Here is a 57,155-nt window from a genome sequence, read left to right as displayed (position 1 = left end):
TCGCGTGCTCGCGTTCAAGTCAGTGTCAGTTTTCGTTCCTCCTCCTCGTCCTCCTCTTCCCTTGGACGTGCTCGTTCGGCTCCTCTAGGCCGCCTTTGCCACGTTGATATTGTCACCCAACAACCGTCGGAAACGGGAAGGCGTCATGCCTTTTTCCGCGAGAAACTGCCGGTTGAAGTTAGAAAGATTGTTGAAGCCGACCTCGAAGCAGATATCGGTGATCGATGCGTGGTCATCGCTCATCAGGATCTGGCAGGCGAGGTTGATGCGCAGGCGTTTCACATACTGTACCAGCGACATGCCGGTATGGCGGCGGAAGCCGCGCGAAAAGGCGCCTGTCGATTGTCCAGCAATCGCCGCGAGATCGGCTTCGTCGAAGGATTTGGTCAGGTGTTCCCTGATATAGGCGAGCGCTTTGTTGATGCCGGCCGACATGTAACCGGAAGGATCGGGCAGATAGCTCGGGCTGGCGAGAAGCTGCGCATCCTGTGCGCGGCTGAGCAGGCCGACGATTATCATGAAAAGCTCGATACGGCGCACACCCTGCGCCTGCTGCACCTCGTTCATCAAAGGTGCGACCTGCCGGCTGGTCTCGGCGCCGAAAAGCACGCCGCGGCGGGAGGCTTCGAGAACAGGTTCGAAGGGGCCGAGTTCGGCCAGCACCTTCATCGTGTCGATGATGAAATTCTCGCTGAACTGGATGAGCTGGCATCGAAGCGGGATGCTCGATCCCGTCGGGACATCGCTGATCCAGTTATGTGGAAGATTAGGCCCGGCAAGCACAAGATTACCAGGCTCGAACTCGCCGATGAAGTCGCCGACGAAATACCGTCCTGTTGTCGCCACGACGAGATGAAGTTCGTATTCCGGGTGAAAATGCCAACGAACCGTATGGTAGGGATAGCCATGCGCCTTCGTTGCGAAAGATTCGCCCGGGCGGATCTGAATGACTTCCAAGTCAGGTTCCATTGTTTCCTCCTCCGAGGACGGTTCCAAGCCGCCTGCCAAATTCCCTTTTTGGCTTTATTGTTAAGGGGAGTGTAGTGGGCTCGTGTCACGCCCGCCACCACGATTCCCGGCTAAAACCGATACTTTTTTGACAATCGGCGCTGCGCAACCGGTGTAAGGACGGCAGTAATCCCACTTTGCACATCGTCCAAGGGCCGGCCTCAGGCGGCCAAGGCTGCAATGACGTTTCTGACCAGCGCAGAAGAAGACAGCCGGCTCGTGGCGCAGCTCGGGGCGCCGATCGCACCGACACGCACGGAAACGCCGCCGCGGGCATTGGCGATCGCAAACATCGACTCGTCGGTCAGATCATCGCCGATGGTAATCGGGGAGCGGTTCTTGAACGGGTCGGACTGGAAAAACCGCTCCAGCGCATCGCCCTTGCTCGACCGTGCCGGACGCAGCTCGAACACCATCTTGCCAAGCTGCAATGCCCAGTTCGGCCCGGCGATCTCCGCATAGTGGCGCATGCGCTCATCGAGCACCTTTTCATATTCGGGCGCCAGCCGGTAGTGGGCGGCAACGGCCGCGCCCTTGTCCTCGATCAAGACGCCGGGGTAGTGCTCGGCTTCTGCGGTCAGCGCATGCTTCAGCGCCTGAAATTCAGGTGTCGCCTCGATCGTCTGCATTCCAGCTGCGTTCCTGATTTCTGCGCCGTGCAGGCCCGCTGTCGGAAATGCAAAGGGCTTGAACAGCGCGTCTGCATAAGCAAGCGACCGTCCGGTGACCAGCGCCAAGGCGCCGCCGAGCTTGTTCGACAGGCGATGAAGTTGTCCGGGAAGCGCCTCCGGGACCTCGATCGCATCCGGTGTGGGCGCAAGATTGAGCAGCGTCCCGTCAATATCGAGAAACATTGCCCAGCGGTCCGGCTCCTCCAAGACCATTGAAAGCATTTCCTGGGTAGCGGCATCGTCCTGCACGGCATTCTCCAAACTCTGCAATCATTGAAGCTAGGTCGCCAGTCGGCGAGGGCAAGGTGACTTTTCAGACTCCGGAACATCCAGAGCTAGTCCGCGTTGTATCTCGCCGCCTGTTCGAGACCTCGCGCGGCAGAAGGTACATTGATGCCCAAAGGCAGTTCCGAGCCCCGTGATGAGATCCATGCACCATTGGCACATGGCGCCATAGTTCTGCCGTTGGTGACCATCGATGATTATAACAATGAACTGCGTGACAAGAACGGCTTCGTTGGCGACAACGCCAATAAGAAGACGTTCCAGCAGAAGCTCGACGATTGGCGAAAACGCATCCGCAAGTTTGGGGACGATCCGATCGGCAAGACCGCGACGACAAAGCTTTCCAAGAAAAAGATCGAGGCCCTCTTGACGGGCGACGACATGGAGGCTGCCGCTCTGGTCATGGGAGCGGTGGAGGACTTTGCCCAGGACTTTGCCGAGGTGATCGGAAAGTTCCTCAAGGACGAGCGCTGGTCCAAGACCGAGCGCATTGTCGTTGGCGGAGGCTTCAGGCGAAGTCGCTTCGGAGAACTGGCGATCGCCAGGACCATGGTTCTTCTCAAGGCGGCCGGCCTCAATATCGAGGTTGTGCCGATCGTCCATCATCCCGACGAGGCGGGGCTGATCGGCTCAGTCCATCTCATGCCGGGGTGGATGTTCAAGGGTTATGAGGCCATCCTTGCCGTCGATATTGGCGGCACGAACGTGCGCGCCGGCGTCGTCGAGTTCGGAAAGGAAAAGACACCGCACTTTGCGGATGCGAGTGTCTGGGAATCGGCGATCTGGCGCCATGCCGATGACGAGCCAAGCCGCAGCGGAACGGTAGAGAGGCTGGCGGCGATGTTGCAGGACCTGATCGACAAGGCCGAAAAGGTCAATCTGAAACTTGCTCCCATTATCGGGATCGCCTGTCCGGGCATCATCAAGGCCGATGGCTCGATCGAACGCGGTGGACAAAACCTGCCGGGCGGAAATTGGGAAAGTGACAGCTTCAACCTTCCCGCCGCACTGATCAAGGCCATTCCCGAGATCGGCGACCACAGCACATTCGTAATGATGCACAACGATGCCGTCGTGCAGGGATTGTCGCAGATTCCTTTTATGAACGACGTGTCGAGATGGGCGGTGCTGACCATCGGCACCGGGTTGGGCAATGCGCATTTTACGAATCGCGAGGGAACGAAGGCGCGATAGTGGAATGCCTGCCTCGCGCAACTCTGCACGCAATGAACGCCGGATCGACCGGGCCGTGGGAGCACTATGGTAAATAGCAGGTAAACAAGAAGGAATTCCGCAGACGGAAGCGAACTTGCCGATAAGTTCCGCTAGGGAAGGTAGCCGCTTTGCCGAACAGGAGTGAGATCAGGCTATCGGCAAACGTCTGCGATACCAACGCATGATCCCGATTAGCAGTATCGATCATACCCGCCGCGACCTGATTCGCCTAGCATGCGCTGTTGTGATCTTCGCGGAGGATGACGCCCGCGGGATGTCGGAAACCTATTCGCGCACAACTGCCAGCACCTGATCGGAATGGTGTCATCGGCCTGGCCTGGCGATCGATCGGATCTGCGGACAAACGATCCCCACCTTTCAACGCCCCCTGCTCTCGGTATTCTGCCGATCTAGACCCCGGCCACACCTCCCCTTCCCCGATATCACTCAGCGACAGCGCTCCCTGAAGTGAGGCCCACACCGGAATCTCGGAATTCCGGCGATGCCTCGTGATCGGAGAAAGCGCCGGTTCGCCGGTGCGCCGGCGAAGATTCAGTCTCGCATGACAGATCTCTGCGCGCCGAAGCGATCCGAGACGGCGAGCCTCGCTGCCGAAGGCCGCATTTCAGAGCGGCGCTTGAAGATGGAAGTCTCCCCTCCCCTTTCCAGCGCGGCATCGGAAAAGATGGTGATAACGCCGGTGGGCGGTTCTCGGCAGGTTCAAATTGCGCTTATCTCCACAACCTCACGCAATCGATGCGCAGACGAAAGATGGATCATGAACTTCAAGGGAATAAGCGCTCCGCTCAATGCCGGTCGTCTCGAACAAATGCTGAGCCTTGCTCAGCCACGCCGCGTCGCCGAAACCCAAGACGCAAATGACAAGGCCTCCGGCAGCGAATCCGTCCGCGGGCTGGAGGTCGAAAGTCTGTGCCGTTCGTCTGCCTATAAATGAGAAACGGATCGCCTGATCCGGCATGCCCAAGCGGTGGATGTTGTTTTCCAGTGCGTCGGTAATGGCGTTCTGCCGTGTTGAAATATGCTGAGATGCGCTAAGGGTGGCCGTCGATGGAGGCGGATATGGCGCCGTTGTCAGCTGACAATGGCGCTAAGATTCCGGAATTCCACATGATTTTTTTGTCGAATCCTGTCTGTTATCCATTGGCTAACCAAGAAATCGCTTGACGGAATCGGCAGACTCACGATCATTTGCGCAAAATGACCCGATTTATCAGGATTTGCGTGAATGCCGACCAAGGCCGCGATTGTTGAGAAAACCAAGAGAGCGAGTCGAGTCTCGATCGACGAGACGATCGCGCAGGACTCGACGATGCTCAGCAGCCAATTGCAAGTGCTGTTCGAGCGGTTGTTTTCGCCCGACGCCCGCAAATCGCTAAGGCGGTTCAGCAGCACCGAGACTGCCAAGCTGCTCGGCGTCACCGACAGCTATGTTCGCCACCTCGCCGCCCAGGTGGAAAGCATCAATCCCGAAAAGACGGCAGCCGGTCGACGGGTGTTCTCGCTTGAGGAAATCCATGCGATGCGCCACCATCTCGGGCGCACCAAACCCTCCTATCTGCCGATGCGCCGGCCGGGCGACCATCTCCAGGTGATCGCTGTCACCAATTTCAAAGGTGGCTCCGGCAAGACGACGACATCCATCCACCTGGCGCAGTTCCTGGCTCTTCGCGGCTACCGCGTGCTCGCCGTCGATCTCGATCCACAGGCATCGATGTCGGCGATGCTCGGATATCAGCCCGAATTCGACGTCGGCGAAAACGAGACCCTTTACGGTGCCATCAAATATGACGAAACGCGCCGCGACGTAGCCGACATCGTTCGCCAGACCTATTTTCCGGGGCTCGATCTCATTCCCGGCAATCTCGAGCTGCACGAGTTCGAACACGATACTCCAAAGGCGCTCGCCGACACCAACCGCGACGACAAGGACATGTTCTTCATGCGGGTCGGCAATGCGCTGCATTCGCTGGAGCAGAGCTACGACGTCGTCATCATCGATTGCCCGCCGACCCTTGGCTTCCTGACACTGTCCGCCCTCTGCGCCGCCACCTCCGTCCTCATCACCGTCCATCCGCAGATGCTCGACGTCGCGTCGATGAACCAGTTCCTGACGATGACCTCCGACCTTCTGGCCGTGGTCAAGCAGGCAGGCGGCAATCTCGATTATGATTGGATGCGCTATCTGATCACCCGCTATGAGGCCAATGATGGACCGCAGGCGCAGATCGTCGCCTTCCTTCGCAGTCTGTTCGGCGAGCGGGTGCTGACCTCGATGATGGTCAAGTCGACAGCGGTCTCGGATGCCGGCCTGTCCAAGCAGACAATCTACGAGGCGGGACGCGAGACGATGCATCGCCAGACCTATGACCGCGGGGTGGAATCCGTCGACAGCGTCAATGCCGAAGTCGAGCAACTCATTCGCAGTGCATGGAGCAGGACATGAGCCCAAAAGGACGCGACATCCTGAAGAGCATGGTCGGCGCCGTCGAGCCGACACGGCCGGAAGTGCCGAGCGTGCAACAGCCGCATCGACCATCGGGGGCGGTCAAGGCGATGAACCTGTCGCTTGGACGGCTGGGAGAGGAAGCAGCCGCCGCCAAGGCGCTGCGCGAATCGCTGGCCTCCGGCGACAAGGTGCTGGAGATCGATCCGGCAGCCGTCGAAATGTCCTTCATCCGCGACCGTATCCCGGTCGACAAGGATGCCGAGTTCGAGCGATTGAAGCAGTCCATCCAGGAAAGCGGACAGCAGGTTCCGATCCTGGTGCGGCCGGACCCGGTAAGGGCCGGGCACTACCAGGCCGCCTATGGCCACAGGCGCCTGCGGGCGGCAGCGGAGATCGGGGTTCCTGTTAAGGCCGTCGTGCGAAAGCTCACGGATGAAGAGTTGATCCTTGCACAGGGTCAGGAAAATGGCCCCCGTGTCGACTTGAGTTTTATCGAGCGGGCACTGTTTGCACGTCGCATGGATGAACATGGCTTCAGCCGCGACATGATTGCCAAGGCGCTGGCGACAGACAAGCCGGAAACGTCAAGGCTCTTGCAGGTGGCTCAGACGATCGACCCCGAGATCATTCTCGCCATCGGGCCGGCCCCCAAGGTCGGCCGTCCACGCTGGTTGGCGTTTGCCGAGAAATTCAGGGAGACGGGTGGACAGAAGAAGGCGCGGGCCGCAATCAGTGCCGCCGGTTTCGACGCGTTGGAGACCAACAGCCGCTTCGATGTCATCTGGAAGGCACTGGAGGAGAAGAGCGCACCGCAGCGGGCCGAGCAGACGCTCCGGACCCAAGGGGGCGCGCCGCTTGCTTTGGTGGCCCGCTCCGGCAAAACCTTTCGCATCACCGTCAAATCGGCGGCGTTTTCGGAATTCCTGGCTCAGCGGTTGATAGGCCTCGCCGCCGAGTTCGAAGAGGAAAATGAGGGAAAATGAGGCAGTTAGACCGGTTGTCAGCTGACAATCCGGATAGGAGATAACGCGCAAAAGAAAAAAGCCCCCGAACGTCACCGTCACGGAAGCTTTCCTCGTAGTCTTGAACACCTCCGAGAATCGCACTTCCGAGAATCGCTGTCAAGAGTTTTTGGCGCCGTTTTGGTGAGTGGATTTCTTTTGCCTCGTTGAGGTGGAAGATATGGAAACCGGGAATGTGACGACGCCCTTCGGGCGGCGGTCGATGACGCTTGGCATGCTTGCAAACCAGGTCATGGCCGGGGAGATCAAGCCGGATCAGTCGGTCGACAAGTGGAAATTGTTTCGCGCGCTGTGCGAAGCAAAGCCGCTGCTTGGCATCGGCGATCGGGCGCTTGCCGTGCTCAATGCGCTTTTGAGCTTTTATCCGAAGAATGAGCTGGCTGAGGAAAGCGGCTTGATCGTATTCCCGTCGAATATCCAGCTTTCGCTCAGAACGCATGGCATGGCCGAACAGACCGTCCGGCGCCATCTTGCCGCGCTCGTCGAGGCGGGCCTTCTCCTGCGCAAGGATAGCCCCAACGGCAAGCGTTACGTCCGCAGAGACAGGGCAGGGGAGGTCAACGCGGCTTTCGGCTTTTCGCTGGCGCCGCTGCTTGCCCGTGCCGAGGAGATCGAACAGCTCGCGGCCGCAGTGATGGCTGAGCGGCTGCATGTCCAGCGCCTGCGTGAACGCATCACCCTTTGCCGCCGTGACATTGCCAAACTGATCGAAGCGGCCGTTGAAGAAGAGATCCCTGGGGATTGGCAAGGCCTATACCGCGAATTCCGGGACCTGATCGAAGGCCTGCCGCGATCGCCAACGACAGCGCAGCTTGAACTGTTGCTGGATGAATTGACGGCCCTGCGCACAGATATTCTTAACCGGCTGGAAATACGGGTTAAATCAACAAAACAGCGCGGCAATGCCGATTATATCGAGCGTCACATACAGAATTCAAACCCCGAATCCACATCTGAACTTGAACCAAGCTTCGAAACGAAGCAGGGGGCGATGGCGGAGCAGGGGGCGATGGCGGAGCAGGGGGCGATGGCGGAGCAGGGGGCGATGGCGGAGCAGGGGGCGATGGCGGAGCAAGACAAAGGGCGAGAGGCGGAGACGCTGGAAGAGGGGAGGGGGGAGACAACCCATCCGGCCCGGCAGGAGGAAAGTCGGCAGTCGGGCGGCCGCAACGATGGTGGCGGCCTGAAATCCTTCCCGCTGGGCCTCGTTCTGCAGGCCTGCCCGGAAATCCTTGCCTATGGGCCGGATGGCGTAATCAGCAACTGGCGTGATCTGATGGCCGCAGCCGTCATCGTTCGATCGATGCTGGGCGTCAGTCCGTCGGCTTACGAAGAGGCCGCCAATGTGATGGGTCCGGAAAATGCCGCGACCGTGATGGCATGCATCCTGGAGCGCGGCGGCCACATCAATTCGGCCGGTGGCTATCTTCGAGGCCTGACGCGGCGAAGCGAAAAGGGAGAATTCGCGATCGGCCCGATGCTGATGGCGCTTCTGCGGGCAAACGCCCCGGCCGGCCGGAAGGCTGGATAATGTTCAGCCTCCGTGTGGGCAGCGTGTGGCTAAGCGCGAATAAGCCTTCGCTCCAGAAAACTCTGCATGTCGCGACGTCCGTCTACGACGCAGTAGACGACGACATCCGTGCCCAGGATCCGATAGATCATGCGCCACGGCTTATGGTGCAGTTCCCGATATTCGGAAATTCCGATACCCGCCAACTCCTTCGGAATATTTCCGCGGACGGGGAATTCTTCAAGCTCGGCACACGCGCTCTCAAGCTCCGTCAGAATGCGCTCTGCCGTCTCGGCGCCGTCGCGGCTGGCGATAAATCGATAGAGATCCTCGATGTCGCGTTCCGCATCCTCAGCGAAAAGAACACGATATGGCATTAGGATTGGCTGTCGGCCAGACGTTTGCGGATGCGCGCGAAGGACTCCGCAGCAGGGCGCAGTTTGCCGTCCTCGACTTGCCGGTTGGTGAGCGCCAACACCTTCAGGAGCGCCAGTGTCTCCTGGGTTTCTTCGTATTGGCCGACATCCTGAAGGATGGCTTTCGCCTCTCCGTGAAGCGTAATGACGACCGGCTGCGGATTATCCTTCAGTGTCCGGATGATCTCCGGCGCATGCGCCTTGAGGTAGCTGATCGGCTTGACCTGTTCTGACAGCTTCATTCACTTTCTCCCTTTCGACCAGAATATAGACCATCAAGTGGTCGATTGAAAGAAGCCTTTCGATGGGACTCATTCTCGGTTCACAATCGCCGGGTCCGCACTGTGCTTGTTGAATTGCCGGGCGCCGACAGCTACAGTATCTGGTACGCCATAATACGATTCTTGCATTCGGCTGCCGCGGCGGAAGTTGAGCGTGCAAAGTCCAACACTGAGGTAGAGAATGAGCGGTGCTCTGAAGGACGCAATTCGAGTCGAGCGTCCTGCAAAGACCTTGCGGGAATTAGCGCTCGACAAGGTCCGCGAGGCCATCGTCAACGGATATTTCCGTCCCGGAGATCGCCTTGTCGAGCGTGACCTCTGCGCCCAGCTCGGCGTCAGCCGAACAGTTGTGCGCGAGGTTCTGAGACATCTTGAATCGGAAGGGCTTGTCGCCAATCTTCCGAACAAGGGGCCGATCGTCGCGCAGCTCGACATCGACGAAGCCAAGCAGATCTATGAGATCCGCGGCGCGCTGGAAGGGATGGCGGCGCGGCTGTGCGCGGAGCGCCGCAGCCCGGAGATCGTCGCCGCGCTGGAGGAATCTCTGGCCGGGATCCGCAACAGTTACCGCGACAACGACATGGCAGCTGTGCTGACGAACACCTCTTCCTTCTATCAGACGCTGTTCACGATGGTCGACAGGAACGTTGCCTGGGGTGTCGTCAATCTCCTGACCGTGCGCATAAACCACCTGCGCTCGATGACGATCAAGACGGAGAGACGCGGCATCGAAGGTCCGCTGCAGATGTCGAAGATCGTCGACGCCATCCGCCGCGGCGACGGCGAGGGGGCTTACCGGGCCGCGATGGATCACGTCGCCGCCGCAAGCGCGATTGCCGAAGCAGTGCTGTCCGCCAAGAAGCCTGCCGAATAGGCACGAACGGGGCCCTGTCGCTTCGCCGCAGGCCCTGGCAAAGCGCTCATCTCAGCTGTCGATATCACTCCATTGGCGATGATGTTCCGCGCAATTCACCGAAATCCATACTCCGCGCTTGACACCCAACTTTGTCCAATGTGATGGTATGCCATATTAAATAATATATAAGGCGGTACCATGAACTGGGATGACCGTGACTTCTGGACTCGGCCGGCATCCGCGGGCGCCGCCATGTCGTTTGTCAGCTGACAACGCGCTGACGGGAAGAAAGCGCTGTCCGGTGGGTCGAGATGCGCGCGCGCCAAATTGAAAAACTCCGCCTCGGCCTGAACTGCGTCCTCGCGGGAACCAACTTGACACTCATATATTATGGTATACCATAATACGAAATTGAGAAATGAGGTGCTCGATGGCCATTCAAATTCGCAAGACGGGACTGCAGATCGAAACGACGCTGATTGAAGGCGGCAAGGCCGCGGTGGTTCCGCTGAAGCTGTTTACCGCCTTTGCTGTCGTGAAGAATCCCTGGGCCGGTCGTGGCTTCGTCGACGACCTCAAGCCCGAAATTCACGCAGGCGCTCCGGTGCTCGGCGAGTTGCTGACCAAGATGATCATCGATGCGGTCGGGTCCGGCGAGGCTGTCGAAGGCTATGGAAAGTCCGCTGTCGTCGGCCTGGACGGCGAGATCGAACACGGGTCCGCGCTCATCCACACGCTGCGTTTCGGCAATTTTTATCGCCAGGCTGTCGGCGCCAAGTCCTATCTCGCCTTCTGCAACACACGCGGTCCGGCCAATGCGCCGATCATGATCCCGCTGATGGACAAGAACGATGAAGGCCGCCGTTCGCACTACCTGACCATCCAGACGTCGATCCCCGATGCGCCTGCTGCCGACGAGATCGTCGTGGCTCTCGGTGCTTCGATAGGCGGGCGCCCCCATCACCGCATCGGCGACCGCTACCAGGATCTGAAAGACCTGGGGCAGGACGTTGCCAATCCTGCGGGCGTTTGAGGGAGCGCTCCGAGATGCTGACAGCCGGATCGACGACACGCACCGCTGCAGCAACAAACGCCGCCGGTGCCTTGCCCCGAAAGAAGACGGCAAGCGGAACGGCCTATCATGAGGCCGGCAGCGGAGAGCCGCTGGTTCTCATTCACGGCGTCGGCATGCGGCTCGAGGCCTGGGCTCCGCAGATCGCATTTCTGTCTGCAGGCCATCGCGTCATCGCTGTCGATATGCCCGGACATGGGGAGAGCGCAAAGCTGCCGGCGGGCAGTCGGCTCGAGGAGTTCGTCGCCTGGTTCGGACGTTTTCTCGACGAGATGGCAATCGACACGGCAAATGTTGCCGGGCACTCGATGGGCGCACTGGTTTCGGGAGGGGCGGCCGCGACCTTTGGCGAGCGTATCAGCCGTGTCGCCTACCTCAACGGTGTCTACAGGCGTGACCCCGAGGCAAAGGCCGCCGTGCTTTCGCGCGCCGCGGCCATTCCGGTATCGGGCGTCGACAAGGAAGGTCCGCTGGCCCGCTGGTTCGGCGATGATGCGGACAGCGTCACTGCGCGTGAATTGACACGAAAATGGCTGAACCTCGTCGATCCCCAGGGATATGCCGTCGCTTACGCCGCCTTCGCGGGAGGAGACGAGACCTACGCCGACGGCTGGAAAGACGTGGCTGGTCCGGCCCTGTTTCTGACGGGGTCCGATGATCCGAACTCGACGCCCTTGATGGCAAGGCAAATGGCAGAGCTCGCGCCGCGGGGCTACGCCCGCATCGTCGAAGGTCATCGCCATATGGTGAACCTGACCGCGCCTGATATCGTCAATTCGCTGCTCGCTGAGTGGCTATCGTTCGGGGAGGATGAACGATGACAATCCAGACTGTCGACCCAAGAGCACTGCGAGATGCATTCGGGGCCTTTCCGACCGGGGTGACTGTCGTCACCGCCTGCGACGGGGAAGGACACCCGATCGGCTTCACGGCGAACTCCTTCACCTCGGTCTCGCTCAATCCACCGCTTCTCCTCGTCTGCCTTGCCAAGACGTCGCGCAATTTTGGCATCATGACCGGAGCGCAGCATTTTGCGATCAACGTGCTTTCGGAAACGCAGAAAGACGTGTCGAACACCTTTGCGCGACCGGTCGAGGACAGGTTTGCGGCGGTCGAATGGGCCAAGGGATCGGCAGGCTGCCCGATATTCTCGGACGTTGCGGCCTGGTTCGAATGCGCCATGGAAGAGGTCATCGAGGCTGGCGACCACGTCATCTTGATGGGGCGCATCGAAGCTTTCGACAATAGCGGCCGCAATGGTCTCGGCTATGCGCGTGGCGGTTATTTCACGCCGACGCTGGCAAGCAAGGCGGTGTCCGCGGCAAGCGAAGGCAATATGGAACTTGCAGCCGTTGTCGAACGCCGTGGGGAAGTTCTGCTGCTCGGCCAGGATGTGCTCTCCCTGCCGAGCGTCGACGCCCATGACGGCAACCCGACCGAGACGCTGCAAAAATACCTGGAGACATCAACCGGGTTGAAAGTCAGCATCGGCTTTCTCTATTCGGTTTATGAGGGCAAGAGCGACGGCAAGCAGCACATCGTCTATCACGCCGTTGCCGGAGAGGGCGAGCCTGCCGGCGGCAGGTTCTTGAAGCCTGACGCACTGGTTGCGGCAAAGTTCAAGACCAGTTCGACCGCCGATATCGTCAACCGTTTTGCGATGGAAAGCTCGATCGGCAATTTCGGCGTCTATTTCGGCGACGAGACCGGCGGCACTGTTCACCCAATTCCAGCCAAGGACGCAAAAGCATGAAGTTCTCCCTCTTCGTCCATATGGAACGGCTCGACGCCAGCCAAAGCCACAAGAGCCTCTACGAGGAATTCGTCGCGCTTTGCGAGATCGCCGACAAGGGCGGCATGCACGCGATCTGGACGGGTGAGCACCATGGCATGGATTTCACCATTGCGCCCAATCCGTTTGTGACCATTGCCGATCTGGCGCGCCGCACATCGCGGGCACGGCTCGGAACGGGGACGGTGATCGCCCCCTTCTGGCATCCGATCAAGCTTGCCGGCGAGGCCGCCATGGCCGACATCATCTGCGATGGCAGACTCGACATCGGTATCGCGCGGGGGGCCTATTCCTTCGAATATGAACGTCTGCTGCCCGGTCTCGATGCCTGGGGTGCCGGCCAGCGCATGCGTGAGCTCATCCCGGCGGTCAAGGGCATATGGGCCGGCGACTACGCGCATGACGGGGAATTCTTCAAGTTTCCGTCGACCACGTCGGCGCCGAAACCGCTGCAGCAGCCGAACCCGCCCATCTGGGTGGCGGCGCGCGATCCGAACTCGCATGAATTTGCCGTCGCCAATGGCTGCAACGTTCAGGTCACGCCGCTCTGGCAAGGCGATGACGAGGTTCAGTCGTTGATGGAGCGCTTCAACGACGCCTGCGCCAAGAATCCCGAGATCGAGCGGCCCAAGATCATGTTGCTGCGCCATACCTATGTCGGCTCGTCAGAGGACGATGTCGCCCAGGCCGCCCATGAGCTCAGCGTCTACTACAATTATTTCTTCGCCTGGTTCAAGAATGAGAAGCCGATTGCCCAGGGTCTGATCGAGCGCATTCCGGACGAGCAGATCAGAGCAAACGCGATGTTGTCGGACCAGGTCATGCGCACCAACAATGTCGTTGGCGACGCTGAGACTGTCATCGCCCGGCTCAGGGCGTATGAAGCGCTCGGCTATGACGAATATTCCGTCTGGATCGACACCGGCATGAGCTTCGAGCGCAAGAAGGCGTCGCTCGAACGCTTCATCACCGAGGTCATGCCGGCGTTTCAGGAGTAAGACCATGCGGCGTTTCCAGCACTACATCGACGGCGAATTTTCAGATGGCGAGGCCAGCTATCCGAGCATCGATCCAGCCTCCGGCGCGGTCTGGGCTGAGATGCCCGAAGCGCGCGAGGGCGATGTCGATCGGGCTGTCGAAGCTGCCGACAGGGCGCTTTACGATGGCGCCTGGCCGAAAATGACGGCCACCCAACGCGGCAAGCTGCTCTACAAGCTGGCCGACCTGGTTGCTGCCAACGCGCAGGTGCTGGCTGAACTGGAGACGCGCGACACCGGCAAGATCATCCGCGAAACATCGGCGCAGATCGCCTATGTCGCCGAATACTATCGGTACTATGCCGGCATCGCCGACAAGATCGAAGGCGCCTACCTGCCGATCGACAAGCCTGACATGGATGTCTGGCTTCGCCGCGAGCCGATCGGCGTCGTTGCGATGGTCGTGCCGTGGAACAGCCAGCTTTTCCTGTCGGCGGTGAAGATCGGCCCGGCGCTGGCGGCTGGCTGCACGATGGTGGTCAAGGCCTCGGAAGACGGGCCGGCGCCGCTTCTCGAATTTGCACGGCTCGTGCACGAGGCAGGCTTTCCCGCCGGCGTCGTCAACATCATCACGGGTTTCGGCGCCTCCTGCGGCGCCGCCCTCGGGCGGCATCCGAAGGTCGCGCATGTCGCCTTCACCGGCGGCCCTGAAACCGCCCGGCACATCGTTCGCAACTCGGCCGAAAACCTCGCCTCCACCTCGCTTGAACTTGGCGGCAAGTCGCCATTCATCGTCTTTGCCGATGCAGCTCTCGAGAGCGCTGCCAATGCCCAGGTAGCGGGCATCTTCGCTGCGACAGGACAGAGCTGCGTTGCCGGATCGCGCCTCATCGTCGAACGCAGTATCAAGGACAAATTCGTCGCCCTGCTGCGGGATAAGGCGGAGGCGATCCGGATCGGTGCTCCGCTCGATATGGCGACCGAAGTCGGCCCGCTTGCCACCAAGCGCCAACAGGACAATATCGGCGCCCTCGTCGCCAAGTCGATCGAAAGCGGTGCCCGCCTTGTCACAGGAGGGCGCAAGATCGACGGCGACGGCTATTATTTCCCGCCGACGATTCTCGACTGCGACGATGTCGCCTCGCCGTCGCTGATCGAGGAGTTCTTCGGGCCGGTCCTGTCCGTCGTGTCGTTCGAGACGGAGGCCGAGGCGCTGCGGCTTGCCAACGATACCCGTTATGGCCTGGCCTCCGGCGTCTTCACCCAGAACCTCACCCGGGCGCACCGGCTGATGAAGGGGCTCCGCGCCGGGATCGTCTGGGTCAACACCTACCGCGTGGTCTCACCGATCGCGCCGTTCGGCGGTTTCGGCCTGTCGGGCCATGGCAGGGAAGGCGGCATGGCCGCAGCTCTCGACTATACCCGCACCAAGACGATCTGGCTCAGGACATCGGACGATCCGATCCCCGATCCCTTCGTGATGAGGTAGCGCCGATGTTTTACGAAATCCGCACCTATCGGCTGAAGAACGGCACCATTCCGCAATATCTCAAGGTCGTCGAGGAAGAGGGGATCGAGATCCAGAAGAGCCATCTCGGCACGCTCGTCGGTTACTTCTTTTCGGAAATAGGGACGATCAACGAGATCGTCCACATATGGGCCTTTGCGAGCCTGGACGACCGGGAGGCGAGGCGCCAGAGGCTTCTGGCCGATCCCCGGTGGCAAGCCTTTCTGCCCAAGATCCGCGATCTGATCGAAGTAGCGGAAAACAAGATTATGAAGCCAGCCAACTTTTCTCCCGGGAGCGAGGCGTACTGACGGCATAAGGCATACCTAGGACAAACCAGAACAAGGATAAGGGAACATGAAAACAACATTTGCTTTCGCGGCAGTTGCCGCATTCGTGGCTGTGTCCGCACCGGCGCACGCCGACAGCATGGTCTTCTCGAGCTGGGGAGGAACGACCCAGGACGCGCAGAAGGCCGCATGGGCAAGCCCGTTCACGGAGAAGACCGGTATCACCGTCGTACAGGACGGACCGACGGACTACGGCAAGCTCAAGGCGATGGTCGAGGCAGGCCAGGTTACCTGGGACGTGGTCGACGTCGAAGGCGACTATGCCGCCCAGGCCGGCAAGAATGGCCAGCTCGAGAAACTCGATTTCTCCGTCATCGACAAATCCAAGCTCGATCCGCGCTTCGTGACCGACTATTCGGTCGGCAGCTTCTATTATTCCTTCGTGATCGGCTGCAACGCCGATGCCGTCAGCGCCTGCCCGAAAACATGGGCCGACCTGTTCGACACGGCAAAGTTTCCGGGAAAGCGCACATTCTACAAGTGGTCGGCTCCCGGCGTGATCGAAGCGGCGCTGCTTGCCGACGGCGTGGCCGCCGACAAGCTCTATCCGCTTGATCTCGACCGCGCCTTCAAGAAGCTCGATACGATCAAATCGGACATCGTCTGGTGGTCGGGCGGCGCACAGTCGCAGCAGCTTCTGGCATCCGCCGAGGCTCCCTTCGGCAGTATCTGGAATGGCCGCATGACCGCGCTTGCGGCGAGCGGTATCAAGACCGAGACCTCATGGGAACAGAACATCACCGCTGCGGATTCGCTCGTCGTGCCGAAGGGTTCGCCGAACGTGGAAGCCGCGATGAAGTTCATTGCAATGGCGACCTCGGCCGAACCTCAGGCCGCCCTTGCAAAAGCCACCGGATATGCGCCAATCAACGTTGACTCGGCCAAGCTGATGGATCCGGAGACGGCCAAGACCCTGCCGGATCAGCAGACGGCCAGCCAGGTGAATGCGGACATGAACTACTGGGCGGACAATCGCGATGCCATCGGCGAGAAGTGGTACGCATGGCAGGCGAAATAGCCTGAAACTGAGACGGATGGGCACGGCGAATGTTCGCCGTGCCTCCCGCAGCGCCAGTGCCCGTTTGTACGATCTCGGCGCCTGCGGAAATTGACGGGTGGGAAGGACTGTCATGTCGACATATAGCGATGCTTCCGGCGCAATTGCGCCCCTGCCAAAGGCGCGTAAGGCAACAGGGTTTGGCGGGGTCCTTCCGGCTCTCGCCTTCGTGGCGATCTTCTTCATCGCGCCGGTGGCGGTACTCTTGCTGCGAAGCGTGCTGGAACCCGTGCCGGGCTTTGGAAACTATGCGCAGCTGATCGGGTCCACGACCTATCTCAAGATTTTCGCCAACACCTTCATCGTTTCCGGTCTGGTCACGGTTATTTCGCTGCTGATCGGATTTCCCGTTGCCTGGGCACTGGCAATCATGCCCGGGCGGCTGACCTCGGTGATCTTTGCAATCCTGCTCTTGTCGATGTGGACCAACCTGCTGGCCCGCACCTATGCCTGGATGGTGCTGCTGCAGCGGACAGGGCTCATCAACAAGATGCTGATCGGAATGGGGCTGATCGACAAGCCCTTAGCGCTCGTCAACAATCTGACGGGGGTCACGATCGGCATGACCTATATCATGCTGCCCTTCATCATCCTGCCGCTCTACGGCGTGATCAAGAAGATCGACCCGTCGACCCTGCAGGCGGCAGCACTTTGCGGCGCCAACCGGTGGCAGTGCCTGACCCGCGTTCTGCTGCCTTTGGCCATGCCCGGCATGGCAGCCGGTGCCCTCATGGTCTTCGTCATGTCCCTTGGTTATTTCGTCACGCCGTCGCTTCTCGGCGGCACCGCGAACATGATGCTCGCAGAGCTCATCGCGCAATTCGTGCAGTCGCTGGTCAACTGGGGCATGGGAGGTGCTGCGGCGCTGGTTCTCCTCGTGGTGACCCTGTCGCTCTACGCCGTGCAGCTGCGCTTCGTCGGCAACCAGAATCCGGGAGGGCGTTGACATGTTGCTCAATTTCGACCGCCTCGGCTGGTGGAAATATATCCTGCTGGCGATCACGCTTCTGACTGCGGCCTTTCTGCTTCTGCCGATCGTCTTTATCGCCGCTCTCTCTTTCGGCTCCTCGCAATGGCTGATCTTTCCGCCGCCCGGCTGGACGTTTCAATGGTACAGCGAGCTCTTTGCCGATCCGCGCTGGCTGGAATCGGCCTGGACGAGCTTCAAGATCGCGGTCATCGTGACGATCCTGTCGGTGCTGCTCGGCCTTGTGACCTCCTTCGGGCTGGTGCGCGGTTCGTTCCTGTTCCGCGATGCGCTGAAAGCGCTGTTCCTGACGCCGATGATCCTTCCCGTCGTGGTTCTTGCGGTCGCCCTTTATGCCTTTTTCCTGAGGATCGGCCTTGGCGGCACGCTGGCGGGCTTCGTCATTTCGCACCTCGTTCTCGCACTGCCCTTCTCGATCCTGTCCATCTCAAGTGCGCTGGAAGGCTTCGACAAATCGATCGAGGATGCGGCGGTTCTTTGCGGCGCCTCGCCTCTGGAAGCAAAGATCAGGGTCACCCTGCCGGCGATCAGCCATGGGCTGTTTTCGGCTGCCGTCTTCTCATTCCTGACATCCTGGGACGAGGTAGTGGTGGCGATCTTCATGTCCAGCCCGACCCTGCAGACGCTGCCCGTGAAGGTATGGGCGACGCTGCGACAGGACCTGACGCCCGTTGTCGCTGCGGCATCGACCCTTCTCATCCTTTTGACGATCCTCTTGATGGCGCTTGTTGCCGTCGTGCGTAAGGTACTGAAACAATGAAAGAACCATTCCTTCAGATCCGCGGAATACGCAAGGAATACGGCCCTGTCGTCGCCGTCCACGACGTCAATCTCGACGTTCGGCGCGGGGAGTTCCTGACCTTTCTCGGACCGTCCGGATCCGGGAAAAGCACGACCCTCTACATACTGGCCGGTTTTGAAACGCCGACGAAAGGCGACATCACGCTGGAGGGCAAGACCCTGCTCGACACGCCGTCGCACAAGCGCAACATCGGCATGGTGTTCCAGCGCTACACCCTGTTTCCACACCTGACGGTGGGCGAAAACATCGCATTCCCGCTGAAGGTCAGGCGCAAGTCCAAGGCAGAGGTCGACAGCAAGGTGAAGGAGATGCTGCGCCTCGTCAGGCTCGAAGGCTTCGAGGATCGCAAGCCCGCACAAATGTCCGGCGGCCAGCAGCAGCGTGTCGCCCTTGCCAGAGCCCTTGCCTATGATCCGCCGGTGCTTCTGATGGACGAGCCGCTGTCGGCGCTCGACAAGAAGCTGCGTGAGGAAATCCAGCATGAGATACGCCGGATCCACCAGCAGACCGAAGTGACGATCCTCTATGTCACGCATGACCAGGAGGAGGCGTTGCGGCTCTCCGACCGCATCGCCGTCTTTTCCAAGGGTGTCATCGACCAGATCGGGACAGGCCCGGAACTCTACGCCAATCCGCGGACCCGCTTCGTGGCCGAATTCATCGGCGACAGCGACTTCATTTCATGCGACCTGCTGTCATCCTCCGATGGGCAGGCCACCATTTCGCTTGGCGGCGGGAGCGTCTTCAATCATATTCCGGTGCATGGAAAAGGAACCTGCGGGACGAGGGCTGCCCTGATGCTGAGGCCGGAGCGCATTCGGTTGTCGCGAAACCAGGCAGCCGGAGCGGGTCTTGCCGCAACGGTCAGCGACATTACCTTCCTCGGCAACAATATTCACGTCTCGACCGAGACGGCGACAGGCGAGGCGCTGGCGGTTCGCCTGCCGTTCGGTCACGAGGCTATCGCGGGGCTCAGCCGTGGCGATATAGTCCATCTGAATTTCGATCCCGGTGCCGCTCACGTATTCTGTTGAAAGTTGTCCTATGAAGCTCAATGATCCCTCGCTGTTCCGTCAGGCATGCCCCATCGCCGATCGTTGGATCGAAGCGGAAGGCCGCAAGGCGGCGACGGTCCGCAATCCGGCGACAGGCGAGCAGTTGGGGCTGGTCCCCGACCTCGGTGCTGCGGAAACGGAAGATGCCATCCGCGCCGCGGTCATTGCCCAGAAGCTTTGGGCGAAGAAGACCGCCGGGGAGCGCGCCGCCGTTCTGAAGGCATGGCACCGGCTGATGATCGAAAACCGCGACGATCTGGCGATGATCCTGACGCTGGAGCAGGGAAAACCCCTGGCCGAGGCCAAGGGGGAGATCACCTATGGTGCAAGCTTCATCGAATGGTTCGCCGAAGAGGCGAGACGCATCAACGGCGAGGTCGTACCGGGACATCAGCCGGACAAGCGGATCCTCGTCCTGCGCCAGCCTGCAGGCGTAGTGGCCGCCATCACGCCCTGGAACTTTCCGAACGCGATGATCACCCGCAAGATCGGCCCCGCGCTTGCCGCCGGCTGTGCCGTCGTTCTCAAGCCGGCGTTGCAGACGCCATTCTCCGCCATTGCAATCGCCGTTCTCGCTGAGCGCGCCGGCCTGCCGCCGGGGCTTCTCAACATCGTCACGGGTGACGCAGCGGCAATTGGCGGGGCGCTGACGGCAAGCCGTGACGTTCGAGTCCTGACCTTCACCGGCTCCACCCGGACTGGCGAGCTGCTTTACCGGCAATGCGCGCCGACGATCAAAAAGCTCGGTCTCGAACTTGGTGGTAATGCACCCTTCATCGTCTTCGACGACGCCGATCTCGACGCTGCCGTCGAAGGCGCACTCATCGCCAAGTTCCGCAACAACGGCCAGACCTGCGTCTGCGCCAATCGACTATATGTCCAGGATGGCGTCTACGAAGCGTTTGCCGCCAAGCTCGCCGCGGCGGTTTCAGGCTTGAAGGTCGGCAACGGTCTCGACAGTGAAGTCGTGCTTGGCCCGCTCATCGACGACAATGCCGTCGCCAAGGTCGAAAGCCATATCAGCGATGCCGTTTCAAAGGGTGCCGGGATCGTCTTAGGCGGCAAACGCCACGCGCTCGGCGGCCATTTCTTCGAGCCGACGATCTTGCGCGATGTCGCTGCCGGCATGCAGGTCGCGCGTGAGGAAACCTTCGGGCCGCTTGCACCGCTTTTTCGTTTCCGCGACGAAGAGGACGTCATCGAACAGGCAAACGACACCGAATTCGGACTTGCTTCGTATTTTTACGCTCGCGATCTGTCGCGTGTATTTCGTGTGGCCGAAGCGCTCGAATATGGGATGGTCGGCGTCAATACCGGTCTCGTCTCGACGGCCGAGGCTCCGTTCGGCGGCGTGAAGATGTCGGGTCTCGGTCGCGAAGGATCGAGGCACGGATTAGACGAATATACCGAGCTTAAATATGTGTGCCTGGGCGGCATTGCCTGAGCCGAGAATTCATCTCGCCAATTTTGCCGATGCGTTCCCGTTCATCGCCAACGCTCCGGCAGTGAAATTCAAACGCTAAAGTGCCGAATTTGCTTCCGTTTCGGCGAGACGATGGGCGATGCGATCGGCATTGGCCATGATCGTCATTGTGACATATTTCGAGGACAGATCCGGAAGGATCGATCCGTCGACGATGTGAAGACCTGGATGGCGATTCAATTCGCCGTCCGAAGAGGTGCCAAACGGACCGGATGCGCCCATAGGTAAGGTGCCGGCAAAATGCGCGTCGATGCCCGGCTCCGCCAGCGATGCGCCTGGGAGCTGAATGAGTCCTAACCGTTTCCATTCCCGGCGGAGCGCTTTTTTCAAGGCCTCGGCACGGATGTCGAAACCTTCCGCGAAGCCGCCGCGGATAGTCAGACCTTTTTTTGTCGTCGCATCTCGACCGATGTAGCTTCGGCTTTGATTGCCGGGATAATAGATCGTCGCGACGAGGAGACTGCTGGCGATCATCTGGAACGCGGCGTGCCCGGCCTTTCGGCCGAGCGGCATCCTGTTGATGAAGCTCTGGGCCGGCAGGGATCCGACCTCATAGATCGCCCCCGTCACGTAATCGGATGCGCGGTCGCCGTAGCGCAGAGATAATCCGAGCTGCGCAAGGCTATGCGTCGCCGTCGGTGAACGCAACAACCTTGCGGGGGAGAGCAGGGGGACGGCGAGCGTGGGACTGTTCAAAAGACGCAGTCCCTGCTCGTCAATCGGCAGGAGGTCCGCCAGCAGGGCGGCCGTTCCAAGGACTCCTGCGGCCAGAATTATTCTCGGCGCGGAGAAGGAGGATCCGTCGGCCGTTCCGACCGTCCAGCCTGCATTGCGTGTCAGTGAGACGGCCCGCATGTTGTCGAGCAAACGAAAATGCGGGGATTTGCGCAACGGAAGCAAATCCTGCCTGCTGTTATAGATTGCGCCGCTCGGGCAGCCATAGAGACAGTCGCCGCGCAGATCGCATGCCGCCCGCCCGGGTTTCGCCTCCGAAAGTATGGCATTGACGACGGGAAAAACCCGGAACGATTTATCAGCCGGCTTTGCGGCCTGGTGCCGATGGAGAACATGGGCCGCTGTCGCCCCAAGCGGCAGGACCGGCTCGCCGTTAGCGCCTGTCGTAACATCCGCATTCCTGCTGATGCCGATGCGATTGGCGACATTCTCGTAGGATCTCTGCAGGGAGGCGATGTCGATTGGCCAATCCGCGATGTCCTCGGCATCGAGATAGCTGATTTGCGCTCCCCAAATGTTGGAGAGACCGCCGCGGGCAAGGCTGCCGATTGGGATGAAACCGTTGCCGGCGATGCCGGATTGGTGTCGAAAAGGTTCGAGAATTCCTCGCGCAGCAGGGGTCTGCAATTTCGGCGAACTTCCGTCGTCCGTTCGCAGCGATTCCAGATTGCTTCCCAGGACGCGGACGCTGCGGCTTTCCTCCTGCGATCCGGCGTCATTCCCGCCATCCAGCATCAGAACGCGGCGGCCAGCCGCTATCAGGGGAAACGCAGCGGAGACACCGGCAGGTCCACTGCCGATGATGATGAAGTCGGCGTCCGGCCCATTCATCGATATCTCCCGGCTAAAAGCGCGCGGAGCGGAAAGAGCAGGACATCGCTGGAAATCGCCAGCATCGCGCCGAAAAATCCGGCCTTTTTGCCCTGGCGCCTTTCCGGTTCGCTCGCGAGGTCGGCCAAATAAAGGGCCTGCGCGAGGCGATGCCGAGTTCGATTGGCCGGCGGTTCAAAGAAGGCCAGCAAACCAGGATGCCTGATGAGTGCCGGGGAGAGGCCGAGCGGCGACAGCCCTTCGCGCTGAAGCCCTTCGCAGAGCCGCTGCAATTGTGCTTCCGTGGGTCTGGTGCCGAGATATCGCAGCAGAGCCTGCGCCTCGCTTTGCGGCGGCTCCTCGTGTGTCTGGCCAAATTCCCCGGCAAGCGCAGTCGCGGGGTCAGACAGGTTCAACTTCAGGAGCCTGAGGCTCTCGCTGCTCTCCATCGGTGCGGCGCCTGCAAGCCCCAGCACGCGCTCCGGATCGACCGTGGGAATAAACGGGAGAAGCTTCGTCACGCGGCAGGCAAGGAGTGCGGCCATCAGCGGCACCGGTATGAAATGGAGGTTGCCCTTGCCCTGGGCACGGCGGAGAATTCTGAGCCAGGCGGCAAAGCTTATGGGATTTTCCGGCGCCAGCACAAATGTCTGCAGCGGCTGGTTCTCTCCGGTCGCCAGAGCCAACAGGCCTGCGGCCACTTCGTCGAGATGAATAGGCTGAACTTTGCGGCTGAGCCCGATCATCGGCAGGATTGGACTGAGCGCCGCCAATTTCGCCATCAGGCCGTACATCGCCGTCTGCTGGCCGCCGTAAACCAGCCCTATCCGCGCAATTCGAACGATCAATGCTGCCGGGCTGGCCGCCAAACGCTGTTCGATCCTGAACTTGGTGCGGCCGTAGACGTTGAGCGCTTCCTGCCTGGAGGAGGTGGAGGAGGCAAAGACGAAGCGCGGCACTCCGGCTGCCTTTGCCGCTTCGGCCAATTTCACGGTGCCCGATATATTGATGTTTTTTTCTTCGGCCGCTTCCGGCGGAGTAGCCCAGGAATGGGCGAGATGAACGACGGCAACGCCGCCCTCCAGATTGGACGCGGCAGGCTCATCCCCAATGCGCCACGTCGCGCCGGGCCGGCGGCCCAGCTCGACCACGTCGAAACCGCGCTCACGCGCCATCGCGGCAAGTCTTGCGCCGATATAGCCGGTTGATCCCGTGATGATGAGACGTGGTGCCATTCACACTCTCTACTGTGCAAAGGCGATGCGCGCACCGCTCCAGTCGAAACGAAACTCGATTTCCTTGAGCTGCGACAGCGCTTGCCGCACCTTTTCCTGGCGATCTCTAGGGCAATAGAGAACGAGGAAACCCCCACCGCCTGCACCTGCAAGCTTGCCACCGATAGCGCCGGCAGCCCGCGCCGCCTCATAAAACTGGTCGATCGCACTATTCGTAATCTTCGGGGTCAGAGATCTTTTCATCATCCATCCGCGGTGCAGCGCTTCGCCGAAGGCGCCGAGATCGCCCCTCATCAGGATGTCGCGCATTTCATAGCTCAACTGCACCATGCGCTCAACGGTCCGGAATTTTTCCTCGTCCGCCTCCATGGCTTCCACCTGCGTCGACAGCACCGAGCGCGTATCTCGCTGGCTTCCTGTGAAAAACAACAGGATGTTGCTCTCGAGTTCCGCCATCTTTTCGGAGCCGAGGACGACGGGCTGAACGTTGACGCCGCCGTTGGAATTAAATTCGATGAAGTTCAATCCGCCATGTGCGGCCGCATATTGGTCCTGCTTGCCGATCGGCTCCTTCAGGATATCGATTTCGAGTTTACACGCTTCTTCCGCCAGCTGCTCCTTGGAGGCAAAGCGCGACCTGTGGGCATAGAGTGCGTTGATCAGCGCCACGGAAAAGGAGCTGGATGATCCCAAGCCGGTTCCCGAGGGGATGTCGGCGACAGAAGCAACTTCGATGCCGGGCTCGATCCGATGCATCCGCAGGGCCTCGCGCAGCAGCGGATGGGCAATCTCTTCAAGCGTGTCGGCGAGCTCGGTGCGCGTATATTTGAGATGGTATTTGTTTTCGTTGAAGTAGTTGTGCACGATGACGAAGCTGTATTTGGCTATCGCACAGGACAAGACCGCGCCGGCTTGACGGCGGTAGTAGGAGGCTATGTCCGAGCCGCCGCCGGCGAAGCTGACCCGAAAAGGTGCGGATGAAACGATCAAAGGATTGCCTCCTCGAGATTGATGACGATATCGGCCGATGTCCGTTGTAGATCGATCCTCGGCCACTCCTCCTGAATTCGCGACGCCCAGAGCCCTTCGGCGTCCGCCGGCGTCAGGCCTTTCCAGGCGTAAAAATTGTGAAAGCGGTTCAGCAGCGTCTGCTGCGACGCTTCGACGAAGGCAGCCATGTCGACATCTTCACGGATCGACGCATGTCCGGCAAAAATGCCGTCCAGCAGAATGACCTCGGCATCGCGTGCATCATAGGTGGTCGTACCCGTATGCTGGCCACGGCTTGCAGCGTCGTAGCCGGGCGCCTCGACCTGTCCAGATTGACGCAGCATTCTGACGATCTCAGGATAGAACTCAACCCTGTTGCGTTCTTCAGCGTTCATATCGGGTCGGCGATGTTCGAGCGGCAGAATCCAACGGTCGAGCTCCAGCCTCACCACCCTGCGCCCGGCTTCCGAGAGCATGCGCTGAACGGCATGCGCAAACGTACTTTTGCCGGAGCGGGAACGACCGCATATGCTGACGAGAAAAGGACCTGCCGCATTTGAAAGACGTTTATCGATCGCGCTGAAGAGAGCTTGCCCGATATCCTGGTAGCTGCACTGAAAGCGAACGGCGTCATAGACCGTGTCGAAGACAAGATCGGCACACGGGATCTCTGTTTGCCCGGCCGGATAGCTCTTTTCATCCCGCAGGCCATAGCCGGTGCGTACGCCATGGGCCCAGATGCCCGCCTTGCGGCCGGCACCTATATCGCGCAAACTGTCTCCGATGATGATGGATTTGGTTTTTTCGATCGGCAATTCCGCCATGGCCTGGCGGATCATCAGATCTCCCGGTTTGCGGCAAGCGCAATCGATCTTCAGCGCCGGAACCTCGTTGGCGAATCCTTTTTCCGGATGGTGCGGGCAGAAATAGATACGGTCCAGGACGCCGCCATCTTCGGCAAGCTCGGCCTCCAGGCGACCAAGAACATGATCCAGGCCGGATTCATCGAGCAGGCCTTTGGCGAGCTGCGGCCGGTTGGTGACGGCAACCGCCAGGAAGCCGGCCTCGCGGGCGAGCCGCACGGCTTCGCCGGCTCGGCCGATCAGCTTCACCTGGTCGGGATGGACGACGCCATGGCCGCCAACGTCTTCGTTGAGGACGCCATCGCAATCGAAAAATACCGCCGGTCTTCTAACCGACAGATGGACGGCATGAACCCGTTCCTGCCGAAGATCCTCCGCCGCGGCAGCATGTCGGCTCGGAGACCCGATATCCTTCATATATTCTGGCGTGTCATAGATCGCGACCGGGATGGAACGCTCAAGGAGACCGGGAACGACATCATGGATCATGTCGGCCGGCTGCCCCGGCAGGAGCGTCTCGAAGAACTGTTCGGAAGCCACGTACAAACCGGCCGGCACCAGATTGCGCCAATCCGCATCGCGGGGCGTTTTGCGAGGCAACAGGCGCTGGAGATAACCGTTCTTCTGGACGACGAGATCGGATGTGCGGGGATGATCGTTGGGGTGAGCGATGATCGTCAGAGCGGCGGGAAATTGCTGACGATGACGCGCCAGTGCTGAAAGATCGATATCGAAAAGCATATCGCCGTAGACGATCAGGACGTCGCCGGCGATCGTTTCCAAAGTCGTCAGGCAGCCTGCCGTGCCGAGCGGGGACGTCTCGACGAAGACGTCGATCGTAATGCCGAGTTTTTCAGCTTCCGGGCCAAGAGCAGGCTCGAGCTGGCCGCCGAGGTGGCCGCCGAGCACGCGCACGTGTTGAACGCCTTCGCGGGCGAGAACACGAATCTGCCTGAGAATGATCGGCACGCCGTCGAGAGGCAGAAGGGCCTTCGGAATGGCGTCGCCCGTCATGATGCGCGCGCGTGTTCCGAGGCCCCCGGCAATAATGATTGCCTCGCGGATAGCGTTTTCAGAACCCATTCGCCAGGATCCGTTCGACGGCAAGTTCAACGGCCTCGGTCGACTTTCGCTTCGGCGACCAGCCTAGCGCGACGAGCCGGCTGATATCGTAGCTGAAGCGCGGCACATCGCCCAGCCAGCCGCGGTCCTCGCTTCCGTATTCGATGGCGGCTCCGGCTGCGACCTTCGAGACCACGATCTCGGCGATATCGCGCACGGACGTTTCGCCGATGCCGCTGGCATGAAATACTTCATAGGCACCGGGTGCCTTGTCCCAGGCAAGGAGTATCGCATCCACCAGGTCGCCGACATAGAGATAAGGCTTCGTCTGCATCCCGTTGCCGAGCACCTGAAGTCTCGTCGGATCAGCCTTCAACCTGTTGATGAAATCGTAGATCGCTCCATGGGTGGAGCGCTCCCCAACGACATTCGGAAAACGCAGCACCAGTGTCTTGATGCCGAATGACAGCGCATAGACGGACAGGTAGGCTTCAGCGGCAAGCTTGCTGGCGCCATAGAATGAGATCGGCCGCAAAGGACCGTGATTTTCGCGGATGTTCCCTTCAGCTTCGCCGAACACAGCGGACGTGCTGGCGAAGAAAAGCCTGTCGATTCCATGCTTGCGCATGACGGCAAGCAGTGTTGTCGTCGTCAGCTGGTTCAGCTGCAGGTCCAGTTCCGCATTGGCGTTGCCCGCGGCAATATCGGAATTGGCGGCGAGATGAAAAACAGCGTCGGGACGGTCCGCCGCAAGGAGCTGTTCCATGCCTTCCCGATCAAGCATATCCAGCTTCTGGAAGCGAAAATCCGATCGTTCCAGCAGATGATCTATATTCCGCATCCGGCCAAGATGGAGATTGTCGATCGCGGTGACCCGATAGCCCTTTTCCAAAAGGCGATCGCAGAGATGGCTGCCGATAAATCCGGCCCCTCCGGTTACCAAGGCATGCATGTCGGCAGCTCCATATGATCTGCTAAGGCTCATCAGAGCGCTTTGATCTTTCCCGAATGAGGACGCGAAAGGACGAATACACCACCGGCCAAGCCGACCACAAGCTGCAGCAGGCCGAAAACCACCGATAGCGTTGCCGCGTCCGTCGTGCCTATGCCGAACACGGCGAGTGAAATGATCATGCCGCCTTCCCGGAGGCCCCATCCTCCAACGGAAATGGGAACCATCGCGATCAAAAGCACCGGCGGGAAAGCGGCTGCGGCCTGACCCCAATCGAGCGGGAGACCAAGGCCGAGAACGAGGATCTCAAGCGAGACGACGCTCAATCCGTGAATGGCGAGGGTCAATAGAAATACGCCGACCATTCTTTGGTGGGTGATCAAAGCCCGCAACGCGTCGGTCAACGCGTGCAGCTTTGCCGGAAAGAACCGGACGAATAAGTGGCGGCGCCAACTGAACACCAGGGCTGATGCGATAGATCCCGCAACGCCAAGCGCCGTGAGCTCTGTCAGATAGGGGATAGGAAAGTCGTGCCCGTAGACGGCGCGCAGGATGATCAGTCCGGTCAGCGCAACGACCGCCAGTCCGAAAAGAGTAAGGATGCGGTCCATGACGACGCCCAGCGTGGCTTCTCCGATCGTCAGGCCATATTTCACGGCGCCAAATATGCGAGCGGCATCGCCTGGAATGGGACTCGGAAGAGCTTGATTGTAAAAGAGGCTTTGCATGAAGAGTTTCATGGCGCCTGAAATCTTCAGCCTTTGCCCTATCATGTCCGATAGAAGGCACCACCGCCACGCCGAAAACAGAGCCTGCAAGAGCAGAAGAAAGATGCTGGCCGAAATGGTCGCCGCCGACAGGGTCTGGACCGCAGCCCACCCTTCCGAAAAATCTACCTTGCGCGCGATCCATATGACGAGGCCAAGCGCGACGACCACTTTCAAAACCGGTATGCCAATGCGAAGCAACGCTGGGGAGGACGCGGTAGTCACGGCGCCCGAGCCGCATCAAAACGGTAGAGCTTCCAGCCGAACCGATCTGTCAATATCAGCGAGGAACGGGGCATCATGTGCGTTACGACGCTGTTGGCCATCACCACTTTATCTTCTCCAAGACGTTCGGCGAGGAACGCGCTACCAGCGTCAGGGGTGACGATGAAGTAGCCTATATGATTGTACTTTATGAAAGCGTCGATATCCGAACCCGGTGCAGGCAGCACGTGGCGCGGCAATTGCCAACCGCCATCGCGGCCATTGTTGTAAGCCGTGGACAATAATGTGTTGGAGTTATGGAAAGGTTGGAAAACGGTTCGCAGGTCGTGATCTGCGATATAGCGGTACATGAAATAAGCTTCGCGGTGGCTCTCCATATATTTGTCGACGCTTATCATCCCAAGCACGACGTCGAGTTTTTTCGCCTTGACGGGATCTATGTCGCCGCCGCCCACTCGATACCAGTGGGAAATCCAGAGGCCGCCGGCCAGCAAACTGACGGCAACCGGGGTGGCGACCATGCAGGCGCGCGACGAGACGATTTTCGCAAGTGGGGCTATCTGCGGCAGGACTCGCCGGTCGAGCCATTTATCCAGCCGTTCGCGAACCAGGGAGGCGCCGATAAACCCGGTCGAAAAGAAAAGCAGATAGGCTGGCGTTGCCCACCGTATGTGATTGAACATAACGGTGTACCATATCACAAACATGGCAGCGACAATCGCTGCGAGAAATGCGATGCGCCGGAAAGCCACCGCCAGACCCGCCAGTATCAAAGCAAGAGCGACGAAAGCGTTCGGCTTGCGAGCGAGGAACCAGTCGTAAAGAATATAGAGGAAGTCCTGCCAACCTTGCAGAGTAGCGAGGTTCGTCACGAAACGTCGGTTGGCGGGATCGAAAGCCCGGCCCAATTCGAGCGTGTAATCCGCCATCCAAGCATCGGTGAGGCCCGGATGACCGAACAGGAAGGGATAGATCGGATTGCCGAGAACGATCAGGTTTTTCGCATACCAATAGCCCGAGACGGCGAGAAATGTGCAGAGGCATGACAGGAAGAGCGGCAGCGATACTCTTCCTTTGAGAAGCGCCGGCATCAATGCCAGCCCTATAAGGCCAAGCATTTGCAGTTCCGTATATTTTCCTCCGACCGCTCCCCCCAAGACGAGCGCACAATGAAAAAGCTCCGCCGGACGCCGGGTTTCCAAATAGCGCCACAAAAAAAGCACGGCTGCGACTGAGAAACACGACCGGGCGAGATCCGTCATCGGTTCGCCGACACTCCCCCTGAAGAAGGGGATGCTGAGTATCAGAGCGGCCACCAGGAAAAAACCGCATGCCCGCCAACGACTGGCGCAGCTTGAAAGGAGGAACAGAAACCCGAAGAAAATTGCGATGTTCATAGTCGCCGCGCCGGTCCAGTGACCGCTGACCATCATGACGAGTGCAAACAGCAGATTGAAGAAGAGTGGAATATTCCCGTAGAAGGGATGATCAATCTGCGGTGTCACAAAGCCAGCGTGATCGATGATGCTGTTTGCGAGCGGGATGTGGAAAACCCACACATCGTCGACGCTTGATGGAAATAGGGCTTGGACGCTCCACACGTAGCAATAGGCAATGCATACGAGTGCAGCGAGGACCGGAAACGGATTGCCGATCCTGGTTTCGGCCGCGATTTTACAAAAAAACGAACCTAGGTCGCAAAGAACGGCGACAAGATCACGCCGCCGCCAGATCATCGAGATAGCCACGATAGGAAGAACAATTTCCCATCGTAATCCGTGAAATGCGCCAAGGACGGTAGCCGCGCCGCCTGATATCGCCAGAGCCGGCAAAATGCCGCTGAACAAGAAATCGATGCCGTCTCGAAAGGGCCGATCGCAACCTCGATTGAGCCAAACGACGATCCCTCGATCGATCACCAGGCCCCATAAGATTATGAAAAAAGCCGTGCACCAGCCTGCGATCATCACCGCTCCCGTGGCTCCTATCCCGCGAGAGGGGGCGCAGGCTTCTTGACGGGCAGCATGACCCCAAGCGCTCGGATCATGAGGCCTGAAATAAAGATCTGGAACGCTGTCGTGATAAGCCAGAGCCCGAAGACGGCCCAGTTCGTTTCGACGCCAATCTCAGGCAGTACGTATCCATTCCCGACATAGGAATCGAAGAGCGGAAACGCCAACAAAACGCCTGCAAGAACGACCACGACCGTTCCCCAAATCGTTGCGTTATAAGGCAGGAGCCGCTCGAAACGAGGCTGCACGCGTCCCGAATAATCGAAGATAACCCGACCGATCGCGGCCGAAACCAGCATTGATTGACCAAGCACGGCCAGGGCCATGGCAAACAGCATGGCGTTGGACGAGAACCGCACACCGGCAATAGACATAGGTCCAGCGAGCAATGGCAGCATGATGATCAAGCCGAGGGCCAGAAGCAGGAAGCCCGGCCAGATGAGAAAGAAATCGAACCCGTAGACGAACATCGCCTGAAGATTACGCCAGCCGGCGCGCCACGGCTCCATCCAACCCCGCCGCTTCATGTGGCTGAGCCGTCCATCCGGATCTTTTAGGAAGTGGATCGGCACTTCAGTGGTCGGAAGCTCCATATGCACGGACTTCAGCACCATTTCCGACGCATATTCCCATCCTTGCGACCGAAGATCCATGCGCAGCAACGCATCGACACTGATGCCCCGCATGCCGCAATGGATGTCGGAAAAGCGGCTGGCGAACATCCGATTAAGAATCCAGGTCGTCAGGGGCGTTCCGAAATAGCGATGCAGGGGCGGCATCGCATTGTCTTCGATCGAGCCCTTGAACCGCGAGCCCATCACGAAGTCGGCCCCCTCTCGGAAGGCCTCGATAAACGGCGCTATCTGGCGAAAATCATAAGTGCAGTCCGCATCGCCCATGATGATGAACTTGCCGCGGACGAATGGAATGGCATCGATGTAAGCTCTGCCCAAACCGCGCTTCGGCGTCCGCAACACGCGGGCACCCCTGTCGCGCGCGATTTCGGGTGTGCGATCGGTTGAGCTGTCGACGATCAGGATCTCCACCGCCGCACCACTTGCCGCAATACCCTCGCGGCACCAGTCGACGAAGGTTCCGATCGTCAATTCCTCGTTAAGAGACGGGACGAGGATGGTCACTTCGGGATCGGTGACATCATCGTCGGGGGTAAGGAGCGTCAATTCCGGATCGTGAATGCTGAGGAAAGTCATGCGCGTGAAACGGCTCGTTAGGAGAGAGTGGGCGGGACAAGTCCGCAGGAAAAATCCAATACGGCGTGGCAAATCGCCAGATGTGCGATTTCCACATAGCCATATTGATCGGAAGCCACATAAAAGTTCAGGTCACCGAGATCACGCAGCGGATTGCCCGGCGCGAATCCGCTCAAAGTCACGACGGCGCAGCCTTTGTCCCGGGCCGTACGGACGGCCTTGGTAATGCTTTCGGATCTCCCAGAACTGCTGATTGCCACCAGCAGGTCACCTTCGTTCGCGTGCATGGCGATCTGCGTGGAGAACACGTTCTCATATCCGAGATCGTTTGAGAGGCATGTCAGCGTCGCGCCGTCGTTCATCGCCATGGCGCGTAGCCCGCCGTTTTTCGAGTAGTCGGTTGCCATGTGGCTGGCGATTGCCGCGCTGCCGCCGTTGCCAATGAACATGATCTTCCGTCCGGCATCGTGCGTGGCGCGAGCCAGTTGCATGGACTCTGTCACGGCTGCTGCATAATCCAGGCTCTCTCCCGCTGACCGCGTAGCGGTTGTATTCACAAGAACATGGCGGAGAAATGTGAAGTAGCGATCCAGGTCGCTGGCTGTTACGCCAAGCCCAGAAGATCTGTTCTCATTTTGTAACATGCTCGTTCCGTCCCTACGCCTTGGGAATTGGGGCGTCCTTAAAGATTAAATGAGACGAAGGCAAGTTGCTCGCCAGCTCTTTTGAGGGTTGTCGGCGGGTGTCGCGGCTTTGCAACTAGCGGTCACGCCAGGCAGTTGAATTGACCGCCTATGCCCGAGCCTCAGGACACTGATCGATGTGAGCGCGCAGACAAGCGCTTTCAGCGCTCGCGCTGCGGATGCCCATGTCGGGTGAAAGAGGAGTTCGCAGCCGCTTCCGGCATGTTGTGACCGTCAGTTCCCGACCGCTGCGATGATGCCGATCTCGACGGCGAATTCCGGTCCGGCGAGCCTTGCTTCGACCGTGGCGCGCGCCGGCGCATGACCTGAAGGCACCCAGGCGTCCCAGACGGCATTCATGTCTTCGAAGCTGGAGATGTCGGTAAGCCAGATCGTCGCGCTGAGGATCCGTGTCGGATCGCTGCCTGCGCCTTCCAGAAGCCGGGTGATCCGCGCCAGGATGTTGGTCGTCTGTTCGCGCACGGACGCGCCCGGCGCGTCGATTGCGACCTGGCCTGCGAGGAACACCAAGCCGCCATAGGTCACGCCCTGGCTCATCCGTTTTCCGGTTTCGTAGCGTTCGATCTGCATGCTCAACTCCCTGAATTAATCCCTATGCGCAATCTTTTGGCGTTCGGCACGTCGCTGCAGCCATTGGATCGTGGCGAGGAACAGCGTCGAAAACAGGATGAGGAGCGTGGCGACGGCGGCGATCGTCGGGCTCAGCGTTTCGCGCACGCCGCTCCACATCTGGCGCGGCAGCGTGCGTTCTTCGGAACCGGCGATGAAGAGTGCAATCACCACTTCGTCGAATGATGTCACGAAGGCGAAGAGCGCGCCGGACGCCACCCCCGGCGCGATGACCGGCAGCATGATGCGCAACGTCGCTTCGACCGGAGCTGCGCCGAGACTGGATGCCGCCCGCATCAGATTGTGATCGAAGCTTGCGAGCGTGGCGGTCACGGTGATCACCACGAAGGGGGCGCCGATCGCCGTATGCGCCAGCACCAGCCCGGTCAGGCTGTTGAGCAGCCCGACGGCGGCGAAGGCATAATAGATGCCGACCGCCGAAACGATGACTGGCACGATCATCGGCGAAATCAGAATGGCGGTCAGCGTTGCCCGCGCGGGGCAGGAGGGCCGGCTGAGGCCGATTGCGGCAAGCGTGCCGAGAAAGGTCGACAGAAGCGTGGCGAAGACGGCGACGATGATGCTGTTCTTCAGCGCCAGCTGCCAGACGTTGGAATCGAAGAATTCCCGATACCACCGAAGCGACAGGCCGGGCATGGGATAGGTGAAGAACGGCTCGGCATTGAAGGAGAGCGGCACGATCGCCACGATCGGTGCGATCAGGAACAGGATCACCAGGCCGCCAGCCAGCCACAAGAGGATCGAAAACAGCCGCGGGAAAGAAAGGAAATTCGTCATCAGCCTATCCTCAGCCTGTCGATGCCGACAATGCGATTGTAGACGGCATAGAGGATCAGCACCGCCACCAACAGGATCGTGCTCAAAGCCGCCGCCATGCCCCAGTTGGTGACCTGATTGGAGTAATAGGCGATGAAATAGCTCACCATCTGGTCTCCCGGCCCGCCGACCAGAGCTGGCGTGATGTAGTAGCCAAGCGCCAGGATGAAGACGAGCAACCCGCCGGCACTGACACCAGGCATGCTCATCGGCAGGTATATGCGGAAGAAGGCCGACATCGGCGGCGCGCCAAGCGACGAGGCGGCACGCAGATAGACCGGAGGTATGCTCTTCATGACGCTGTAGATCGGCAGCACCATAAAGGGCAGCAGAATATGGGTCATGGCAATCAGCACGCCGATGCGATTGTAGATCAGGTCGAGGGGATGCGCGGGGTCGATGAGGCCCAACCAAATGAGCGCCGAGTTGATCACGCCGCGCCCCTGCAGCAAGACGACCCAGGCGCTGGTGCGGACCAGAAGCGAGGTCCAGAACGGCAGGAGCACCAGGATCATCAGCGTATTGGCGACCGCTCCTTTCGATCGGGCGATCAGGGCGGCAAGGGGATAGCCGAGAAACAGGCAGATCACGGTCACCGAAGCGCTGACGACGAATGTGCGGATCAGGACATCGACATGGACCGCATTCTCCGCCGAGACCCTGCCGATGGCGCCCGAAGCACCGCGCTCCAGGTCGAGCGAGGCGAGCAGGTAATAATCGGTGAAGGGCGGCGACGCATTCTTGATGAGCGTCCAGTAGTGCGGCGTCTCCCATCTGGGATCGATGGCGACGAAGGCAGTCTTATAGGGCGGCTCCGCGTTGCGGATCGTACGAGCGGTTTTCAACAGCATCGAGCGCATGCCGGTCTCGTAATAGTTGAGACGCTTGGCCACTTCGGCAATCTGGTCGCGCGGCGATTGTTTCAGATCTGTGGCAAAGGCAGCAAACAGCGTTTCGTCGGGCGCAGACTGCTCATCCCAGGCTGATAGAGCCGACATCGTGTAGGGCAGGGCGGCGGAAGCCGCCCTGTTGTCGACCGCGCGTGTCAACAACAGGGCAATGGGCAGGACGAAGACGAGCAGCAGGAAGATCAACAGAGGCGCGATCAGCAGCAGCGCTCTCAGCTGCGCCTTGCTTTTCGCACTGCCGAGCCTTTTCGCCCGCGTGCGAGCGGCAATCCTTGCCTCATCGCCGTCATTCATTGTCGCGATCGCCATCGCTCTGCCTTCCTGAGGGAGAAAAAGGGGCGGACGAGGTCAGGGGGACACCCGCCCGCCCGACGAGGTTACTGTGCGAGCCACTTGTTGAAGCGTTCGGTCAACTCCTCATCATGATCGGCCCAGAACTCGGAGGAGACGACAAAGGCGTTCTTCGTATTGTCAGGCGCTGTCGGCAGATCGACAAGAATATCCGGCGGAACCTTTGCGATGGCCGCTTTTAGGGTCGGACCATAGGAGATATATTTGGACTGCTGCGCCATCACGTCGGGATTGACGGTGAAGGCGACGAATTTGTCCGCCAGTTCCTTGTTCTTCGAGCCTTTCGGCTCAGCCCAGAGATTGAAGTCCATTCCCTGGCCGTCCCAGACGATCTTGAAGTTCTTGCCGCTGTTCTTGACGGCATCGTAGATGCGGCCGTTCCATGCCGTCGTCATCACCACTTCGCCGTCGGCGAGAAGCTGCGGCGGCTGCGCGCCCGCCGTCCACCAGACCTTCACATCCTTCTTGATGGTATCGAGCTTCTTCAAGGCGCGGTCGACGCCTTCCGGCGTGCCGAGCGCATCGTAAACCTCGGCGGGTTTGACGCCATCGGCAATCAGGGCGAATTCCAACGTGGTCTTTGGAGACTTGCGCAAGGCGCGCGGTCCGGGGAACTTGGCCGTGTCGAACAGATCGGCCATGGTCGTTGGCCCGCCATTCGGGAACTTGGCGGCATCATAAGCATAGATGGTGCCGAAGACGATCGTCGCGACGGCGCAATCCATCGCAGCGCCGTCGATGAAGGCGTCCTTGCCGCCGAGCTTCGAGTAGTCGATCGTTTCGAGCCAGCCCTCGTCGCAGCCTTGCAACGCATGGCTGGGTTCGACATCGACGACATCCCAGGTCACTTGGCCTGTTTCGACCATGCCCTTCAGCTTAGCCGTGGAGCCGTCCCATTCGTCCTGGAGGATCTTGGCGCCGGCTTCCTTGGCGAACGGCTTGAAAAAGGCCTCCTCCTGGCTCTTCGTATAGGCGCCACCCCAGGATGTGACGGTCAGCGTATCCTCGGCAAATGCTGCTCCTGCGATGGCAAGAGTCATGACGGAACTGAGAAGCATGCAGTTTAAACGCATCATGGTGGTTCCCCTTTTTGTAGCTGCGTTTGCGAAAGAATGAATGTCCGGTCAGGAGAGCGCGAGGACGCGGCAATCCTCTGGCGTCCAGCCGATGACGGTATTCGCGCCTGGCGCATGAACCGGAATGTCCTGGGCGGCTGCCACTTTGATGAAGACGTCGTCGCAGCCACAGGCTGAGACGCGCAACCTGACATGATCGCCGTGATAGATGATTTCCTTGAGCGTCGCCGTAAACCGGTTCGGAACCTCGGCTCCTGGCGCCAGCTGAATCCGCTCGGGCCGCAATACCAGCGTTGCCCGTGCGCCTTCCTTCAATCCTTCTCCGGCATGGCCGGTAATGATCGAACCATCGGGCGCGCGAATTCGGCAGACCGCATTTTCGATCGCGACGACCTCGCCTGATATCGCATTGTTCTCGCCGATGAAGGTTGCGACGAAGGGGTTTGCCGGCGTCTCGTAGAGCTCATGCGGCGGCGCGATCTGCTGCAGGATGCCGTCATTGAACACGCCGACCCGATCCGACATGGTCAGCGCCTCGCTCTGGTCGTGGGTGACGTAGACGACATTGATGCCGAGGCGGGCATGCAGGTGCTTGATCTCGAGCTGCATATGTTCGCGAAGCTGCTTGTCGAGCGCACCAAGCGGCTCGTCCATCAGCACGAGCTGCGGCTCGAAGACGAGAGCCCGGGCAAGCGCGATGCGCTGCTGTTGTCCGCCGGAAAGCTGGTTGGGCCGCCGCGTTTCGAAGCTCGCCATGCGCACCATGTCGAGCGCGCGGCGCACCCGCTCGGTGATCTCGGCCTTGCCGAGCCGGCGCATTTTCAGCGGGAAAGCGACGTTCTCGCCGACGGTCATATGCGGGAAGAGCGCGTAATTCTGGAAGACCACACCGATATTGCGGCGATGCGGCGGAACGCTGTCGATCCTGTTGTCGGCAAGGGTGATCGTTCCGTCGGTCGGCGCTTCGAAACCGGCCAGCATCATCAGCGTCGTGGTCTTGCCGGATCCGGACGGACCGAGAAGGGTCAGAAATTCCCCTTTGGCGACGTCGAGGTCCAGGCCGCGCACGACATGGCTGACGCCGTCATAGGATTTACGCACGCCTTCGAAAGCAATGAAGCGCTCGCTCATCAATACCTCCTGTTTGCATCGGCGGGTCCCTGCCTCTTTGTCTCGATGCTGGGCTATATTGTCTCGGTCTACTTCGGCTTGTCAAGCCACACAAATAATTTTGTGTGGTATCGGCGGCAGGGTCTCGAAAACACGGGAAAAGCGTGCTATGTCGCACGAAAGCAAGCTGAATCGCAGTGCCACGGTGATTGATGCGCGCGTTCGGCTTATAGGATTTATGCCGCTGTTACAGGAATTGTATGTCTGAAAGATCGGAAGTGACCCGGACAAATCAGGAGAGGGAAACGCGGATACCGGCCTATCTGGAGCTCGCAAGCGAGCTCGAGGCGAGGATCCGCTCGGGCGCCTTGCCCCCCGGCAGCCAGCTCCCGCCGCAGCGCGACCTCGCGCGGGAGCGGTCGCTCAACGTCTCCACAGTCACGCGCGCCTACCGCGAATTGCAAAACCTCAACCTTGTGATGGGCAGCACCCGGCGCGGCACGATCGTTATGGGCGACGGCGCCATGCCGCGGGTCGACCGGGCGGCGAGCCCGGCCGGTATCATCGATCTGACGGTCAACCGGCCGGCCGTCGACGATTTCCAGCAGCGCTTGGCGCAATCTTTGCCTGACCTGTCGTCCGACCGGCGCTTTCGCCAGATGCAGGAATACCAGCCGCCGGAAGGGCCGGCCTGGGCACGCCACGCGGCGAGAAAATGGATATCGCTCAACGGTTTCGACCCGTCCGACGACGATATCGTGGTCACCAGCGGCGCCCAGCACGCTTTGCTGGCGGTGATCAGCAGCCTGATAGAGCCCGGCGACACCATCGTCTGCGATCGACTGACCTATTACGGCCTGATCGCGCTTGCCCAAATGTTCCGCTTCCGCATTATCGGCATTGGAAGTGACGATCAGGGCATGTCGGCGGCGGAGCTCGACGATATCTGCCGCCGGGAGACCGTGCGCGCCGTCTTCACGGTTCCCTCGATGCACAATCCGACCGTCGTCACCATGAGCGAGGCTCGCCGGCGCGAACTGGTCGATGTTGCGGAAAAGCACGATCTCGTCATCATAGAGGATGATGTCTATGGACCGATGCTCGGGACCCGGGCAAGCGCCTTGATCACGCTTGCGCCGAGCAGAACCTACCATATATCAGCGCTCTCCAAGGCGCTGGCGCCGGGTCTGCGCGTCGGCTATCTCTCCTGCCCGCCCGGCCGGGCGCTGCTGTCTGCCGAGGCGGTTCGCACGACCGCCTGGATGCCCTCTCCGCTGCCGCTGCTGCTTGCGACCCGCTGGCTGGAGGACGGCACGGCCGAAGCGATCCTGAAGGCTCAGCTTGCGGAGCTGCGCGCACGCCACGCGATCGTCACGACGATCCTTGCCGGCCATTCCTTCTCCGCCGATCCGCGCTGCATGTTTTTATGGCTGAGGTTGCCGGCGCCATGGCGATGCGAGGATTTTGCCGCCAATCTGCGCGCCCATGGCGTTGCCGTCATGGCTGCCACCGCCTTTGCCTGCGACCGTCAGCCCGTCGAGCATGCCGTTCGCGTCAATGTCGGCTGCGCATCGTCGCGTGATGAACTTGCAACGGCGCTGCGCATCATTGCCGCCACGCTGAACGATCGTCCCCGCGCTCTGGCAGGCCTGGTCTAGGCGATGAACACGCTGCTTCCCGACCTTCAGCCCTTGCCCGACGCCGAGCGCTGGCATGTGGCTGTGGTCGGTGCCGGATTGGTCGGCCTCTGCACGGCCCTTTGGCTGCAAAGAATGAGGCAGCGGGTCACGATTATCGATCCGGCGCCGCCCTTGGGCGATGCATCCTACCGGCAGGCTTGCTCCTATGGAAATGCCTGCACCTTTGCGCCGCACGGCGTCGTTCCCGTCGCGACGCCGGGCGTCCTCTGGCGTGTGCCGGGCATACTGCTCAATCCGCTCGGTCCCCTGGCGATCGTCTGGAGATACCTGCCGCAACTGACGCTGTCGGCTTTGACCGGCTATCTCGTTTCCCAGCTGGTCGCAGGACAGCGCCCGGCGGTCGATCTGACGCCCCTGCGTCCCGACCGGTTCTAAGAAGGGCCTTATCGGGCCTCTTTCTTCGGTTGGAGTGAGTCACGCACGAACAAGGCCGGTGAAGGCAAAGCGAAGGCAAAGTCCGTATCGCTCGAGCCTTGAATGTAAGGAAAAATTCCATTACTTTTGTATGGGTTGAAGATAGGAGATTTTCCATGGCTTCCCTTGCCGTCACCATGAAAGGGCAGATCACGCTGAGACGGGATTTGCTGACGCACCTTGGGGTCAAACCGGGGGAGCGGATCGAATTCGACAAGCTGCCTGGGGGCGAGCTGCGGGTAAAGGCTGCTCGTCCAACGGGGACAATCGACGATTTTATCGGTCGGCATGCTGGCAAGATGAAAAAGCCGTTGACCATCGAAGAGATGAACGAAATCGCGACTTCGGGCTGGGCCGGCGAGGAATGAAAGTTTCAGTCGATACCAACATTCTTGCTCGAGCGGTCCTGCAGGATGATGCTGAGCAGGGGAGGGCAGCGGCAAAGCTCCTCAAGGAAGCATCATTGATCGCGGTTTCCCTGCCGAGCTTATGTGAACTGGTGTGGATATTGCGTCGAGGAGCCAGGCTATCAAAGGAAGATGTTTCACAGACGATCCACGACCTGCTCAACGCGGGCAATGTGGTGATGAACCGTCCTGCGGCCGAAGCGGGACTGGCCATGCTGGAGGCGGGTGGCGATTTCGCAGATGGCGTGATTGCCCATGAAGGAGCATGGCTTGGCGGCGAGAGCTTCGTATCTTTCGACAAGCAGGCGGTCGAACTGGTCATCCACCAAGGCCAACCCGCGCGTCTTCTCGCCTGAAATTCCGCAGCTCATGATCAGGTCGATGCTGAACGGTTGAAAGCTTTTCAACGCTGAGACGACAGGCGGTGCCATCCTCAGAATCGATGTTCCGCTCCTTCGACCGGATTTGCCCAGACCGTCATTCCAGACGCAAACGGCGTCTCGCCCTCGGCACGCACGACCATCTCGCCGAGTTCGGGGACGTCGAGGTAGAGGATTGCGTCGGCGCCAAGCCGCTCGAGATGCCGGATCCTGCCCTGCCATTGCCCGGCACCTTCCGAAAGCCTGATATGTTCGGGGCGAATACCATAAGTCGTGCAGTTCATTCGCCGCGCGGTCTCGCCGCCATAGAGGTTCATCTTCGGGCTGCCGATGAAACCGGCGACGAAGGGTGTCGCGGGATTGCGGTAGAGTTCCATCGGGCTGCCGATCTGCTCGACCGCTCCGCCATTCAGGACGACGATCTTGTCCGCCATCGTCATCGCTTCGACCTGGTCGTGGGTGACATAGACCATTGTCGACTTCAGGCGGGCGTGGAGATCTGATATCTCGAGGCGCATTTGGGCTCTGAGCGAAGCGTCGAGATTGGAGAGCGGCTCGTCGAACAGGAAGACTTCGGGGTCGCGAACGATCGCCCGACCGATGGCGACGCGCTGCCTCTGGCCGCCGGAGAGTGCTTTCGGTTTTCTCTGCAAGAGATGGGTGAGTTGCAATGTTTCGGCGGCTGCCGCCACCTTGGCGGCGATCTCAGCCTTCGGGCGGCGGGCGAGCGAAAGCCCGAAGCCGATATTCTCCGCCACGGTCATGTGCGGGTAGAGCGCGTAGCTCTGGAATACCATGGCAATGCCGCGCTCCGAGGGTTCGGCATAGGTCACGTCCTTGCTGCCGATGGTCAGCGCGCCTGACGTCGCTTCCTCCAGGCCGGCGATGATCCGCAGCAGCGTCGACTTTCCGCATCCAGATGGGCCGACGAAAACGACGAACTCGCCGGAGGCAACCTCCAGATCGATCCCCTTGATGACTTCAAGGGCGCCAAAGCTCTTGCGAACCTGTTTGAGAGTGAGCTCAGCCATTCTGCTACCCTTTGACTGCGCCAGATGTCATGCCCGCGACGATCTGCCGGTTGAAGAAGATGAAGACGATCAGCGGCGGGATCGTCACGAGGAGGATATTCATGAACAGGAGATTGTACTGGCTCGTGTACATGCTCTGGAAGTTATAGAGCGTCAGTTGCACGGTCACGTTCTCCTTGCCCGGAAGATAGTAGAGCGGGTTGGTGAAATCGTTGAAGATCGCAATGGACTGAACGACGATGTTGGTGACGGTCACCGGCTTCAGCAGCGGCAGGATCACTCTGAAGAAAATCTGCCGGGGCTTGGCGCCATCGATCAGCGCCGCCTCGTCGAGGTCGCGCGGTATGGTCGAGATGAACGACCGGTAGAGCAGGGTCGAGAAAGAGAGATTGTAGGCGACCTGGATCAGGATCATCCCGGTCATGGTCTTGAAGAGACCGATCTCCTGCAGGAGGCCGATGGTTGGCACGACGGCTGGGGGCATCATCAGACCCATGAAAAGGGCAATGGAGGCCACCCTGTTCCAGGCGGTCTTGCGGCGCTGCATTACATAGCCGACCATCGCCGAAAGTAGGATCAGGATCGTGACAGAGACCACGGTGATCAGCGAGGAGTTGAAATAGGCGAGCACGAGCTGGTAGTCGCGCGCCTTGAAAACGGCCACCAGATTATCCCAGAACAGCCACTGCTCAGGCAAATCGAAATTGAGGCGGGACGCTTCGGATTTCGATTTGACCGCCTGCAGAGCGACGAAAACGAAAGGCATCACGAAGACGACGGCAGCCACAGCAAGGGCTATCGCGCCGGTCACGTAAGGGCGGGAGCTTCTCATTCTTCGACCCCACGTCGGTTGAACCAAAGGGTGAGTGGCAGGATGATCACTGCAATCAGCGCAAACAGGATGACGTTTCCAGCGGTCGACAGACCGTAGAAGCCCGCCTGGTACTGTTTGTAGATGACCGAAGCGATCACATCAGAGGAGAAACCGGGCCCTCCGCGGGTCATCGCCCATATCAGGTCAAAGGATCGAAGCCCGCCGATCAGCGACAATGTCACCACGGTAATGGTGGCGGGACGCACAAGCGGCAGAGTGATCCGGAAAAATTGCTGGGGGCGTGTGGCGCCGTCAATTCTGGCCGCCTCATAATAGTCAGGGCTGATCGCAGCGAGGCCGGCGATGAAGATCAGTGTGGCGAGGCCGACACCCTTCCAGAGATCGACGAGCGCCACGGAAAAAAGCGCGAGTGCCGGATTGGTGAGCCATCCCGGGCCGGGAATGCCGAGCGTTTCGAGCGTGACATTGATGATGCCCCTGGTGGGATGCATCATCACCGTGAAGGTGATGCCGATGCCGATCGTCGAGACCAGAACGGGAAAGAAGACCAGCGTGCGCAGGAAACCACGGGCGAAAATATTGCTGGTCAGCATCACGGCGAGCAGCAACCCGCAGACCGTCTTCAGGCCGGATGTCGTCACGGCATAAATCAGCGTGTTGACCAGTCCCTTGACCAGGAAGGGTTCGGAAAAGAACTGCTGAAAGTTTTCGAGCCCGATGAATTCGGCGGTCGAAAGATCCCAGCGTGTCAGGCTGAACCAGAGAGAGGATACCGTGGGAACCAGAAACAGCACGCCGTAGATGATTGCGGCCGGAATGAAAAACCACAGCGGGTAGGGCGATTTGCGCGAGCGGGGGCGTGTCTCTGTCATGACGACCTCTTCGATCGGGTGGAGCCTCGCTCCATCAGGAGCGAGGTTAATTGACCCGAAAGAACGCTACCAGTTGGGCAGGCCGAGCTGCTTGGCCTGTTTGCGCACGTCGTCGTCATAGAGCTTTGCCGCGTCGGCCGGCTGGCGAATACCGGAGCCGACTTCGACGGTGATCTGCTCGAGAGCCGGTCCTTTGATCGGCGAAACGAATTCCAGCGCCGTGGTTGTCTTGTCCTTCGCCTCGAAATAGGGGAGCATGTCCTTTATCGCAGGCGGCACGTCGGCTGGCAGGTCGCAGCCGTCGATCAGAGAAGGCCCCTGAACGGCATTGGTTTCCACCATGATCTTGCAAGCCTCGACGCTTCCGGCGAAATCGACGAATTTCCGTGCTTCCTCGGCGTGCTGGCTGGTCAACGGAATGTAAAGGGCTGGCGGCATCCAGACCGTCAAGCCGTTGGTTGCGGCGTCGTCGCTCGGCTGCGCGAAGAAGCCGACATCGTTGAGGTTTTCGGGATAATTCTGTTTGAGCGCACCGACGGCGAAGCTCAGCATCGGATAATGCGCTGCCTCGCCGGTCGCTACCATTCTCAGGCCATCGTCGTAGCTTGCCGCGCCGAAATCTTCGTTCATCAGGCCGGCGTCGTGAACGTTCTTCAGCCGTTCGAAGCCTTTCATGGCCGCAGGCGTCTCGGCGTATTTCGCCTTGTTGGCGGTATAGTCGGCGGCGAAGTTCGGCACGGCCGCGTGCAGGTTGTAATAGTCAGCCAGAACGAACAGCTGCGAGGTCCAGGTGTCGCGATAGGTCTGCGCCACGGCGACCTTTCCTGATGCTTTGACCTTTTCGTTGTTCGCCATGAAGTCCGCCCATGTCTTCGGGATGGAGAGGCTGAGGTCCTGGTAGATTTTCCTGTTGTAGAGGATCCCGCCCGCCATCGCCGTGCCGAAGGGAACACCGTAGAGCTTGTCGTCGGCGCGGACGACTGACTTGAAACCGTCGTCGACCTTCGCCTGCGACGACAGACCGTTCAGATCGACAAGCGTCTGTGCCGGCTTCAGCGCCTGTAGCAGCGAGCCGGAATTATAGAGGAACACATCAGACATCTCGCCCGTCGCCAGGCGCGTCTTAACGATGTTGTCGCCCTCGCCACCGCCTGGCCGCGGCTCGATTTCGATCGTCACGTCAGGCGCCTTTGTCTGATAGGCGGCAACCAGTGCCTCGGCCGCCGCGACCGTGTCCGGGTTATTGTCGATCAGGAATGACAGCGTGGTTTCTGCATGCGACGGACCGGCCGCGGCCAGCGCCAAAAGCGCGGACGCGCCCGCAAGAATGAGCTTTATCCGATGTGTCATGACGTTCCTCCTCTGAACGGTGTGACGTGTATGCTCCTCAAGAATTGGGTAGGGAAAAGACCAGTCGGTGCGTCCCCGGGGCAAGAACGGCTTCCTCGACGACGGGCTCTCCGTTGAGCGACGGGTTTTGATGCCGCTTTCCTGGTCGGAAGCGGCCTGTGCAGCCTTCCGGAAGTGTCAACACATAGGTGACCATGTTGCCGTCGCACTGCCAGCCGGCCTCGATGCGTCCCTGGCTGATATCATGATGGGCCGAAACCGGCGAAAGGGACGGAATCGGCGCCGGATCGACGATCACCTCGGCAAAACCGGGTGCGCTCGGACTTGGCGAAATTCCGGCGACGCTTTCGAATAGCCACTGGCAGACCGCGCCATAGGCATAGTGGTTGTAGCTGTTCATGTCGGGTTCGTAGATGGTGCCGTCAGGCGCCATGGAATCCCAGCGCTCCCAGATCGTCGTCGCCCCCTTCGACACCTGGTAGAGCCAGCCCGGCACATCCTCCTGCAGGAAGACTTTTTCGGCCAGATCGTCCATGCCGAGCTTCGTCAGCGCCGGCAGCAGGGCCGGCGTGCCGATGAAGCCGGTGCCGATCTTGTAGTCGGCATCGATGATCACCTGCCGGAAATGCTGCTGTGCGGCTTGCGTGTGCTCCGCCGGTATCAGGTCGTGGAGGAAGGCAAGCGCATAGGAGGTCTGATCGTTGTGCGCGAGCCGTCCCGCCGGCGTGATGAACTCGTTGGAAAATGTCAGCCGGATCTCGCCTGCGCGCTGTTTCATCTTCTCTTCAAGGGCATGCTCTCCGAGAGTGGCTGCGATCCTTGCCAGAAGGTCGGTCGAGATGAAGTGATAGAGCGTGGCCGCGCAGTCGTCGGCGATCGTCGGGCGAGGCTTTCGGTTGTCGCCGACCGGCTGCAGCCAATCGCCGAAGGTGAAGCCGCGGGCGCCCCAATGCGAGGGCGGACGCACGAGCGGGCCATCCGAGATCGACCAGACGAAATCGACCCAGCGCACCATGGAACCCAGGCACTCCGACAAAACGGCCCGATCGCCGTAATGGGTGTAGAGAACCCAGGGGATGACGACAATTGCATCGCCCCAGCCGGTCGAACCGGCAAAGCCCGGGAAATTGGCCGGATGCAAACGTGTCGGATCCGGCGAGAAATGCGAGACGGCGCCGTCCTCGCGCTGATCGGCCATCACATCGCGCAGATATTTCCTCAGGAACGACTGGCTGTCGCTCAGCCAGCACGCCGTCGCGGCAAACACCTGGGCATCGCCCGTCCAGCCCAAGCGCTCATCGCGCTGCGGGCAATCGGTCGGCACTTCGACGAAATTGGCACGCTGCGACCAGATGGTATTCTGGACGAGGCGATTGACCAGCGCATTGCCCGAGGTGAAGCCGCCGGCGGGCTCGGGTACTGACGAGATCGGGATAGACGCGATTGCGAGGAGCTTCGCATCGCCCTCGATCGTCACTCTGGCATAACGGAAGCCGTGGAAGGTGAAATGCGGCGCGTAGGTTTCATCGCCGTCTCCCCGCAGGGTGTAGACGGTATGTGCGGCGGCCGTGCGATAGTTGCGATTGTCGAAATGACGATCGGGACCGAGAACTTCCGAATGCTCCACCCGGACTTCGGCGCCGGCAGCGCCTCGGACGGTATATCTAACATAGCCGCCGGCATTCTGGCCGAAATCATAGACCGTCCTGCCGCCATCGTCGGTCCAGCTTTCGACCGGCGCAAGCGGCTGCAACTCCCGCACCGCCGCAGTTTCATGCGCGACGAGCAGTGCCCTGTCGAACGGCAGTTTCTCGGTGCCGTGGGTCTCGGCATAGTTTTCCTGGCGGGCATCATAGACTTCGCCAAAGTAGATCCCCGACTGCAGGATCGGCAGAACACCGCTTCGCCATGTCGTGTCGGTGGAAAGAACGGTGCCATCAGCGCCGATCAGATCCGCAATGGCGCCGATCCTGTCGCCCCAGCAGTTCGGGATCGCCTTGGCGCCCCACATCAAGGGCGATCGGTACCATCCGTCGGCAAGCCAGATCTCGATCCGGTTCGGCCCCGGCTTTAGCAGGTTCGAGACGTCATATCGCTGATAGGCAAGGCGATCGTCGTAGTTCGTCCAACCTGGTGTCAACAGGTCGCTGCCGACACGAACGCCGTTGATGAAGCAGCGATAGAGGCCAAGTGCGGAGATGAAGAGATCGACGGGGAGCTTGGCGCCATCATGTTCGAAAGTCTTGGAGACGAAGCTTGCGGCCGTTCCCTGGCCGCCATCCGATAGTGGCGCGATCATATCCCCGGACCAGGCACGCGAAACGAGGTTGCCGCTGATGGCTGCCGGCTGAAAGTTCATCAAGTCCTCCCGACGAGTTGTAGAACGTTCTCCATATAACGTTCTACATTTTCTTCGAAAGCGCAATAGAAATTTGGTTGCCAGTCTGCCATGGTGATTCTGCGGGCGATGTTGAAGACCCGTAGCCGCAAGCCAGAGAGTTCATGTCAATCGAAGACAAACAAAAGCTGCAACGAAACGGTCGCGTGACGATCCGGACCGTGGCAGCTCACGCAGGCGTATCGGTCGCAGCGGTTTCCAAGGTGATGCGAAACGCCTATGGCGTCAGTGATGCGCTGCGCGCAAGGGTGACTGATGCCATCGAGGCACTCGCCTATCGCCCCTCGCGGGCAGCTAGAGGACTGCGTGGCCGGAGTTTCACCATCGGAGTGCTCCTGATCGACATCCGCAATCCTTTCCTTCCGGAGGTGATTGCCGGCGTAAACGGGGTGCTGGCGCCTTCGCACTACCAGGCAATGATCGGCGTCAGCGATGCGCGCGTGCAGCTGGAGACGTCGTTGATCGAGTCGATGATCGACTACAAGATGGACGGCCTTATCCTTGTTGCGCCGCGTTTGCCCTCGGAGATCCTCGCAAAGTTCGCAGTCCAGATACCGATCGTCGCGGTCGGTTACCACGATGCCAGCGCTACTGCCTTCGATACCGTCAATGCCGACGATCAGCGCGGCGCGGAGATCGCCGTCGAAGCGCTTCTTGCCTGCGGCTATCGCGACATCGAAATGCTCAGCCTCGGCGAGCGCCAGGGGCACGCGGTCTCCGTCGTCCGCCAGCGTGAGATCGGGTTTCGCCGGGCGATGCAGCGTGGCGGGCTCGGTTCCTCGCCAGCGATCGGCAAAATTCCGATTGCTTCGCCAAAGCGGGAAGAGGCGATGCGAAAATTCCTATCGAGGAAGGACAGGCCGCGCGCCGTATTCTGCTGGAGCGATCTCGACGCGATCACCCTTCTGAGCCTGGCTATGGAGATGGGCGTGCGCGTGCCCGAAGATCTCGCCGTCATCGGATACGACAATTCGTCGACCGCAGCACTCGGCCTCGTCAATCTCGCAAGTATCGATCAGTCGGGCAGGGAACTCGGTCAGGTCGCAACCCGAGCCCTCATTTCCAGAATAGAAGGCCGCACCGCTTCCGAGCATATTTTCCAGATACCCTCACTGGTCAGCCGCAACAGCCTGACCCGTTCCGGCAATTCCACGGACAAATAATAGCGACGGCGTCGCCGCGTCTCTGTTCGTTGCCGTCGTTTTCAGTCGGATCGAAGGGGGCTGCCGCAAGACTGCCGCACGACCAGGCGACACGGCAATCTGGTGATGCCGGTGGGGACCGGTTCACCCTTGGAGAGGCTGAGGATAGCCAGGCCGGCGCGATGGCCCAGTTCCTTCAACTCCATGTCAATGGTGGTCAGCGGCGGGCGCGTTTGCCGTGCGACGACCTCCCAATTGTCGAAGCCGACCACGGCGACATCCGTGGGAATATGCACATTGAGGTCGCGCAGCGCGTCGATGACGCCGCGGGCGATCTCGTCACTGCCGCAGAAGATGGCGTCGGGCTTTGGGCCGGGCCGGGCAAACACCGTCTGGACGGCTTCGTGACCCCATTCCTCCGACCAGTCGCCGAACATCGCTTCGGCACCGTCGCCGCAGGCGTCGAGATAGGATTGGGCGCGGATGCGAGCGGCCAGGTAATCCCGCGGGCCGGTGATGTGGAGGATCCGCGATCGACCGAGTTCTTTCAGGTGATCGACGGCGAGGCGGGCGCCCTGTTCGTCATCCGGAAAGAAGGTGACGCTGTCAGCCGGCCCCTCGGCAAAGACGTAGACGACGGGTATCGGCAAGCGGGATAGCTGGACTGGCGGCGTGAGATCGAGGCGCGTCGCGGTGAATATGATGCCGTCGACCTGCCGATCGAGAAGCGCCTCCAGGTGCAACTGGGCGAGCCTTGGATCATTGTTCGTGGCGCAGAGGAAGACGGACACGCCGTGATCGACCAGTACCTCCGATACCCCTGCCGCCATCGGCAGCGTCAGTCTGCCATAGGTGTCGTTGGTCAGCATGCCGATCGCATGGCTTCGCTTGCTTAGCAACCCACGGGCGAGTGCGTTCGGCCGAAACCCGATCTCTTCTGCCACGCGCCGGACCCGTTCGCGCGTCTCCGCATTCGTTCGACCGGTGTCGTTCAGCGCGTTCGACGCCGTCGAAATGCTGACGCCCGCAGCCTTCGCCACGTCGTAGATCGTCCGTCTTCGATCACTCGTATTCTTCAAACCACGCCTCGTCTTCAATTCATGATAAAAGCTTTTAACAGAAAAAATCGTGCTGTTAAAAGGTTTTATCAATCGCACACCAGATTTATGCACACAGACTGTCGACACTAAAAAAATTCTGATTTAACGTCCATTTCGTCCGAAGGCCTGAGGCCTGAACGAGAAAAGGGGAACAAGCATGCTTCGACTGAAAACAACGATCACTGCTCTTGCGCTGCTGGCAAGTTCTTCTCTCGCCAGCGCCGAAGAAATCACCCTATGGGTGCGTACGTCCTCCGGCGCCGTCCTTCAGGGACTGGCCGACAAATACAACGCATCGCACTCCGACAAGGTCAACGTTACCCAGATCACGGCAGAGCAGATGGTGCCGAAGCTGGGTGCGGCGATTGCCGGCAGCGCGGCACCTGACGGTGCCGTGCTCGACCTGATCTATCTCCCGACCTTTGCCGCCGCGGACGGTCTCGAGGATATCTCCGACTTCGTGAAGGGCCTGCCTTATTCCGCGGCTATGAGCCCGTCGCACATCCGCCTTGCCACCTATGACGGCAAGATCTACGGCGTGCCGGCCCTGCCGGATGCCTCGATCATTGCTTATAACACCGATCTGTTCACCAAGGCTGGCCTTGATCCGAACAAGGCGCCGGCATCGATGGAGGAGATTGCCGCCGACGCTAAGAAGATCGCCGCGCTCGGCAACGAGACCTATGGCTTCTATTTCGTGGCGAATTCGGGAAGCTGGCTGATCTACGACTTCCTGCCACATCTCTGGGCCGCCAATGCCGATGTGCTGAGCGATGATGGCCGCAGCGCTACGGTCGACACGCCGGCGCTGAGGGAGACGATCGCTGCCTATCGCGATATGTGGAAGGCCGGTGCGATCCATCCGACCTCGCGTTCCGGCAACGGCAACAATGCCGTCGAAGCCTTCGCCTCGGGCAAGGTCGGCATTCTGATGACCGGCTCCTACATCGTCAATCTACTGACCAGCAAATATCCCGACGTGAAATTCGCCGTCGCGCCGATCCCGGGGCCGAAGGGTGGTGAATCGAGCTTTGCCGGCGGTGACACGCTTTCCCTGATAAAGGGCATCAGCGACGAGAAGAAGAAAGTCGCGCTCGATTTCGTCAATTTTTACATGCAGCCCGAGCAGCAGGTCTATATCACCCAGGAATCGGGGATGCCGTCGCGCACGGATCTCGCAGCGGAAGCCTATGCGAAATTCGACCCGCGAAATCTCGTCGCCTACAATATCCTCGCCAAGGCGCGCACGCCCTACACATTTTCGTCCGACGAACTCTTCGTCAGCCGCACCGGACCCTTCCTCAATCTGATCCAGGGTACGATCTTCGGTGACGATGTCGATGGAACGATCGCCAAGACGCAGGCCGACTTCGCCCGCATCCTCGAACGCACCAATCCGAACTGAATCCGACGGGGCTTCGGCAGGGTATTCACGGATGCCCTGCCGTTCCCTTCACATCTCGACATTCAAACGGAAGGAGGAGTTGCGGTGATATCCTCGACACTTCGCAACCGGAGGCGCACAGCCGCAACCGGAGAGCCCGAGCCGAAGGGTTGGCTCGGCCTTGCCTTCATCCTGCCGGGCTTGCTATTCATCGTCGTGCTCTTCCTCGTGCCGCTTGTCATGACGGTCTGGATGAGCTTCTACAACTGGCCGCTTCTCGGCCGGACGAAGTTCGTCGGCCTGTCCAACTATGCCGAACTGATCGGCGACACCCAGCTCTGGCATTCCCTGGGCTTCACGCTGCTCTACACCGTGCTGGTCACGGCTGCGATCTTCCTGGTGGCCTTTCCCCTGGCGCTGCTCGTCGACCGGCCGCTGCGTATCGCCGGTTTTTTCCGCACGATCTATTTCATGCCTGTCGTCATCGGCTTCGGGGCGGCCTCGACATTGTGGATGTGGCTGCTCAATCCAGATAGCGGCGTCTTTGCGCAGCTGTTGCGCGGCGCGGGCATCATCGACAGCGCGCCGAGGCCGCTCGAAAGTTTCTGGCCGGCGCTCGGCGTTGTCATCCTGATGGTCGTCTGGAAAACGGCGGGCTTCACGATGATCATCCTTTTAACCGGCCTCCAGAGCATATCGAACGACGTCATCGAAGCCGCCAGGATCGACGGCGCCAGCGTCTGGAGCCGGTTTCGCCGGATCACGCTGCCTCTGATGAGAAACTCGGTCGTGCTGGCGCTCGTCCTCAACGTCACCTCGTCGATGTTGGCCTTCGATCAGTTTTTCATCATCACCCAGGGCGGCCCTGAGAACAGCACGATCTCCGCGGTCTTCTCGATCTATCTCGCGTCGTTCTCATCCTACCGTCTCGGTTACGGCTCGGCGATCTCCTTTGCCCTGCTCGTCGTCCTGGTGGCGATCAGCGCGATCCAGTTCGTCCTGCTGCGCCAGCGGCCGGAGGAGGGTTGATGGAACGGCTCAACCACAAACTCGCAGCGAAGCCGGTGAGCGAGCGGCTCGGTTATCTCGCTTTCATTCTGACGGCATGCGTCTTTGCCGTCTTCTTCGTGATGCCGATCGTCTGGTCCTTCGCCAATTCCTTCAAACCCGCGGCCGCAGCGCTTGCCGACCCGGCAGCGCTTTTCTCGAAAGCCTTCTCGCTGGAAAACTACCGCCGCCTCGAACATGTAGGCGCCGGCTGGTACGTCTATGCCGGCAATTCGGTGCTGATCGCCGCCGGAACGGTGGTCCTGACGGTACTCGTCTCGGTGCCGGCGGGATACGGTTTTTCGAAATTCCGCTTTCCCGGCCAGTCGCTGCTCTTCGTGCTGATCATGGCGACGATGATGATCCCGTTCCAGTCGATCCTGACGCCGCTTTTCCTGATCCTGAAAGTCTTCCGCCTGCAGAACAATCTTTTCGGCCTGGTGCTGATCTACGTGACCTTCCAGCTTCCTTTTTCCGTTTTCATGATGCGCAACGCCTTCGACGCGGTGCCGAAGGCGCTGATCGAAGCGGCGCGGATAGATGGCGCGTCGCAGGCGACGATCCTGCGCCGGATCATGCTGCCGATCGCGCTTCCCGGTGTCGCCACCGTTGCCATGTTCGCCTTCCTGAATTCCTGGAACGAATTCCTCGCTGCCCTCATCTTTCTGTCCGATCAAAACAAGTTCACGCTGCCGATCATGCTGGTGAATGTTTCGTCGGGCATCTATGGCATCATCGACTGGGGCGCGCTTCAGGCCGGCATAGCGGTGACCATGGTCCCCTGCATCCTGCTTTTCCTTCTCTTGCAACGATATTACGTGCGCGGCCTGACGGCCGGCGCCGTGAAGTAACAGCGCTCGTCCGCTCAGGAGTCCTCATGACCAGCTCACCTCGTTTTCAACCGGTCCGCGCTGCGGGAGGGCAGCGATACAGGCCCGCCGACCATTCCAGTGTCGTATTCCATGGCGGTTTCTGGCAGAGCTGGACGGAGACGGTCCGCAACGTCACCATTCCGACGCAGCACAAGCGGCTGGAAGAGGAGGGCTTCCTCGAGGTGCTCGATTTTGACAAGCCGGCCGGGCCACTGGTGCGCCCGATCCAGCCGAGCGGACTGTCGATGCAGCATTTCTTCGATTCCGATTTCGGCAAATGGATCGAGGCCGCAAGTTACACGCTGAAGGCTCACCCGAATGCTGCGCTTGAGGCGAAGATCGATGCTATCGTCGAAAAGCTCGAAAAAGGGCAGATGGCGGATGGCTACCTCAACAGCTGGTTCATTCGCCGCGAGCCGGACAGGCGCTGGACCAATCTGCGCGACCTGCACGAGATGTATTCGATGGGCCACTTGCTGGAAGGGGCCGTCGCCTATTACGAGGCGACGGGAAAGCGTCGCTTCCTCGATGTGATGATCCGCGCCGTCGACCATATCATCGCCACCTTCGGTGCGGAGACCGGAAAGCTCAGGGGTTACGATGCCCATGAGGAAATCGAGCTGGCGCTGGTCAAGCTCTATCGCGTGACGCGCGATCCGCGGCATTTGAAGCTTGCGACCTACTTCGTCGACGAACGTGGCCGCATGCCCTCATATTACGACGAGGAGGCTCGCAAACGCGGCGAGAGCCCTGATGATTACGTCTACAAGACATATGCCTATAGCCAGGCCCATATGCCGGTGCGCGACCAGCACCAGGTCGTCGGACACGCGGTTCGCGCCATGTACCTGTTTTCTGCGATGGCGGATCTCTCCCGTGAGAACGACGATCCGACATTGAAGGAGGCCTGCGACCGGCTTTTCGATGATCTGGTCAGCCGCCAGCTCTACGTGACCGGCGGCCTCGGGCCATCGGCATCCAATGAAGGGTTCACCCGGGAATTCGACCTGCCGAACGAGACGGCCTATGCCGAGACATGCGCAGCCGTCGCGCTCGGCTTCTGGAGCCATCGCATGGCGCAGGTCGATCTCGACAGCAAGTTCACCGACAGGCTGGAAACGGTGCTCTACAACGGCGCGCTTTCCGGCATCTCGCGCGACGGCGAGCATTATTTTTATGAGAACGTCCTTGAAAGCCACGGGCAGCACCGCCGGTGGAAATGGCATTACTGCCCCTGTTGCCCGACCAACATTGCCCGTTTCATCACGTCGCTCGGCCAATATTTCTATTCGACTGATGATCATGAGCTCGCCGTCCATCTCTACGGCACCAACACCGCCGAGCTGACAGTCGGCGACAGCTTCGTGCGCCTAATCCAGGAGACGCAATATCCCTGGGATGGCGACATCAGCCTGCGGTTCGCCGTCGAGCGGCCAAGCCGGTTTCAACTTCGTCTTCGCATCCCCGGATGGTGCAGGCAGGCGCAGATCTCGGTCAACGGCGTTGCCGTCGATCTCGATCAATGCGTGACGAAGGGTTATGCGGCAATATCAAGGGAATGGCGCGACGGCGACGAGGTCCGCATTGGCCTGTCGATGCCTGTCGAGCGCATCTACGCGCATCCTGCCGTCTCTGAAAACGGCGGACGCGTCGCGCTACGGCGCGGCCCCGTCGTCTATTGCATCGAGGAGACGGACCTCGGCGGCGAGCCGCAGCGGCTCCGCCTGCCGGCATCTGAGGAAATTTCCGCCCGCTACGATGCCGTGCTTCTCGGCGGAGCGACCGTCCTCGAAGGCACTGCGCTCGAAGCCGATACATCCGATTGGCAGAATGCGCTCTATCGCACCATTCCTCCCTCCCTGAAGGAGCGTCCCTTCACGGCGATCCCCTATCACCTCTGGGCCAATCGCGAGCCTGGAGCGATGGCGATCTGGTTGCAGGAGGTCTAGGAGAAAACCATGGCACGGCTGGAACTCAGGAGCATCGTCAAGTCCTATGGCATCTACGAGGCGGTACGCGGCATCAGCCTTGACATCGAAGACAATGAGTTCGTCGTTTTCGTAGGCCCGTCGGGATGCGGAAAATCGACGACATTGCGCATGATCGCGGGTCTTGAACACATCACCGGCGGTGAGATCGTGATCGGCGACCAGGTCGTCAACCGGCTTGGCCCGGGCAAACGCGATATCGCCATGGTCTTTCAGAACTACGCGCTCTATCCGCACATGACGGTGCGGGAGAATATTTCGTTCTGCCTGGAGCAGCAGAAGCTCGCCAAGAGCGAGATCGACGCGCGTATCATCAGGGCGGCGGAAACCCTGCATATCAGTGAGCTGCTCGGCCGGCGCCCGGGCCAGCTTTCGGGCGGCCAACGCCAGCGCGTCGCGATGGGACGCGCAATCGTGCGGAACCCGAAAGTCTTTCTCTTCGACGAACCGTTGTCCAACCTCGATGCCAAGCTTCGCGTGCAGATGCGCACGGAGATCAAGCGGCTGCACCAGCTGTTGCCGACGACGACCGTCTACGTCACGCACGACCAGGTCGAGGCGATGACCATGGCGGATCGTGTCGTGGTGATGAATGGCGGCATCATCGAACAGGCGGGACCGCCGCAGGCGCTCTATCATCGGCCCGTCAGCCAATTCGTCGCCGGCTTCATCGGCTCACCGTCGATGAATTTCCTGTCCGCGACGCTGCTATCAGGAGAGAAGGGTCTCGTCGTCAAACTGACCGACGGTAGCGAGCTTCTAGTGCCGGAGGCGCGCGCCGGCGACTACGCCAGCCACGCCGGCAAATCAGTCGTGTTCGGGATCAGGCCGGAATCGATCACCGAGCGCCAGGCCCGTCCTGGTTATGCCGACATCGAAGCGAAGATCGATCTTGTGGAGCCACTCGGGCCGGAGACCATGGTCTATTTCGGCATCGGCGAGGCAAGCCTTTGCGCCTGCATCGATCCCGAGAGCGGGCCCAGGCCGATGTCGACGATGCCGCTCTCGTTCAACATGAACCGGATGCATCTGTTCGATCCGGCGAGCGGCCAGTCGCTGGCGCTTGCCTGAACCGCAAACACGAAAAGGCCGGCAACCGCGGGGTCGCCGGCCTCGTTGTATCAGGCGGCCTGGCAGATCTTCGAGGGACGCGTGGCGGCGGCCTTCTCGACCATCGCAGTGACTTCGGCGCGGCGGGCGCCCGAAAGCGGCAGGCGCGGCATGCGAACGCGTTCCGAGCCGCGGCCCATGATCTGCTCGGCGAGCTTGATCGACTGGACGAGGTCGTGCTCGGCATCGAGATGCAGGAGCGGCATGAACCAGCGATAGATCTTGCGGGCCTCTTCCCAGTCACCGCGTTCGGCGGCGGCGACGAGCTGCACCGATTCCTGCGGGAAGGCGCTGGTCAGGCCGGAGACCCAGCCCTTGGCGCCGAGCATCAGGCCTTCAAGCGCCACATCGTCGAGACCTGCGAAGATATCGAAACGATCGCCGAATTCATTGATGAGATCGGTGAAGCGGCGCGGATCCGGCGCACTTTCCTTGACCGCCTTGATGTTCGGCACGTCGGCAAGCACCTTCAGCACATCGGCGCCGATATTGACGCGGTAGGCCGGCGGATTATTGTACAGCATGATCGGTAGTGAGGTCGCTTCGGCGACGGTGCGGAAATGCGCGATCAGCTCTTCGGGCTTCGGCACATAAACCATGGCCGGCAGCAGCATCAGGCCGTCGGCGCCGAGCTTTTCGGCGTCACGAGCATAGGCGACGGCACGGCGCGTGTCGAATTCGGACACGCCGGTCACCACGGGAACGCGACCGTTGACCACCTCGACGGCAGCCTTCAAGATCGTGCGCTTCTCCTCGGGGTCCAGCGAATTGTTCTCGCCACATGTGCCCATGACGATCAGGCCGTTGACACCATCGTTGACAAGCGCGTCCTGGACGCGCTGGGTCGAGGGCAAATCAACGGAAAGATCATCGTTGAACTGTGTCGTTACGGCGGGAAATACGCCCTTCCATCCTGTGGTCATTGATCGAGCCTCGTTGAAATTAGTTGCCTTATATACAAACTGTCGACAAGATTCAATGATGTGAGCTTACAAATTTGAGGCCCCCGAAGACCGACATTGCGAGAATCGGCTGAAACGAAATACAAGGCTCTAACGAAAGAGGGCGGACGGATGCGGAACGACGCGGAAAATGTGCGGGTGCGCGGCTCTGGCACGCAGAGCGTCTATGTCACGCTCCGCCGGGAAATCCTGTCGATGGCGCTGGAGCCTGGCAGTCCGCTCGACGAGGTGCGGCTGTCGGAGCGTTTCAGGATGTCGCGGACTCCCATTCGCGAGGCGCTGTTGCGGCTCGCCGCCGACGGGCTCGTCACGACGCTGCCGAACAGGAACACGATCGTTGCGACCATCGATTTCGCAAGCCTGCCCACTTATTTCGAAGCGCTGACGCTGATGTACCGGGTGACGACGCGCGGCGCCGCACAACGGCGAAACGCTGAGATCATAAAGACCGTCCGCCGGCATCAGAAGGACTTCGCCGACGCCGTTGCCGCGCGCGACGCCTATGCGATGATCGAAGCGAACCGCGAATTTCACGTTTCGATCGCCGAGCTTGCCGGCAATCCCTATTACACGGCCTTCTTCGCCAGGCTGCTCGACGAGGGCCGCCGCATCCTGCGCCTTTACTACTCGACATTCGACGACCGCCTGCCGCGCCAGTATGTCGATGAACACGAGGAAATGATCGCCGCGATCGAGGCCGGCGACGTCGAGCGGGCCGACCAACTGGCGATCGCCCATGCCGCCCAGATCGTCCGCCAGATCCAGGAATATATCGCCCGCGACCTCGACCGGCCGGTGGCGATCAGCATGTCCTGACGCGACGAGAGCAATGGAACCGTTGGAGCCTCAGGAGGCGAGGGGGCGCCCTGCTCCCTGACCAAGTTTATCAGCC

The 57,155-nt window shown here is 60.2% G+C and carries 52 protein-coding genes and 2 pseudogenes (1 of these 54 only partly in view); 28 read left to right on the top strand and 26 right to left on the bottom strand.

Annotation, left to right across the window (positions count from 1 at the left end; all coding sequences use genetic code 11):
• Positions 1-84 precede the first annotated feature (84 nt).
• Positions 85-969, bottom strand: coding sequence for an AraC family transcriptional regulator (locus RWK44_RS17415; RefSeq protein WP_222011094.1), 885 nt, complete (start codon positions 967-969; stop codon positions 85-87).
• A 200-nt stretch (positions 970-1,169) separates the two neighbouring features.
• A complete protein-coding gene (gene otsB / locus RWK44_RS17410) occupies positions 1,170-1,949 on the bottom strand; it encodes a trehalose-phosphatase (RefSeq protein ID WP_020047778.1) in 780 nt (259 codons plus the stop codon).
• Positions 1,950-2,072: 123 nt separating this feature from the next.
• Between otsB and RWK44_RS17405 the strand changes: the two genes are divergently transcribed.
• The 5 genes from RWK44_RS17405 (at position 2,073) to repC (ending at position 8,199) form a co-directional block, all read left to right on the top strand.
• Complete coding sequence (locus RWK44_RS17405; RefSeq protein ID WP_168282405.1) at positions 2,073-3,158, top strand: ROK family protein; 1,086 nt, start codon at positions 2,073-2,075, stop codon at positions 3,156-3,158.
• Positions 3,159-3,816: 658 nt separating this feature from the next.
• Positions 3,817-4,134, top strand: coding sequence for a hypothetical protein (locus RWK44_RS17400; protein ID WP_316029206.1), 318 nt, complete (start codon positions 3,817-3,819; stop codon positions 4,132-4,134).
• Between the two features lie 291 nt (positions 4,135-4,425).
• Positions 4,426-5,643: a plasmid partitioning protein RepA gene (gene repA / locus RWK44_RS17395; RefSeq protein ID WP_029873516.1), complete on the top strand. Its 1,218-nt coding sequence runs from the start codon at positions 4,426-4,428 to the stop codon at positions 5,641-5,643.
• Positions 5,640-6,629, top strand: coding sequence for a plasmid partitioning protein RepB (gene repB / locus RWK44_RS17390; protein WP_131641974.1), 990 nt, complete (start codon positions 5,640-5,642; stop codon positions 6,627-6,629). Before repA ends, repB begins: the two co-directional genes overlap by 4 nt.
• A gap of 199 nt (positions 6,630-6,828) precedes the next feature.
• Complete coding sequence (gene repC / locus RWK44_RS17385; protein ID WP_316029171.1) at positions 6,829-8,199, top strand: plasmid replication protein RepC; 1,371 nt, start codon at positions 6,829-6,831, stop codon at positions 8,197-8,199.
• 29 nt (positions 8,200-8,228) lie between these two features.
• Here the strand turns inward: repC and RWK44_RS17380 are convergent, their stop codons facing one another.
• Positions 8,229-8,555 (bottom strand): type II toxin-antitoxin system RelE/ParE family toxin, encoded by a 327-nt coding sequence (locus RWK44_RS17380; RefSeq protein ID WP_131641976.1) that lies wholly within the window; start codon positions 8,553-8,555, stop codon positions 8,229-8,231.
• Entirely contained in the window at positions 8,555-8,836 is a 282-nt protein-coding gene (locus tag RWK44_RS17375) for a type II toxin-antitoxin system Phd/YefM family antitoxin (protein ID WP_065284557.1), read from the bottom strand. The genes RWK44_RS17380 and RWK44_RS17375 overlap by 1 nt, the downstream gene beginning before the upstream one ends.
• Before the next feature lie 220 nt (positions 8,837-9,056).
• Between RWK44_RS17375 and RWK44_RS17370 the strand changes: the two genes are divergently transcribed.
• The 12 genes from RWK44_RS17370 to RWK44_RS17315 all read left to right on the top strand — a co-directional run bounded on the left by RWK44_RS17370 (position 9,057) and on the right by RWK44_RS17315 (position 20,775).
• Positions 9,057-9,749, top strand: coding sequence for a GntR family transcriptional regulator (locus RWK44_RS17370; protein ID WP_130794663.1), 693 nt, complete (start codon positions 9,057-9,059; stop codon positions 9,747-9,749).
• Between the two features lie 412 nt (positions 9,750-10,161).
• Entirely contained in the window at positions 10,162-10,764 is a 603-nt protein-coding gene (locus RWK44_RS17365; protein WP_316029170.1) for an amino acid synthesis family protein, read from the top strand.
• Positions 10,765-10,778: 14 nt separating this feature from the next.
• Positions 10,779-11,624: an alpha/beta fold hydrolase gene (locus RWK44_RS17360; protein WP_316029169.1), complete on the top strand. Its 846-nt coding sequence runs from the start codon at positions 10,779-10,781 to the stop codon at positions 11,622-11,624.
• Positions 11,621-12,556 carry a flavin reductase family protein gene (locus RWK44_RS17355; RefSeq protein ID WP_316029168.1) on the top strand — a complete coding sequence of 312 codons (936 nt, stop codon included), beginning with the start codon at positions 11,621-11,623 and terminating at the stop codon, positions 12,554-12,556. The genes RWK44_RS17360 and RWK44_RS17355 overlap by 4 nt, the downstream gene beginning before the upstream one ends.
• The gene (locus tag RWK44_RS17350; protein ID WP_316029167.1) at positions 12,553-13,593 is read left to right on the top strand and encodes an LLM class flavin-dependent oxidoreductase; all 1,041 of its coding nucleotides are present in this window, start codon (positions 12,553-12,555) and stop codon (positions 13,591-13,593) included. Before RWK44_RS17355 ends, RWK44_RS17350 begins: the two co-directional genes overlap by 4 nt.
• A 4-nt stretch (positions 13,594-13,597) precedes the next feature.
• On the top strand, positions 13,598-15,061 hold the full coding sequence (locus tag RWK44_RS17345; RefSeq protein ID WP_316029166.1) for an aldehyde dehydrogenase: 1,464 nt from the start codon (positions 13,598-13,600) through the stop codon (positions 15,059-15,061).
• 5 nt (positions 15,062-15,066) lie between these two features.
• Positions 15,067-15,390: an NIPSNAP family protein gene (locus RWK44_RS17340; protein WP_316029165.1), complete on the top strand. Its 324-nt coding sequence runs from the start codon at positions 15,067-15,069 to the stop codon at positions 15,388-15,390.
• Positions 15,391-15,436: 46 nt separating this feature from the next.
• On the top strand, positions 15,437-16,447 hold the full coding sequence (locus tag RWK44_RS17335; RefSeq protein WP_316029164.1) for an ABC transporter substrate-binding protein: 1,011 nt from the start codon (positions 15,437-15,439) through the stop codon (positions 16,445-16,447).
• Between the two features lie 112 nt (positions 16,448-16,559).
• The gene (locus RWK44_RS17330) at positions 16,560-17,432 is read left to right on the top strand and encodes an ABC transporter permease (protein ID WP_316029163.1); all 873 of its coding nucleotides are present in this window, start codon (positions 16,560-16,562) and stop codon (positions 17,430-17,432) included.
• Between the two features lies 1 nt (position 17,433).
• The gene (locus RWK44_RS17325) at positions 17,434-18,234 is read left to right on the top strand and encodes an ABC transporter permease (RefSeq protein ID WP_025398202.1); all 801 of its coding nucleotides are present in this window, start codon (positions 17,434-17,436) and stop codon (positions 18,232-18,234) included.
• Complete coding sequence (locus tag RWK44_RS17320; RefSeq protein WP_316029162.1) at positions 18,231-19,310, top strand: ABC transporter ATP-binding protein; 1,080 nt, start codon at positions 18,231-18,233, stop codon at positions 19,308-19,310. Before RWK44_RS17325 ends, RWK44_RS17320 begins: the two co-directional genes overlap by 4 nt.
• Before the next feature lie 10 nt (positions 19,311-19,320).
• Positions 19,321-20,775, top strand: coding sequence for an NAD-dependent succinate-semialdehyde dehydrogenase (locus RWK44_RS17315; protein WP_316029161.1), 1,455 nt, complete (start codon positions 19,321-19,323; stop codon positions 20,773-20,775).
• Between the two features lie 75 nt (positions 20,776-20,850).
• On the opposite strand, the gene RWK44_RS17310 is transcribed toward RWK44_RS17315, so the two are convergent.
• From RWK44_RS17310 to RWK44_RS17245, 14 genes are all read right to left on the bottom strand, one after another.
• The gene (locus RWK44_RS17310; RefSeq protein WP_316029160.1) at positions 20,851-22,380 is read right to left on the bottom strand and encodes an FAD-dependent oxidoreductase; all 1,530 of its coding nucleotides are present in this window, start codon (positions 22,378-22,380) and stop codon (positions 20,851-20,853) included.
• Positions 22,377-23,594: an NAD-dependent epimerase/dehydratase family protein gene (locus tag RWK44_RS17305; protein WP_316029159.1), complete on the bottom strand. Its 1,218-nt coding sequence runs from the start codon at positions 23,592-23,594 to the stop codon at positions 22,377-22,379. The genes RWK44_RS17310 and RWK44_RS17305 overlap by 4 nt, the downstream gene beginning before the upstream one ends.
• 9 nt (positions 23,595-23,603) lie before the next feature.
• The gene (locus RWK44_RS17300; protein ID WP_131665673.1) at positions 23,604-24,584 is read right to left on the bottom strand and encodes a GHMP family kinase ATP-binding protein; all 981 of its coding nucleotides are present in this window, start codon (positions 24,582-24,584) and stop codon (positions 23,604-23,606) included.
• The gene (locus tag RWK44_RS17295; protein ID WP_316029158.1) at positions 24,581-26,530 is read right to left on the bottom strand and encodes an HAD-IIIA family hydrolase; all 1,950 of its coding nucleotides are present in this window, start codon (positions 26,528-26,530) and stop codon (positions 24,581-24,583) included. The genes RWK44_RS17300 and RWK44_RS17295 overlap by 4 nt, the downstream gene beginning before the upstream one ends.
• A complete protein-coding gene (locus RWK44_RS17290) occupies positions 26,520-27,461 on the bottom strand; it encodes an SDR family NAD(P)-dependent oxidoreductase (protein WP_131665676.1) in 942 nt (313 codons plus the stop codon). The genes RWK44_RS17295 and RWK44_RS17290 overlap by 11 nt, the downstream gene beginning before the upstream one ends.
• A gap of 32 nt (positions 27,462-27,493) precedes the next feature.
• A complete protein-coding gene (locus RWK44_RS17285) occupies positions 27,494-28,453 on the bottom strand; it encodes a lysylphosphatidylglycerol synthase transmembrane domain-containing protein (protein WP_316029157.1) in 960 nt (319 codons plus the stop codon).
• Positions 28,450-30,420, bottom strand: a complete 1,971-nt coding sequence (locus tag RWK44_RS17280; RefSeq protein WP_316029156.1) for a hypothetical protein — start codon at positions 30,418-30,420, stop codon at positions 28,450-28,452. The genes RWK44_RS17285 and RWK44_RS17280 overlap by 4 nt, the downstream gene beginning before the upstream one ends.
• Before the next feature lie 17 nt (positions 30,421-30,437).
• Positions 30,438-31,676: a glycosyltransferase family 2 protein gene (locus RWK44_RS17275; RefSeq protein ID WP_316029155.1), complete on the bottom strand. Its 1,239-nt coding sequence runs from the start codon at positions 31,674-31,676 to the stop codon at positions 30,438-30,440.
• Between the two features lie 17 nt (positions 31,677-31,693).
• Complete coding sequence (locus RWK44_RS17270) at positions 31,694-32,320, bottom strand: SIS domain-containing protein (protein ID WP_316029154.1); 627 nt, start codon at positions 32,318-32,320, stop codon at positions 31,694-31,696.
• Positions 32,321-32,593: 273 nt separating this feature from the next.
• Positions 32,594-32,950: a RidA family protein gene (locus RWK44_RS17265; protein WP_168282448.1), complete on the bottom strand. Its 357-nt coding sequence runs from the start codon at positions 32,948-32,950 to the stop codon at positions 32,594-32,596.
• Positions 32,951-32,965: 15 nt separating this feature from the next.
• Complete coding sequence (locus RWK44_RS17260; RefSeq protein WP_017958323.1) at positions 32,966-33,787, bottom strand: ABC transporter permease; 822 nt, start codon at positions 33,785-33,787, stop codon at positions 32,966-32,968.
• Positions 33,787-35,043: an ABC transporter permease gene (locus RWK44_RS17255; RefSeq protein ID WP_316029153.1), complete on the bottom strand. Its 1,257-nt coding sequence runs from the start codon at positions 35,041-35,043 to the stop codon at positions 33,787-33,789. Before RWK44_RS17255 ends, RWK44_RS17260 begins: the two co-directional genes overlap by 1 nt.
• Before the next feature lie 68 nt (positions 35,044-35,111).
• Positions 35,112-36,161 carry an ABC transporter substrate-binding protein gene (locus RWK44_RS17250; protein WP_316029152.1) on the bottom strand — a complete coding sequence of 350 codons (1,050 nt, stop codon included), beginning with the start codon at positions 36,159-36,161 and terminating at the stop codon, positions 35,112-35,114.
• Positions 36,162-36,209: 48 nt separating this feature from the next.
• Positions 36,210-37,292: an ABC transporter ATP-binding protein gene (locus tag RWK44_RS17245; RefSeq protein WP_316029151.1), complete on the bottom strand. Its 1,083-nt coding sequence runs from the start codon at positions 37,290-37,292 to the stop codon at positions 36,210-36,212.
• Positions 37,293-37,531: 239 nt separating this feature from the next.
• Between RWK44_RS17245 and RWK44_RS17240 the strand changes: the two genes are divergently transcribed.
• From RWK44_RS17240 to RWK44_RS17225, 4 genes and pseudogenes are all read left to right on the top strand, one after another.
• Complete coding sequence (locus RWK44_RS17240) at positions 37,532-38,929, top strand: aminotransferase-like domain-containing protein (protein WP_168282457.1); 1,398 nt, start codon at positions 37,532-37,534, stop codon at positions 38,927-38,929.
• Positions 38,930-38,932: 3 nt separating this feature from the next.
• Positions 38,933-39,250, top strand: a pseudogene (locus tag RWK44_RS17235) (FAD-dependent oxidoreductase); the annotation flags it as partial.
• 251 nt (positions 39,251-39,501) lie between these two features.
• Positions 39,502-39,753 (top strand): AbrB/MazE/SpoVT family DNA-binding domain-containing protein, encoded by a 252-nt coding sequence (locus RWK44_RS17230; protein WP_131665692.1) that lies wholly within the window; start codon positions 39,502-39,504, stop codon positions 39,751-39,753.
• Positions 39,750-40,148, top strand: a complete 399-nt coding sequence (locus RWK44_RS17225) for a type II toxin-antitoxin system VapC family toxin (protein WP_316029150.1) — start codon at positions 39,750-39,752, stop codon at positions 40,146-40,148. Before RWK44_RS17230 ends, RWK44_RS17225 begins: the two co-directional genes overlap by 4 nt.
• A gap of 77 nt (positions 40,149-40,225) precedes the next feature.
• On the opposite strand, the gene RWK44_RS17220 is transcribed toward RWK44_RS17225, so the two are convergent.
• From RWK44_RS17220 to RWK44_RS17200, 5 genes are all read right to left on the bottom strand, one after another.
• Positions 40,226-41,203, bottom strand: coding sequence for an ABC transporter ATP-binding protein (locus tag RWK44_RS17220; RefSeq protein WP_316029149.1), 978 nt, complete (start codon positions 41,201-41,203; stop codon positions 40,226-40,228).
• A gap of 4 nt (positions 41,204-41,207) precedes the next feature.
• Positions 41,208-42,035: a carbohydrate ABC transporter permease gene (locus RWK44_RS17215; protein ID WP_316029148.1), complete on the bottom strand. Its 828-nt coding sequence runs from the start codon at positions 42,033-42,035 to the stop codon at positions 41,208-41,210.
• A complete protein-coding gene (locus RWK44_RS17210) occupies positions 42,032-42,910 on the bottom strand; it encodes a carbohydrate ABC transporter permease (RefSeq protein WP_077980931.1) in 879 nt (292 codons plus the stop codon). The genes RWK44_RS17215 and RWK44_RS17210 overlap by 4 nt, the downstream gene beginning before the upstream one ends.
• A gap of 66 nt (positions 42,911-42,976) precedes the next feature.
• On the bottom strand, positions 42,977-44,260 hold the full coding sequence (locus tag RWK44_RS17205; RefSeq protein WP_316029147.1) for an ABC transporter substrate-binding protein: 1,284 nt from the start codon (positions 44,258-44,260) through the stop codon (positions 42,977-42,979).
• A 37-nt stretch (positions 44,261-44,297) separates the two neighbouring features.
• Positions 44,298-46,619 (bottom strand): alpha-L-rhamnosidase, encoded by a 2,322-nt coding sequence (locus RWK44_RS17200; RefSeq protein WP_168282469.1) that lies wholly within the window; start codon positions 46,617-46,619, stop codon positions 44,298-44,300.
• 143 nt (positions 46,620-46,762) lie between these two features.
• On the opposite strand from RWK44_RS17200, the gene RWK44_RS17195 reads away from it, so the two are divergent.
• Positions 46,763-47,821, top strand: a complete 1,059-nt coding sequence (locus tag RWK44_RS17195; protein WP_316029146.1) for a LacI family DNA-binding transcriptional regulator — start codon at positions 46,763-46,765, stop codon at positions 47,819-47,821.
• Between the two features lie 41 nt (positions 47,822-47,862).
• Here the strand turns inward: RWK44_RS17195 and RWK44_RS17190 are convergent, their stop codons facing one another.
• Positions 47,863-48,879 carry a LacI family DNA-binding transcriptional regulator gene (locus tag RWK44_RS17190; protein WP_168285687.1) on the bottom strand — a complete coding sequence of 339 codons (1,017 nt, stop codon included), beginning with the start codon at positions 48,877-48,879 and terminating at the stop codon, positions 47,863-47,865.
• A 178-nt stretch (positions 48,880-49,057) separates the two neighbouring features.
• Between RWK44_RS17190 and RWK44_RS17185 the strand changes: the two genes are divergently transcribed.
• The 5 genes from RWK44_RS17185 (at position 49,058) to RWK44_RS17165 (ending at position 55,262) form a co-directional block, all read left to right on the top strand.
• Positions 49,058-50,305, top strand: coding sequence for an ABC transporter substrate-binding protein (locus RWK44_RS17185; protein ID WP_168285689.1), 1,248 nt, complete (start codon positions 49,058-49,060; stop codon positions 50,303-50,305).
• Positions 50,306-50,389: 84 nt separating this feature from the next.
• Positions 50,390-51,313 (top strand): carbohydrate ABC transporter permease, encoded by a 924-nt coding sequence (locus RWK44_RS17180; RefSeq protein WP_020047972.1) that lies wholly within the window; start codon positions 50,390-50,392, stop codon positions 51,311-51,313.
• A complete protein-coding gene (locus tag RWK44_RS17175) occupies positions 51,313-52,182 on the top strand; it encodes a carbohydrate ABC transporter permease (protein ID WP_168269513.1) in 870 nt (289 codons plus the stop codon). Before RWK44_RS17180 ends, RWK44_RS17175 begins: the two co-directional genes overlap by 1 nt.
• Positions 52,183-52,208: 26 nt before the next feature.
• Positions 52,209-54,152, top strand: a complete 1,944-nt coding sequence (locus RWK44_RS17170) for a glycoside hydrolase family 127 protein (RefSeq protein ID WP_316029145.1) — start codon at positions 52,209-52,211, stop codon at positions 54,150-54,152.
• A 9-nt stretch (positions 54,153-54,161) separates the two neighbouring features.
• Positions 54,162-55,262, top strand: coding sequence for an ABC transporter ATP-binding protein (locus RWK44_RS17165; RefSeq protein WP_222011490.1), 1,101 nt, complete (start codon positions 54,162-54,164; stop codon positions 55,260-55,262).
• Between the two features lie 50 nt (positions 55,263-55,312).
• Here RWK44_RS17165 and RWK44_RS17160 read toward each other — a convergent pair whose 3' ends face one another.
• Positions 55,313-56,224 (bottom strand): dihydrodipicolinate synthase family protein, encoded by a 912-nt coding sequence (locus tag RWK44_RS17160; RefSeq protein WP_168282480.1) that lies wholly within the window; start codon positions 56,222-56,224, stop codon positions 55,313-55,315.
• A gap of 150 nt (positions 56,225-56,374) precedes the next feature.
• Here RWK44_RS17160 and RWK44_RS17155 point away from each other — a divergent pair, with 150 nt between their 5' ends.
• Positions 56,375-57,079, top strand: coding sequence for a GntR family transcriptional regulator (locus RWK44_RS17155; RefSeq protein ID WP_168282482.1), 705 nt, complete (start codon positions 56,375-56,377; stop codon positions 57,077-57,079).
• 41 nt (positions 57,080-57,120) lie between these two features.
• On the opposite strand, the pseudogene RWK44_RS17150 reads toward RWK44_RS17155, so the two are convergent.
• Positions 57,121-57,155: pseudogene (locus RWK44_RS17150) on the bottom strand (alpha/beta fold hydrolase); its annotated part runs 106 nt beyond the window's last position; the annotation flags it as partial.

Source organism: Rhizobium sp. 25PS6 (genome assembly GCF_032464655.1).
Lineage (GTDB): Bacteria > Pseudomonadota > Alphaproteobacteria > Rhizobiales > Rhizobiaceae > Rhizobium > Rhizobium laguerreae.
Note: the sequence above shows the minus strand (reverse complement) of the source record. Positions and strands in the feature narration are given on the sequence as shown.

Bases quoted from the DNA above. Each gene is read 5' to 3' on its own strand.
- RWK44_RS17200 (WP_168282469.1), bottom strand. From the start codon at position 46,619: ATGAACTTTCAGCCGGCAGCCATCAGCGGCAACCTCGTTTCGCGTGCC.
- RWK44_RS17260 (WP_017958323.1), bottom strand. From the start codon at position 33,787: ATGACGAATTTCCTTTCTTTCCCGCGGCTGTTTTCGATCCTCTTGTGG.
- RWK44_RS17330 (WP_316029163.1), top strand. From the start codon at position 16,560: ATGTCGACATATAGCGATGCTTCCGGCGCAATTGCGCCCCTGCCAAAG.
- RWK44_RS17305 (WP_316029159.1), bottom strand. From the start codon at position 23,594: ATGGCACCACGTCTCATCATCACGGGATCAACCGGCTATATCGGCGCA.
- RWK44_RS17405 (WP_168282405.1), top strand. From the start codon at position 2,073: ATGCCCAAAGGCAGTTCCGAGCCCCGTGATGAGATCCATGCACCATTG.
- RWK44_RS17320 (WP_316029162.1), top strand. From the start codon at position 18,231: ATGAAAGAACCATTCCTTCAGATCCGCGGAATACGCAAGGAATACGGC.
- RWK44_RS17205 (WP_316029147.1), bottom strand. From the start codon at position 44,260: ATGACACATCGGATAAAGCTCATTCTTGCGGGCGCGTCCGCGCTTTTG.
- RWK44_RS17355 (WP_316029168.1), top strand. From the start codon at position 11,621: ATGACAATCCAGACTGTCGACCCAAGAGCACTGCGAGATGCATTCGGG.
- repC (WP_316029171.1), top strand. From the start codon at position 6,829: ATGGAAACCGGGAATGTGACGACGCCCTTCGGGCGGCGGTCGATGACG.
- RWK44_RS17250 (WP_316029152.1), bottom strand. From the start codon at position 36,161: ATGATGCGTTTAAACTGCATGCTTCTCAGTTCCGTCATGACTCTTGCC.
- RWK44_RS17345 (WP_316029166.1), top strand. From the start codon at position 13,598: ATGCGGCGTTTCCAGCACTACATCGACGGCGAATTTTCAGATGGCGAG.
- RWK44_RS17325 (WP_025398202.1), top strand. From the start codon at position 17,434: ATGTTGCTCAATTTCGACCGCCTCGGCTGGTGGAAATATATCCTGCTG.
- RWK44_RS17280 (WP_316029156.1), bottom strand. From the start codon at position 30,420: ATGATCGCAGGCTGGTGCACGGCTTTTTTCATAATCTTATGGGGCCTG.
- repA (WP_029873516.1), top strand. From the start codon at position 4,426: ATGCCGACCAAGGCCGCGATTGTTGAGAAAACCAAGAGAGCGAGTCGA.
- repB (WP_131641974.1), top strand. From the start codon at position 5,640: ATGAGCCCAAAAGGACGCGACATCCTGAAGAGCATGGTCGGCGCCGTC.
- RWK44_RS17210 (WP_077980931.1), bottom strand. From the start codon at position 42,910: ATGACAGAGACACGCCCCCGCTCGCGCAAATCGCCCTACCCGCTGTGG.
- RWK44_RS17295 (WP_316029158.1), bottom strand. From the start codon at position 26,530: ATGGGTTCTGAAAACGCTATCCGCGAGGCAATCATTATTGCCGGGGGC.
- RWK44_RS17245 (WP_316029151.1), bottom strand. From the start codon at position 37,292: ATGAGCGAGCGCTTCATTGCTTTCGAAGGCGTGCGTAAATCCTATGAC.
- RWK44_RS17155 (WP_168282482.1), top strand. From the start codon at position 56,375: ATGCGGAACGACGCGGAAAATGTGCGGGTGCGCGGCTCTGGCACGCAG.
- RWK44_RS17170 (WP_316029145.1), top strand. From the start codon at position 52,209: ATGACCAGCTCACCTCGTTTTCAACCGGTCCGCGCTGCGGGAGGGCAG.
- RWK44_RS17370 (WP_130794663.1), top strand. From the start codon at position 9,057: ATGAGCGGTGCTCTGAAGGACGCAATTCGAGTCGAGCGTCCTGCAAAG.
- RWK44_RS17275 (WP_316029155.1), bottom strand. From the start codon at position 31,676: ATGACTTTCCTCAGCATTCACGATCCGGAATTGACGCTCCTTACCCCC.
- RWK44_RS17365 (WP_316029170.1), top strand. From the start codon at position 10,162: ATGGCCATTCAAATTCGCAAGACGGGACTGCAGATCGAAACGACGCTG.
- RWK44_RS17310 (WP_316029160.1), bottom strand. From the start codon at position 22,380: ATGAATGGGCCGGACGCCGACTTCATCATCATCGGCAGTGGACCTGCC.
- RWK44_RS17240 (WP_168282457.1), top strand. From the start codon at position 37,532: ATGTCTGAAAGATCGGAAGTGACCCGGACAAATCAGGAGAGGGAAACG.
- RWK44_RS17360 (WP_316029169.1), top strand. From the start codon at position 10,779: ATGCTGACAGCCGGATCGACGACACGCACCGCTGCAGCAACAAACGCC.
- RWK44_RS17215 (WP_316029148.1), bottom strand. From the start codon at position 42,035: ATGAGAAGCTCCCGCCCTTACGTGACCGGCGCGATAGCCCTTGCTGTG.
- RWK44_RS17265 (WP_168282448.1), bottom strand. From the start codon at position 32,950: ATGCAGATCGAACGCTACGAAACCGGAAAACGGATGAGCCAGGGCGTG.
- RWK44_RS17230 (WP_131665692.1), top strand. From the start codon at position 39,502: ATGGCTTCCCTTGCCGTCACCATGAAAGGGCAGATCACGCTGAGACGG.
- RWK44_RS17270 (WP_316029154.1), bottom strand. From the start codon at position 32,320: ATGTTACAAAATGAGAACAGATCTTCTGGGCTTGGCGTAACAGCCAGC.
- RWK44_RS17315 (WP_316029161.1), top strand. From the start codon at position 19,321: ATGAAGCTCAATGATCCCTCGCTGTTCCGTCAGGCATGCCCCATCGCC.
- RWK44_RS17375 (WP_065284557.1), bottom strand. From the start codon at position 8,836: ATGAAGCTGTCAGAACAGGTCAAGCCGATCAGCTACCTCAAGGCGCAT.
- RWK44_RS17225 (WP_316029150.1), top strand. From the start codon at position 39,750: ATGAAAGTTTCAGTCGATACCAACATTCTTGCTCGAGCGGTCCTGCAG.
- RWK44_RS17195 (WP_316029146.1), top strand. From the start codon at position 46,763: ATGTCAATCGAAGACAAACAAAAGCTGCAACGAAACGGTCGCGTGACG.
- RWK44_RS17350 (WP_316029167.1), top strand. From the start codon at position 12,553: ATGAAGTTCTCCCTCTTCGTCCATATGGAACGGCTCGACGCCAGCCAA.
- RWK44_RS17255 (WP_316029153.1), bottom strand. From the start codon at position 35,043: ATGGCGATCGCGACAATGAATGACGGCGATGAGGCAAGGATTGCCGCT.
- RWK44_RS17175 (WP_168269513.1), top strand. From the start codon at position 51,313: ATGGAACGGCTCAACCACAAACTCGCAGCGAAGCCGGTGAGCGAGCGG.
- RWK44_RS17165 (WP_222011490.1), top strand. From the start codon at position 54,162: ATGGCACGGCTGGAACTCAGGAGCATCGTCAAGTCCTATGGCATCTAC.
- RWK44_RS17380 (WP_131641976.1), bottom strand. From the start codon at position 8,555: ATGCCATATCGTGTTCTTTTCGCTGAGGATGCGGAACGCGACATCGAG.
- RWK44_RS17290 (WP_131665676.1), bottom strand. From the start codon at position 27,461: ATGCATGCCTTGGTAACCGGAGGGGCCGGATTTATCGGCAGCCATCTC.
- RWK44_RS17335 (WP_316029164.1), top strand. From the start codon at position 15,437: ATGAAAACAACATTTGCTTTCGCGGCAGTTGCCGCATTCGTGGCTGTG.
- RWK44_RS17160 (WP_168282480.1), bottom strand. From the start codon at position 56,224: ATGACCACAGGATGGAAGGGCGTATTTCCCGCCGTAACGACACAGTTC.
- RWK44_RS17220 (WP_316029149.1), bottom strand. From the start codon at position 41,203: ATGGCTGAGCTCACTCTCAAACAGGTTCGCAAGAGCTTTGGCGCCCTT.
- RWK44_RS17185 (WP_168285689.1), top strand. From the start codon at position 49,058: ATGCTTCGACTGAAAACAACGATCACTGCTCTTGCGCTGCTGGCAAGT.
- RWK44_RS17415 (WP_222011094.1), bottom strand. From the start codon at position 969: ATGGAACCTGACTTGGAAGTCATTCAGATCCGCCCGGGCGAATCTTTC.
- RWK44_RS17340 (WP_316029165.1), top strand. From the start codon at position 15,067: ATGTTTTACGAAATCCGCACCTATCGGCTGAAGAACGGCACCATTCCG.